The 57671-nt window shown below is 44.6% G+C and carries 41 protein-coding genes, 2 tRNA genes, 1 other RNA gene and 1 pseudogene (2 of these 45 running past the window's edge); 28 read left to right on the forward strand and 17 right to left on the reverse strand.

All coding sequences use genetic code 11. The annotated features are described in order from the left end of the window. The 4 genes from LU297_RS06225 to LU297_RS06240 form a co-directional block, all read left to right on the forward strand. Positions 1 to 30, forward strand: the end of a protein-coding gene (locus tag LU297_RS06225) for a CBS domain-containing protein (protein WP_263075691.1). The gene continues 834 nt to the left of window position 1, outside the view; only the last 30 of its 864 coding nucleotides appear in the window; the start codon falls outside the window, past its left edge; its stop codon occupies positions 28 to 30. 121 nt (positions 31 to 151) lie between these two features. Further along, positions 152 to 1741, forward strand: a complete 1590-nt coding sequence (gene lnt / locus LU297_RS06230) for an apolipoprotein N-acyltransferase (RefSeq protein WP_432806242.1) — start codon at positions 152 to 154, stop codon at positions 1739 to 1741. 103 nt (positions 1742 to 1844) lie between these two features. Beyond that, positions 1845 to 2264, forward strand: coding sequence for a hypothetical protein (locus tag LU297_RS06235; RefSeq protein ID WP_263075692.1), 420 nt, complete (start codon positions 1845 to 1847; stop codon positions 2262 to 2264). A gap of 122 nt (positions 2265 to 2386) precedes the next feature. Further along, complete coding sequence (locus tag LU297_RS06240) at positions 2387 to 4183, forward strand: aminopeptidase P family protein (RefSeq protein ID WP_349773726.1); 1797 nt, start codon at positions 2387 to 2389, stop codon at positions 4181 to 4183. 62 nt (positions 4184 to 4245) lie between these two features. Here the strand turns inward: LU297_RS06240 and LU297_RS06245 are convergent, their stop codons facing one another. The 3 genes from LU297_RS06245 to LU297_RS06255 form a co-directional block, all read right to left on the reverse strand. Next, a complete protein-coding gene (locus tag LU297_RS06245) occupies positions 4246 to 5682 on the reverse strand; it encodes an anthranilate synthase component I family protein (protein WP_263075695.1) in 1437 nt (478 codons plus the stop codon). 183 nt (positions 5683 to 5865) lie between these two features. Then, entirely contained in the window at positions 5866 to 6726 is an 861-nt protein-coding gene (locus LU297_RS06250) for an SEL1-like repeat protein (RefSeq protein WP_263075696.1), read from the reverse strand. Between the two features lie 268 nt (positions 6727 to 6994). Then, complete coding sequence (locus LU297_RS06255) at positions 6995 to 8227, reverse strand: beta-ketoacyl synthase N-terminal-like domain-containing protein (RefSeq protein ID WP_263075697.1); 1233 nt, start codon at positions 8225 to 8227, stop codon at positions 6995 to 6997. A 293-nt stretch (positions 8228 to 8520) separates the two neighbouring features. Between LU297_RS06255 and rpsL the strand changes: the two genes are divergently transcribed. The 18 genes from rpsL (at position 8521) to gorA (ending at position 32408) form a co-directional block, all read left to right on the forward strand. After that, complete coding sequence (gene rpsL, locus LU297_RS06260; RefSeq protein WP_263075698.1) at positions 8521 to 8895, forward strand: 30S ribosomal protein S12; 375 nt, start codon at positions 8521 to 8523, stop codon at positions 8893 to 8895. Positions 8896 to 9016: 121 nt separating this feature from the next. After that, positions 9017 to 9490 carry a 30S ribosomal protein S7 gene (gene rpsG / locus LU297_RS06265; RefSeq protein ID WP_263075699.1) on the forward strand — a complete coding sequence of 158 codons (474 nt, stop codon included), beginning with the start codon at positions 9017 to 9019 and terminating at the stop codon, positions 9488 to 9490. A 136-nt stretch (positions 9491 to 9626) separates the two neighbouring features. Then, a complete protein-coding gene (gene fusA, locus LU297_RS06270; RefSeq protein ID WP_263075700.1) occupies positions 9627 to 11753 on the forward strand; it encodes an elongation factor G in 2127 nt (708 codons plus the stop codon). Positions 11754 to 11864: 111 nt separating this feature from the next. Beyond that, positions 11865 to 13055, forward strand: a complete 1191-nt coding sequence (gene tuf, locus LU297_RS06275) for an elongation factor Tu (protein ID WP_263075701.1) — start codon at positions 11865 to 11867, stop codon at positions 13053 to 13055. A 515-nt stretch (positions 13056 to 13570) separates the two neighbouring features. Next, complete coding sequence (locus tag LU297_RS06280; protein ID WP_285894528.1) at positions 13571 to 14797, forward strand: MBOAT family O-acyltransferase; 1227 nt, start codon at positions 13571 to 13573, stop codon at positions 14795 to 14797. Then, complete coding sequence (locus LU297_RS06285; RefSeq protein ID WP_263075703.1) at positions 14784 to 15851, forward strand: SGNH/GDSL hydrolase family protein; 1068 nt, start codon at positions 14784 to 14786, stop codon at positions 15849 to 15851. The genes LU297_RS06280 and LU297_RS06285 overlap by 14 nt, the downstream gene beginning before the upstream one ends. Positions 15852 to 15883: 32 nt before the next feature. Then, the gene (locus tag LU297_RS06290; protein WP_263075704.1) at positions 15884 to 17008 is read left to right on the forward strand and encodes a GDSL-type esterase/lipase family protein; all 1125 of its coding nucleotides are present in this window, start codon (positions 15884 to 15886) and stop codon (positions 17006 to 17008) included. Positions 17009 to 17116: 108 nt separating this feature from the next. Continuing rightward, positions 17117 to 17192 (forward strand) — tRNA-Trp (locus tag LU297_RS06295). A gap of 62 nt (positions 17193 to 17254) precedes the next feature. Beyond that, on the forward strand, positions 17255 to 17698 hold the full coding sequence (gene secE, locus LU297_RS06300) for a preprotein translocase subunit SecE (RefSeq protein WP_263075705.1): 444 nt from the start codon (positions 17255 to 17257) through the stop codon (positions 17696 to 17698). 36 nt (positions 17699 to 17734) lie between these two features. Beyond that, positions 17735 to 18265, forward strand: a complete 531-nt coding sequence (nusG, locus tag LU297_RS06305; RefSeq protein ID WP_263075706.1) for a transcription termination/antitermination protein NusG — start codon at positions 17735 to 17737, stop codon at positions 18263 to 18265. Between the two features lie 102 nt (positions 18266 to 18367). After that, positions 18368 to 18799, forward strand: coding sequence for a 50S ribosomal protein L11 (rplK, locus tag LU297_RS06310; RefSeq protein WP_263075707.1), 432 nt, complete (start codon positions 18368 to 18370; stop codon positions 18797 to 18799). Continuing rightward, on the forward strand, positions 18799 to 19500 hold the full coding sequence (rplA, locus tag LU297_RS06315) for a 50S ribosomal protein L1 (protein WP_263075708.1): 702 nt from the start codon (positions 18799 to 18801) through the stop codon (positions 19498 to 19500). Before rplK ends, rplA begins: the two co-directional genes overlap by 1 nt. Positions 19501 to 19758: 258 nt before the next feature. After that, positions 19759 to 20262 (forward strand): 50S ribosomal protein L10, encoded by a 504-nt coding sequence (gene rplJ, locus LU297_RS06320; RefSeq protein ID WP_263075709.1) that lies wholly within the window; start codon positions 19759 to 19761, stop codon positions 20260 to 20262. A 45-nt stretch (positions 20263 to 20307) separates the two neighbouring features. Further along, positions 20308 to 20682 (forward strand): 50S ribosomal protein L7/L12, encoded by a 375-nt coding sequence (gene rplL / locus LU297_RS06325; RefSeq protein ID WP_263075710.1) that lies wholly within the window; start codon positions 20308 to 20310, stop codon positions 20680 to 20682. Between the two features lie 401 nt (positions 20683 to 21083). Further along, positions 21084 to 25175 (forward strand): DNA-directed RNA polymerase subunit beta, encoded by a 4092-nt coding sequence (gene rpoB, locus LU297_RS06330; protein WP_263075711.1) that lies wholly within the window; start codon positions 21084 to 21086, stop codon positions 25173 to 25175. 76 nt (positions 25176 to 25251) lie between these two features. After that, positions 25252 to 29481, forward strand: coding sequence for a DNA-directed RNA polymerase subunit beta' (gene rpoC, locus LU297_RS06335; protein ID WP_263075712.1), 4230 nt, complete (start codon positions 25252 to 25254; stop codon positions 29479 to 29481). A gap of 165 nt (positions 29482 to 29646) precedes the next feature. Further along, entirely contained in the window at positions 29647 to 30873 is a 1227-nt protein-coding gene (serA, locus tag LU297_RS06340) for a phosphoglycerate dehydrogenase (protein ID WP_263075713.1), read from the forward strand. 161 nt (positions 30874 to 31034) lie between these two features. Beyond that, positions 31035 to 32408, forward strand: coding sequence for a glutathione-disulfide reductase (gene gorA, locus LU297_RS06345; protein ID WP_263075714.1), 1374 nt, complete (start codon positions 31035 to 31037; stop codon positions 32406 to 32408). Between the two features lie 53 nt (positions 32409 to 32461). On the opposite strand, the pseudogene LU297_RS06350 reads toward gorA, so the two are convergent. From LU297_RS06350 to LU297_RS06375, 6 genes and pseudogenes are all read right to left on the reverse strand, one after another. Beyond that, positions 32462 to 33272: pseudogene (locus LU297_RS06350) on the reverse strand (HAD hydrolase family protein). Positions 33273 to 33401: 129 nt separating this feature from the next. Beyond that, positions 33402 to 33760, reverse strand: a transfer-messenger RNA (tmRNA) gene (gene ssrA, locus LU297_RS06355). Between the two features lie 46 nt (positions 33761 to 33806). Continuing rightward, positions 33807 to 34622, reverse strand: a complete 816-nt coding sequence (locus LU297_RS06360; RefSeq protein ID WP_263075715.1) for a WG repeat-containing protein — start codon at positions 34620 to 34622, stop codon at positions 33807 to 33809. 148 nt (positions 34623 to 34770) lie between these two features. Then, positions 34771 to 37455, reverse strand: coding sequence for a [protein-PII] uridylyltransferase (gene glnD / locus LU297_RS06365; protein WP_263075716.1), 2685 nt, complete (start codon positions 37453 to 37455; stop codon positions 34771 to 34773). Positions 37456 to 37472: 17 nt separating this feature from the next. Next, a complete protein-coding gene (gene map / locus LU297_RS06370; protein ID WP_263075717.1) occupies positions 37473 to 38264 on the reverse strand; it encodes a type I methionyl aminopeptidase in 792 nt (263 codons plus the stop codon). 86 nt (positions 38265 to 38350) lie between these two features. Next, complete coding sequence (locus LU297_RS06375) at positions 38351 to 38686, reverse strand: protein tyrosine phosphatase family protein (protein ID WP_263075718.1); 336 nt, start codon at positions 38684 to 38686, stop codon at positions 38351 to 38353. Positions 38687 to 39038: 352 nt separating this feature from the next. Here LU297_RS06375 and LU297_RS06380 point away from each other — a divergent pair, with 352 nt between their 5' ends. Continuing rightward, the gene (locus LU297_RS06380; RefSeq protein ID WP_263075719.1) at positions 39039 to 41180 is read left to right on the forward strand and encodes an FAD-dependent oxidoreductase; all 2142 of its coding nucleotides are present in this window, start codon (positions 39039 to 39041) and stop codon (positions 41178 to 41180) included. A gap of 47 nt (positions 41181 to 41227) precedes the next feature. Here LU297_RS06380 and glyA read toward each other — a convergent pair whose 3' ends face one another. Continuing rightward, positions 41228 to 42490 (reverse strand): serine hydroxymethyltransferase, encoded by a 1263-nt coding sequence (gene glyA / locus LU297_RS06385; RefSeq protein ID WP_263075720.1) that lies wholly within the window; start codon positions 42488 to 42490, stop codon positions 41228 to 41230. Between the two features lie 372 nt (positions 42491 to 42862). Beyond that, a complete protein-coding gene (locus tag LU297_RS06390; RefSeq protein ID WP_263075721.1) occupies positions 42863 to 43327 on the reverse strand; it encodes a chorismate--pyruvate lyase family protein in 465 nt (154 codons plus the stop codon). A gap of 285 nt (positions 43328 to 43612) precedes the next feature. On the opposite strand from LU297_RS06390, the gene LU297_RS06395 reads away from it, so the two are divergent. Both LU297_RS06395 and LU297_RS06400 read left to right on the forward strand, forming a co-directional pair. After that, on the forward strand, positions 43613 to 45214 hold the full coding sequence (locus tag LU297_RS06395; RefSeq protein ID WP_263077346.1) for an isocitrate lyase: 1602 nt from the start codon (positions 43613 to 43615) through the stop codon (positions 45212 to 45214). Positions 45215 to 45437: 223 nt separating this feature from the next. Next, positions 45438 to 47615, forward strand: a complete 2178-nt coding sequence (locus tag LU297_RS06400; protein ID WP_263075722.1) for a malate synthase G — start codon at positions 45438 to 45440, stop codon at positions 47613 to 47615. Between the two features lie 46 nt (positions 47616 to 47661). On the opposite strand, the gene LU297_RS06405 is transcribed toward LU297_RS06400, so the two are convergent. The 3 genes from LU297_RS06405 to LU297_RS06415 form a co-directional block, all read right to left on the reverse strand. Then, positions 47662 to 48015, reverse strand: coding sequence for a hypothetical protein (locus LU297_RS06405; protein WP_263075723.1), 354 nt, complete (start codon positions 48013 to 48015; stop codon positions 47662 to 47664). A gap of 108 nt (positions 48016 to 48123) precedes the next feature. After that, the gene (locus tag LU297_RS06410) at positions 48124 to 48888 is read right to left on the reverse strand and encodes a hypothetical protein (protein WP_263075724.1); all 765 of its coding nucleotides are present in this window, start codon (positions 48886 to 48888) and stop codon (positions 48124 to 48126) included. A gap of 231 nt (positions 48889 to 49119) precedes the next feature. Further along, entirely contained in the window at positions 49120 to 50580 is a 1461-nt protein-coding gene (locus LU297_RS06415) for an alpha/beta hydrolase (protein ID WP_263075725.1), read from the reverse strand. A gap of 182 nt (positions 50581 to 50762) precedes the next feature. On the opposite strand from LU297_RS06415, the gene LU297_RS06420 reads away from it, so the two are divergent. Beyond that, positions 50763 to 51599, forward strand: coding sequence for an N-acetylmuramoyl-L-alanine amidase (locus LU297_RS06420; protein ID WP_263075726.1), 837 nt, complete (start codon positions 50763 to 50765; stop codon positions 51597 to 51599). Between the two features lie 24 nt (positions 51600 to 51623). Here LU297_RS06420 and LU297_RS06425 read toward each other — a convergent pair whose 3' ends face one another. Further along, positions 51624 to 52580, reverse strand: coding sequence for an arginase family protein (locus tag LU297_RS06425; RefSeq protein ID WP_263075727.1), 957 nt, complete (start codon positions 52578 to 52580; stop codon positions 51624 to 51626). 531 nt (positions 52581 to 53111) lie between these two features. Then, the gene (gene nagZ / locus LU297_RS06430; RefSeq protein ID WP_263075728.1) at positions 53112 to 54185 is read right to left on the reverse strand and encodes a beta-N-acetylhexosaminidase; all 1074 of its coding nucleotides are present in this window, start codon (positions 54183 to 54185) and stop codon (positions 53112 to 53114) included. Positions 54186 to 54445: 260 nt separating this feature from the next. On the opposite strand from nagZ, the gene LU297_RS06435 reads away from it, so the two are divergent. Both LU297_RS06435 and LU297_RS06440 read left to right on the forward strand, forming a co-directional pair. Next, the gene (locus LU297_RS06435; protein WP_263075729.1) at positions 54446 to 56617 is read left to right on the forward strand and encodes a carboxy terminal-processing peptidase; all 2172 of its coding nucleotides are present in this window, start codon (positions 54446 to 54448) and stop codon (positions 56615 to 56617) included. Positions 56618 to 56733: 116 nt separating this feature from the next. Next, positions 56734 to 56809 (forward strand) — tRNA-Phe (locus tag LU297_RS06440). 45 nt (positions 56810 to 56854) lie between these two features. On the opposite strand, the gene LU297_RS06445 is transcribed toward LU297_RS06440, so the two are convergent. After that, positions 56855 to 57671 carry the 3' portion of a DMT family transporter gene (locus tag LU297_RS06445; RefSeq protein ID WP_263075730.1) on the reverse strand. Its footprint extends 83 nt past the window's final position, so the window shows 817 of its 900 coding nt (coding positions 84-900); its start codon lies off the right edge, out of view — the gene reads right to left on this strand; the stop codon is at positions 56855 to 56857.

Raw genomic sequence — 57671 nt, forward strand, 5'->3', positions numbered from 1 at the left:
CTGGTGATGGTGCCACAGCCTGCGGAATAATCTTAAAAAAATCCATCTGATGACAGGTGGATTTTTTCTTGGTAAATGGTCAGATATACTCGCTAAAATTGGCAAAATTTGCTAAAATCTATCCCAAATTCGTTATCAATATTCAACCCTTATGGCAACGCATATCCCAACTGGCAAATCCACCCCAAAAATTCTAAAAGCCACCAGTGCTCATCAGACCAAGACCAATTCAGGCTTACCAATAGGTATTTTGTTACTATTGGCATTGGCGGCAGGGGCGATGTTTAGTTTGGCGTTAGCACCCTATTATCTATACCCAATCGCCATCATTTCGCCAATGGTGCTGTATGCACTGCTGACCGCCAAGAATGATGGCAGACGAGCATTTTGGCTGGGTCAGTTTTATGGGTTTGGTACTTGGGCAGTTGGGGCGTTTTGGCTATACACCTCGATTCATGAATATGGCGGTATCCCAAATTATCTTGCTTTGATGATGATTGGGGCGATGGCTTTTATCATGGGACTGTTTCATGGTGTGATGTCGTGGGTGTTTGTGCGATTTTTGGGTCGTCAGCCATTGGCATTTGCAGGGCTTTGGGTGTTGCAAGAGTGGCTAAAAACTTGGCTTTTGACTGGATTTCCTTGGCTGTTTGTGGGTTATGCCTTCACCGAAGTAACTTGGCTGAATGGACTTGCCCCCATCACGGGCGTGTTTGGTTTAAGCTTCTTGGCGGTGCTGTTTGGGGCGGCGACCATCGAACTATTTCGCCATCGTGGGGGCTATATGGCGATTGCTGGATTATTGGCGATTGCCACAAGCATCATCTCTTATGTTGCTCCTGCTTGGACTAAGCCAACAGGCGATAAACTGCAAGTATCGTTGGTGCAAGGCAATATCCCCCAAGACCTAAAATGGCTGGCGGAATATCGCCTAGAAAGCCTAAATATCTACGCCAAACTGACCCAAAGTGAGTGGGGTAGAGATGTTGTGATTTGGCCAGAGGCAGCCGTTCCCATTTTTCAAGATGAAATCGCTCCTTTGCTGGCAGAGATTTACAACCATGCACACGCCTCGGGCAGTAGCTGGATTACGGGTATTCCTTATCGTGAAGAGGGGCGACTGTATAATGGCGTGATGAGTTTTGATGATAAGGTTGGCGTGTATCGTAAACAGAATCTAGTGCCATTTGGCGAGTACATTCCATTTTCAGGATTGTTGAATATTTTGCCAAATCTACCTGGATTGCCTGAACCATTTAGCAAGGGCGATGCAAATCAAGCCCCTTTGAGCATCAAAAATAAAGCAGCAGGCGTGGCGATTTGCTACGAAGTGGCTTATCCTGACACCACTCGCCAAAATGCCAAAAACAGCGATTTTCTTTTGACGGTTTCTAATGATGCGTGGTTTGGTACTTCGGCAGGGCCACTACAACATTTACAAATGGTGCAAATGCGTAGCCTTGAAAATGGTCGTTGGTTTGTGCGAGCAACCAATAATGGCGTGACAGCCATCATCAACGAAAAAGGTCAGGTTGTGTCTAGCTTACCGCAGTTTGTCCCAGCGGTATTGCGTGGTGAGGTGCTTGGCTTTGTGGGCAGTACGCCGTACGCCATCTTGGGGCATTATCCGATATTGGTGGTGTCGGTGTTGTTGATTTTGTTAAGTGGTGTTGTGCGTTTGACAGCAAATCACAGCTCATCTCGTGAAAAGCACTACACCGCCAATGGTGTGCGTGATTGATTTTGTAAAATAATTCCTTATTTGACAAAAGGAATTTTACAAAAAGCCATCGTTTGGTATATAATAGAGAAAAAATTTCCCAACCCATTTAGGCAGGTAACTTATGGCACATGATGCTTCTGAAAACAACCCACTAAAAGAATCACTAACAGCATTGGTTGGTATCGCATTATTATTGACCATCATTGGCGGTATTGCTATTTCGGCATTTTTGCGTCCAGCAGGCGAACATCAACCTGCCGAAGAAGCTGTGGCTGAACAAGCAGCACCAGCGGAGCAGCCAACAACTGAGCAGCCAGCCCAAGAAGAACAAAAACCAGCAGCCGAAGGCGAACAAGCAGCCCAAGCTGATGCCAAAGAGCAGGAACAACCAGCTTCAACTGACGCTAAGCCAGCTGAGCAAGCCAAGACAGATGACAAACAAGCTGAGCAAGCACAACCAGCTGAACAAGGCGAACAAGCAGCTCAAACAGAGCAGCCAGCCGAACAAGCACCAGCCAGCACCCAAGAAGAAGCCAAATAATCTAGTGATGGCTGATGAATCAAACCCTTGCATGACAAGGGTTTATTTTTTGCCAAATGCCATTGAATGTGGCATAATGGCAACTGTCTGACGATTTTGTTTTTTGTTTATTATAAGGAAATATTATGTCTTACTCTACCCAAATTCGTGAACGCTTGACCGCCGCTCGTGCCTTGATGGCAAAGCAGGGCGTTGATGCACTCATCGTACCGTCAGCTGACCCGCACATGTCTGAATACTTGCCAAATTTTTGGCAGGGTCGTGAATGGCTGTCTGGCTTTACTGGGTCGGTTGGCACTTTGGTTGTCACACAAGACTATGCAGGTCTATGGACGGATAGTCGTTATTGGGTACAGGCCCCAATTCAGTTGGCTGATACAGGCATCGAACTGCAAAAAATGCAAATCGGTCGTCCGACTTTTGCCAAGTTTTTGGCAGAGCATTTGACCGCTGGCAATAAAGTTGCCATTGATGGAGCGGTGCTTTCTTTGAACGAATATGACACCTTGACGGCTGCTTTTGCGGGCAAAGATATTGAGCTGGTGACTGATTTGGATTTATTGGCACAGATTTGGCAAGACCGTCCAACTTTGCCAGCTGAGCCGATTTATGCTCACCCAGCACAGTTTGTAGATACCAGCATTGCCCAAAAACTTGCCCAAGTGCGTGATATGATGGCAGAGCAGGGAGCGGATTACCATCTGATTTCTAGCCTTGATGATATTGCATGGCTGACTAATTTGCGTGGCAGTGATGTTGATTATAATCCTGTTTTTTTGGCACATTTATTGATTGGCAAGCAAACCGCTACTTTGTTCGTTGCCAAGCATAAATTAAACGATGAATTGACCACCGCTTTATCGCAAGCAGGCATTGAAGTGTCTGATTATGAGGCGGTTCATCAGGCGGTCGGTCAGGTTGGCGGTAGCTTGCTCATCGACCCAATGAGAGCAGCGGTTGGTACGATTGGTCAGTTGTCAGCACAGGTGCAACTCATCAAAGCCATCAACCCAAGCACACTGCTAAAAGCCATCAAATCCGATGCTGATATTGAGCATGTCAGAGAGGCAATGCGTCAAGATGGTGCGGCATTGTGTGAATTTTTTGTGGCTTTTGAGAATAAAGTCAATGCAGGCGAGGCGGTCAGTGAGCTTGATATTGCCGATATGTTGATTGAGGCACGCAGTCGTCAGCCACATTATGTATCGCCAAGTTTCGACACCATCGCAGGCTTTCGTGGCAATGGGGCGATTGTCCATTATAAAGCCACCGAAGACAGTTATAGCCAGATTGAGGGCGATGGTCTGATTTTGATTGACTCTGGTGCTCAATATCACAACGGCACTACCGACATCACTCGTATGGCAAGCGTTGGCAACATCAGTGATGATGAGAAAAAAGATGTGACTTATGTCCTAAAAGCTCATATTGCGTTGGCGACAGCTCATTTCCCTGTCAATTTCTCCTCAGGGGCATTAGATGTGTTGACTCGCAACCAAATGTGGCAACAGGGCTTGGATTATGGTCATGGCACAGGGCATGGCGTGGGCTATTTTATGAATGTCCACGAAGGCCCTCAGGTTATCTCCATCAATGCACCTGCATCACCAGAGCGAGTGATGAAAAAAGGCATGATTACCACCAATGAACCAGGGTTGTATCGTGAGGGCAAATGGGGTATCCGCCTAGAAAATTGCTTGGTCAATGTGCCAGCTGGCAGCAGTGAGTTTGGCGAATTTTTGAAATTTGACGAATTGACCCTATGTCCATTCGACACTCGTTTGATTTTGCCAGAACTTTTGACCGCCGAAGAGAAAGCGTGGCTTAATGCCTATCATCAGCGAGTGCATGATGAGCTGATTGGTCGAGTGGAGGGCGATGCCAAAGCATGGTTGATTGAACGCACTCAGCCAGTCTAAAAAGCATTGAATAAAAAAACACACCGCATTTTGGTGTGTTTTTTATTGCCGATGGTCATGAATTAGGCATGATGATTGATGAAATTTAGTATCACGCCCACTTTATCAAAGCATTCTTGATATTCGCTATCTAGGTCGGATTTGATGGTAATGCCACCACCTGCCCAAATCTGTGCTTGATTATTTGATTTTTGTAGGGTGCGAATCAAAACATTCCACACGCCTGACCCATCAAAATTCATGTATCCCATTGTGCCGCAGTATGCCCCTCGTGGGCTGACTTCTAATTCATGGATAATCTCGCAGGCTCGCTTTTTGGGCGTGCCCGTGATGGAGCCTGCTGGCAATGAACCTAGCAAAACCTCCAAAGCATGCACTTCTTTTAACTGAGCAACAACGGTGCTAACCATGTGATGTACATTTTTAAAGCTCTCAATGGCAAAGCGTTTGGGGGTTTTGACCGTGCCGATTTTGGCATATTTACCCAAATCATTACGCAATAAATCAACAATCATCAAATTTTCACTGATGTCTTTTTCGCTGGTTGCTAATTCTTGTTTTAGCATATCATCAATGGCGACATCGTCATGGCGTGGGCGTGTGCCTTTGATGGGCTTGGTCATCAGATGAATGTTATTATTTTCTTGATAAAATTCAAAAAACAGTTCTGGCGATACTGACAAAATCTCAAACAACCGTTCGTGGCGAGCTTGTCGAATCATGTCGGTTTCTTGCCCTTCACCTTTTGATAAACTTGGGGCGAACGGACAATCCTGATTTAGTTGTAAATACCCTGCAAAAGGGGCATTCATCGTATCTTGCAAAGAGGGTAAAATGCCAGATAGATTATCCAATGTTGCTTGCCATTGTTGAGTCAGATTGATTTGATAAGTATCGCCTGCCTTGATGTACTCTTGGGTGTGTTCAAAGGCATTGATGTACTCATGTTTTTGCCAAGCTGCGATGAATTGGGCGGATTGGGCATTGGGCGGATTTTTTTTGCACAAAACATCAAGCTGATGAATCATCTCATCAAAAAAACTCATCTTAGTATCCACACCGCATAACACAAATCCATCATTACTTGGTTTGAGATATAGGTCATAATGCCCCAAATAGGCACATGGTTGATTTGGTTTGATGGCGATATTGGCATTCAGCTGATGAGCGGCTAAATCATAGCCGACAAACCCCATCAGACCGTGTGCATAGTCGCCAGTTTCGGTGTTGGTGTTGGCAAAGGTATTGGCATAATCAATGAGTTCATGTTGCCAATCAGTATAAGTTGATGGATAAGTGTCTGTTTTTTGCTCACGAGTTTGCCTTTGAATATGAAGCGTGTCATCAAATAGGGCAGTCCATGACACCTTTGGACAAATGCCAATCACAGGGCGATGGTTATTATTCAAAAAACACACCTGCCAATCAGGGTGATGTGTGGCGATGAGTGCGGTGAGCGTACTTGGGGTGTGAGAGGTGGTGAAATGATGGGTAAGCATTGTTAAACGGTCAATAAAAGGCAAATTGTAAAACAAAACACCCAAAAACAAAAGTCCCTTTTAAAACAAACAGCCAAAAATCCATCACACACGCCAGTCACATCATCAACCCTCTTATTTATCAAAGCAAAGGCGGCATAGACCGCCTTTTGTAAAACTTATTTTATAAAGCAGATACTAACATCAGTAGCCCTGCTGATTTAGCTCCCTATACTTATCACAGCCTTGTTGCAATCCTAAATCACAGGCTTTGCCGTACCATTCTTTGGCTTCTTTTTTATTTTGACGCACGCCCCAGCCATTAGCATACAGCACAGCGATGTTATAGGTGGCTTTTGCATCGCCTTGTGCATAGGCTTTTTTATACCATGCCATTGCCTCGCTATGGCTTTGGTGGACGCCATATCCCTTACCATACATACTGCCCAAATTAGTTTGAGCTTCTGCAAGCCCCTGCTGTGCCGCTTGACGATACCAGCTCACCGCTTGGGCGTAGTCTTGTTTTACGCCATATCCTTTTTCATACATCACACCCAAATTATTTTGAGCCTCTGCACTCCCTTGTTCAGCCGACTTGCGATACCAGCTCACAGCTTGGGCATAGTCTTGTTTTACACCATATCCTTTTTCATACATGATGCCCAAATTATTTTGAGCCTCTGTATGCCCTTGTTCAGCCGACTTGCGATACCAACTTACCGCTTGGGGGTGGTCTTGTTTTACACCATCTCCATTGTGATACATATTGCCCAAATTAAATTGAGCATCTGCATGCCCTTGTTCAGCCGCTTTGCGGTACCAACTGATGGCTTGGGCGTAGTTTTGTTTTACGCCATATCCATTGTCATACATGATGCCCAAATTATATTGAGCATCTGTATCGCCCTGCTCTGCCAGTAGTTTAAAGATAGGGAAGGCTTGGGTATAATTTTGCTGTTCATAATATTGTATGGCTGTATCAATATCATCTGCCATTGCAGGGGCAAAGATGGCTAGACTGCACGCCAAAGTGATGGCGGATAGAGTGCGAGTAAGGTTCATCATTGTTTGTCCCTGGTATGTTTATTGGTGTGTCTAGTTGGTATGCTTAATTCATATCAAATCATACAACCCCTTGTTCGCCTCAGTCATGAGCTTATCGACTTATCGGAAGGGCGGAGTGGTTTTTTGTCATGGCTTGACAGACTGATTACGAACAAAAACCTGTGCTGAGTTTTGAATGAAATTGACTGTCGTTAGCACATTTTCCTATTTTTTTGTATATGAACAATGGGCAAAGCCCGTCATGACAACGGGCTTTTTCTTGGTTTGTTTATGCTACAAATTTTCTGACCACCAAGGCTGCGTTTGTTCCCCCAAAACCAAAGCTATTGCTCATCGCTGTATCGATGGCGGTATGGCGAGTTTGGGTGACAATGTCAAAAGGTTTTGCTCCTTCGTCCATCTGTGTGATGTTGATGGTTGGGGCGATGAAATTGTTATTTAGCATTAGCAAGCAATAAATAAATTCTTGTACGCCAACTGCTCCTAAGCTATGCCCTGTCATTGACTTGGTGGAGCTGATGGCTGGGGTTTTGTCCGCTCCACCAAAGACTGTGGCAATGGCATTAAGCTCGGTAATGTCGCCTAAGGGTGTTGATGTGCCGTGTGTGTTGATGTAGTCCACGGTGTCTAGCCCTGCCTGAGCTAGGGCGATTTGCATACAGCGAGTAGCACCCTCGCCACTTGGTGCAACCATCTCTGCACCATCTGATGTCGCTCCATAGCCGACAATCTCTGCTAAGATGGTTGCTCCACGAGCTTGGGCGGATTCTAGGCTTTCAACCACAACCATACCGCCACCACCTGCAATCACAAAACCATCACGAGTGGTGTCATAGGGGCGGCTGGCGGTTTCTGGCGTGTCGTTATATTGGGTACTCATCGCACCCATAGCGTCAAACATACAAGACTGAGTCCAATGCTCGCCCTCGCCACCGCCTGCCAATACCATGTCTGCTTTACCCAGCTGGATAAGCTCCATCGCATGACCAATGCAGTGGCTTGATGTGGCACAAGCTGATGACATGGAGTAGCTGATGCCTTTGATTTTTAGACCTGTGGCAAGCGTTGCTGATACTGAGCTTGCCATGACTTTGGGTACTGCCATTGCACCCACGCCACGCAAGCCCTTTTCACGCATGGCATCGACAGCGGTAACCACATCAGCAGTTGAAGCACCACCAGAGGCAGCCACCACCGCCACACGAGGATTGTTGGCGACATCTTCGACCGTCAAGCCAGCATTTTTGATGGCAGAGAGGGCGGAGACATAAGCATAAAGACTGGCATCGCTCATGAAGCGTTTAAGTTTGCGATCAATGCCTGTGGTGTCAAGCTGGCTTTGGTCAATAGAGCCTGATACTTGTGATTTAAAACCATAATCAGCATAACTTTGATTAAAAGTTAGACCAGATTTGCCAGACATGAGAGCTTCTTTAACGACATCAAGTTCGTTACCCAAGCAAGAAACGATGCCAGCACCTGTGATTACCACTCTTTTCATCATAAGATTTCCATTATTTTGTGTCAAAGTTTACACTTGTATTGTAACAAATATTTTATCAAAAGATAAACTTTTTATGCCAAAACGCATAAATTTTTTCATCAGCTTGTTTGTTTGGCTCATCGACTTTGGCGAATCTGCCATAGAAATATGTGTGCAATGCTTGAAGTTTTACCTATTTCATCTTATAATATACTGCCCGATAAAGGGTATATGCGTTATTATTTGGCTTATATTGTGTTAAGCCATTGATGAATAACGATTTTTTAACAACAACGGGAGAGAATTGCCCTATGGCAACTACAAACCAGCTAATCCGCAAGGGTCGCAAAACCATCAAGGAAAAATCAAAAGTTCCTGCGTTGCAAGCGTGCCCACAGCGTCGTGGCGTGTGTACTCGTGTTTACACCACCACACCAAAAAAACCTAACTCAGCAATGCGTAAAGTATGTCGTGTACGCCTAACTTCTGGTTATGAAGTTTCTAGCTACATCGGCGGTGAAGGTCACAACCTTCAAGAGCATAGCGTTGTACTAATCCGTGGCGGTCGTGTTAAAGACTTGCCAGGTGTTCGTTATCACACCGTTCGTGGTGCACTTGACTGTGCGGGCGTTAAAGACCGTAAGCAAGGCCGTTCTAAGTACGGTGCTAAGCGTCCTAAGGCATAAGCCTAAGACATTCATAAATTTGCATAGATAGGGTTTGGTGTGTCAAACCCAAATATGCAGTAAGGCTGGTTAGGAAACTAACCTCCTATACCAGACAATCCTGAAGAATAAGGAATATATTATGCCAAGACGTCGTGTCGTCGCTGCCCGTGAAATCCTACCAGATCCAAAATTCGGCAGCCAAACCATCGCTAAATTCATCAACCATGTGATGGTCGATGGTAAAAAATCAGTCGCAGAAAAAATTGTTTACGGTGCTTTGGAAGCAGTTGCTGCCAAAAAAGACATCGCAGACCCTGTGGCTTTCTTTGAAGAAGTGCTAGAAAATGTTCGCCCAACAGTCGAGGTTAAAGCTCGTCGTGTTGGTGGTGCTACCTACCAAGTACCAATGGAAGTACGCCCATCCCGTCGTACTGCGTTGGCAATGCGTTGGTTGGCAGACGCCGCTTCTAAGCGTTCTGAAAAATCAATGGCTCTACGCCTAGCTGGCGAGCTAAATGATGCAGCAGAAGGCAAAGGTGCAGCCATCAAGAAGCGTGATGATGTGCATCGCATGGCGGACGCAAACAAAGCGTTCTCTCACTATCGTTTCTAAGTTGATTTGGTGGGTTGCCACCAAGTTTTAGAAGTGATTTTTGGATTTATCCAAATTAACACACAAAATCTGCTGATTTGTTCTGATGGACAATCGGCAGATTTACCAAATTTAAAAAATTTTTCTAGGAAAAATTATGGCTCGTACAACTCCGATTAGCCGCTACCGTAACATCGGTATTTCGGCACATATTGACGCAGGTAAGACTACTACTTCCGAGCGTATTTTGTTCTATACAGGTGTTTCTCACAAGATTGGTGAGGTTCACGACGGTGCTGCCACCATGGACTGGATGGAACAAGAGCAAGAGCGTGGTATTACCATTACTTCTGCTGCGACCACTGCATTCTGGTCTGGTATGGGTAACCAATTCAAAGAACACCGTATCAATGTGATTGACACCCCAGGCCACGTTGACTTCACCATCGAAGTTGAGCGTTCTATGCGTGTTCTTGATGGTGCGTGTATGGTTTACTGTGCGGTAGGTGGTGTACAGCCACAATCAGAAACCGTATGGCGTCAAGCAAACAAATATAAAGTGCCACGCCTTGCATTTGTAAACAAAATGGACCGTACTGGTGCGAACTTCTTCCGTGTGGTTGAGCAAATGAAAACTCGCCTAGGCGGTAACCCAGTGCCAATCGTTATTCCAGTAGGTGCAGAAGATACCTTTACTGGCGTCATCGATTTGATTGAAATGAAATCAATCATTTGGGATGAGCCATCACAAGGCATGAAGTTTGAGTATGGCGATATTCCTGCTGAGCTTCAAGAGCTTGCTAATGAATGGCGTAACTACATGGTTGAAGCCGCTGCCGAAAGCTCAGAAGAGTTGATGGACAAATACCTAGAAGAAGGCGACTTGTCAAAAGAAGACATCGTGGCTGGTCTGCGTGTTCGTACTTTGGCTTGTGAAATTCAACCAATGCTTTGTGGTTCTGCATTCAAGAACAAAGGCGTTCAGCGTATGCTTGATGCTGTTATCGAGTTCTTGCCAGCACCAAACGATGTTGAGGCAATCAAAGGTATCCTTGACGACAAAGACGAAACCGAAGGTAGCCGTGAAGCTTCTGATGATGCTCCATTTGCTGCGTTGGCGTTCAAAATCATGAACGACAAATATGTTGGTAACTTGACATTCGTTCGTGTATATTCTGGTGTTGTTAAACAAGGCGACAGCGTTTATAACCCAGTTAAGATGAAGCGTGAGCGTATCGGTCGTATCGTACAGATGCACGCTAACGAACAAAAAGAAGTTGAAGAAATCCGTGCAGGCGACATCGCTGCCCTAGTTGGTATGAAAGATGTAACCACAGGTGATACATTGTGTGATAACGACAACATCATCACACTTGAGCGTATGGAGTTCCCAGAGCCAGTAATTTCTTTGGCAGTTGAACCAAAAACCAAAGCTGACCAAGAAAAAATGTCTGTGGCACTAGGTCGTCTTGCCAAAGAAGACCCTTCATTCCGTGTTCGCACTGACGAAGAATCAGGTCAAACCATCATCTCTGGTATGGGTGAATTGCACCTTGACATCATCGTTGACCGTATGAAGCGTGAGTTTGGTGTTGAAGCAAACATCGGTGCACCACAAGTTGCTTATCGTGAGACCATTCGTCAATCTGTTGAAGTGGAAGGCAAGTTTGTTCGTCAAACTGGTGGTCGTGGTAAATTCGGTCATGTATGGCTACGCCTAGAACCGCTTGACCCAACCGCAGAAGTTGAATACGAATTTGCTGAAGAAATCGTGGGCGGTGTTGTTCCAAAAGAATACCACGCAGCGGTTGATAAAGGTATTCAAGAGCGTATGAAGAACGGTGTTTTGGCTGGCTATCCAGTTGTTGGCGTTAAAGCAACTCTATACGATGGTTCTTACCACGATGTTGACTCTGACGAATTGTCATTTAAGATGGCAGGTTCGATGGCGTTCAAAAAAGGCTTCCTACAAGCAAGCCCAGCATTGCTAGAGCCTATCATGAAGGTAGAAGTTGAAACCCCAGAAGATTACATGGGCGACATCATGGGCGACCTAAACCGTCGTCGTGGTATGGTTCAGGGTATGGACGATTTGCCTGGCGGTACTAAGTCTATCCGTGCAGAAGTGCCATTGGCTGAAATGTTTGGCTATGCCACTCAAATGCGTTCTATGTCGCAAGGTCGTGCAACTTACTCAATGGAGTTTGTGAAATATCAAGAAACTCCGAAGAATGTTGCAGACGAAATCATTAAGAAATTTACTGCTAAGGATGATGACGAGTAATTCGTTAAGTCTTTAAATAAACGAGTGATTGCTCCAATGATTGGGGCAATCATCTATTATCAATCACCTTGTGCTGATATTTCATCAAGCACCTAAAACGAGGATCTCACTATGGCAAAGGCCAAGTTTGAACGTAACAAGCCACACGTAAACGTTGGCACCATCGGTCACGTTGACCACGGTAAAACCACTCTAACTGCTGCTATCGCAACCGTTGCTGCTAAGCACCACGGTGGTGAAGCAAAAGACTACGCAGCGATTGACTCAGCTCCTGAAGAAAAAGCTCGTGGTATTACCATTAACACTTCTCACATCGAATACGACACTGCTAACCGTCACTACGCACACGTAGACTGTCCAGGCCACGCTGACTATGTTAAAAACATGATTACTGGTGCTGCTCAAATGGACGGTGCTATCCTAGTTGTTGCTGCAACTGACGGCCCAATGCCACAAACTCGTGAGCACATCCTACTATCTCGTCAGGTTGGCGTACCATACATCATGGTATTCATGAACAAGTGTGACCTTGTTGATGACGAAGAGCTACTAGAATTGGTAGAAATGGAAGTTCGTGAACTTCTATCTGACTACGACTTCCCAGGCGATGACACCCCAATCATCAAAGGTTCTGCACTACTAGGTCTAAATGGCGACGAAGGTCAGTATGGCGAAAAAGCTATCCTAGAACTACTAGACACCCTAGACAGCTACATCCCAGAGCCAGAGCGTGACATCGATCGTTCATTCCTAATGCCAATCGAAGACGTATTCTCTATCTCTGGTCGTGGTACTGTTGTAACTGGCCGTGTAGAATCAGGCATCATCAAAGTTGGTGACGAAATCGAAATCATCGGTATCAAACCAACTGCAAAAACTACCTGTACTGGTGTTGAAATGTTCCGTAAACTGCTAGACGAAGGTCGTGCAGGTGAGAACTGTGGTATCCTACTTCGTGGTACTAAGCGTGAAGAAGTTCAGCGCGGTCAAGTACTTGCTAAGCCAGGCTCAATCACGCCACACACCAAGTTTGACGCAGAAGTATATGTACTATCAAAAGAAGAAGGTGGTCGTCACACGCCATTCCTAAACGGCTATCGCCCACAATTCTACTTCCGTACTACTGACGTAACTGGTGCCATCACTCTACAAGAAGGCACTGAAATGGTTATGCCAGGCGACAACGTTGAGATGAGCGTTGAGCTTATCCACCCAATCGCTATGGACAAAGGTCTACGCTTCGCTATCCGTGAAGGCGGCCGTACCGTAGGTGCTGGTGTTGTTGCAACTGTTAAAGACTAATCTTTAACAAAACAACCAACCTAAACCAAACCCCTGCTTGATGCGGGGGTTTGGTTTTTTGTTGGCGATAGCTTGCCAATGTTCTGTATCTAAATAAGGGTCAAACTTGCAATAGGATATTGTTATGTTGTTGGTTATCATAATCAGCAATTATAGAATTTTTTTTAATAATATTAAAAAATTGTTTTCTTTTCTTTGGTTTTTTTGTATAATAAGTGTACTTTTGTAATACTGTACGGACTATGTTTTCATTTTTATCTGTTGAATTTGCACTATTATTTATCATATTTTTGTTACTTTATTGGAGTATGCGTGGTCAGCCAAAATGGCAAAATATATGTTTAACAGTGTTTAGCTATGTCGTCATTTATCTCATGGCTGGCATGATGGCTGTTGGCGTTTTGCTTGCTTGCAGTGTATTTGTATATCTAATTAGCGTGGCAATGGATTTATTCAATCGCTATAAAAAAGCTCTTTTAATTGGTGGGATAGTTGTTATTTTATTGCAATTAAGTTTGTTTAAATATTATGATTTTTTCAGAGAATCCATCAAATCCGCCTTAGATTTACTGCATTTGGATTCATCGCAACTGATGGCAAATATTTTATTTCCATTGGGTGTTTCATATTATTCATTTCAAGCAATCAGCTATTTGGTCAGTCGTTATCACGATGAACTGCAAGTACCAAAATTTAGCTTTGCCCAATTAGTTACGCATTTTTCGTTTTTTGCAACAATTAGTGCAGGTCCTATCGCACGAGCCAAATCAGCCAATGGTCTGACGGATTTGCAGGGTAATCCTGTGGGTATGAGCGAGCAAATTCGCCAACAGACGCCACGAAAAATCTTATTTCCAACTTTGGCTTTGGCGTTGATTTTGCTGTCATTGATTAAAAAATGGTGGTTGGCAGGTTGGCTTGCGGACAACTGGGTTAATCCAATTTTTGCCAATCCGATGCAGTTTCACAGTTTGGAAATTGTCGTGGCGATTTATGCTTATACACTCCAACTATTTTTGGATTTTTCAGGTTATAGCGAGATGATGCTAGCGTTTGGTCTACTGCTCGGTTTTCGTTTGCCTGTGAATTTTAAAGCACCGCTATTGGCACATAATATCCGTACTTTTTGGGATAGATGGCATATCAGCCTATCAACATGGATTCGTGATTATATTTATATTCCGCTTGGCGGTAGTCGAGATGGTTTTGGGCGTACACAGTTTAATTTGCTTGTGGCAATGGGTTTATCTGGTATTTGGCATGGCTCTAGCGTGAATTTTTTATTGTGGGGCCTATTGCACGGCGTGGCGATTATTTGGCTAAATTGCACGGATAAAATTTGCCAGAATCATTATCAACTATCCGTCAAAGATGCACGCAATTTGCTGTACAAGCACAGTATTTTTGGTAAGGTGTTGGGGATTTTTATTACCATAACTTTTGTAAGTATTTGCTTTGTATTTTTTAGAGCGACCACATGGAATGATGCAATGCAGATTTTTACCGCTTTGTTTGGTAATTATCAAAATGTTGGCTGGCAAGGCAATCCTTTATATATGCTGACCGTGTTTTTGTTGGCGTGGCTGATTTATGGTCAGGTTTACTATCGCTTGCCATATTGGGTCGAAAAAGTCGCACGATTGCCAAGAATGTTGCACTTAGGACTTTTATTTGTTGGGTTTGTTGTTGTGCTTATTTTTGCACCGTCAGGAATTCCAGGATTTATTTATGCAAACTTCTAATAAGACGACAGCATCAGAACAAATGGTGCAGGCTGATGATTACCATCATGGCAAGACTTTTGCTTATTTGCTTGGTGTGCTTAGTGTGTTTTTTGTGCTGGGTTTATGGATTATGCAAAACTCGGTCAATGCCTATTATTTGCAAACCTATCACAAAGACAGCCCGTTACTGGCATTAAAAGGTTTGCCAGTGTGGGATTTAGGCGGTAATATCGGTAATGCCTTATATGATTATCATGGGCGGTTTACCGATGGGATTGTTGCCAGTAATCAGCAGGTGGCAGAATATTTTAACGAGTATTATGCCTACACGCCTGAATATAAGCAAAAAATGGCGGAGCAGGAAAGGCTGGCAAAAGAGCGGGCAAAAGCGATTGCTGAGCAAGCCAAAGCCGAAGCATTAAAAAACCAATATGCGTTATCTATTTCGGCAGGCGATGAAATCTTTTTTGCAGGCGACTCGATGATGCAGGGCGTTGCACCGCATGTACAGCAATTTTTGCAAAAAACGCACGGCATCAAGTCGGTCAATTTAAGCAAACAAAGCACAGGCTTGTCTTATCCAAGTTTTTTTAACTGGCCAAAAACCATTGAAGAGACTTTGAGTGCCAATCCTAAGATTAAAATTCTGGCGGTATTCTTAGGTCCAAATGACCCTTGGGATATGTCAGATTTGACGACCGGCAAGATATTAAAGTATGGCACGCCTGAATGGGATTTGAGCTATCAGCAAAGAATTGTGAGCATTTTGCAATTAGCCCAACAGCATCGGGTCAAAGTGATGTGGTTTACTCCGCCAAATATGAGAAAGCCAAGCCTAAATGAGCAAATGATTCATCTTAATGAAATCATGCAAAGAGAATTAAAAAAGCATAATATTTTAACGATTGATACAAGACCGCTGGTTGGTGGTAGCAACAATAGTTACAATGATTATCTTGTAAAAGATGGTCAAAATATTAAAATGAGAAGCTCTGACGGTATTCATTTTACAACAGCAGGACAAAAGCTACTGGCCGATGTTCTGATTCAAAATTTAACCATCTTACCTTAAGGGCTTAAGATTTTAATCAACCGAGACAATTCATGAAAAAAATGATGATTGGTGCAATGCTTGCGGTTATTAGCACGCAGGGCTTTGCAAATTATTTGACTAACTATGGCGAACCAAATACCCAAAAATTGATTGACGCAATGAACAAAAATAGCTTTCATGTCGTTCAGTTGGGGGATTCTCATACGGCGGGCGATTCTATGACAGAAGCGTTGCGTGGCAAACTACAAGCCAGATATGGCAATGGTGGTATGGGCTGGGCAATGCCGATGTATTTTAGTGGGCAAAGATTGGCACAATTTGGCTATGATAATCAAGGTTGGACAGCGATTTCTAGCCGCCGCCAACAGCAAGAAGATTACACTTTGGGCGGTCTGATTGCCAAACCAAACGGCTCTGGCAGTCGTTTAACCATCAAAGCCAAGCAGGAGCAGCCAGAGCAGTTGATTTTTGCCAGCATTAAACAAAGTGCCTATGATGGCGTGTTTTATGGCGGTGATGCCTATGGAGCAAATTTTACCTTGCAAGCTCCAAAAAAAGATGGCAGTTGGCAGTTGGCACAGTTTACCGCCAAATTACCATTTAGCATCACAGCACAGGGCGAGATGAATGGTTCATATATCGGTGGCTGGTGGGCGTTTAATCCCAGCCGTGTCGGTGCGGTTGTGTCGGCACTGGGCATCAATGGGGCGGAATTGGCTCACTGGAATCGATGGAATGAGTCAGCTTGGAAACACGAATTAAAGAGCATTGCACCAAATCTGATTATCTTAGCCTACGGCACGAACGAGGCGTATGGGGAGCGTAGTCCAAGTGTGGTTCGCCAAACGCTGAAAAAACAAATCGAACACATTCGTAGCACAACCCCAGAATCTGCCATTATGATTGTTTCTGCTCCAGAAGCATTGAAAAAAACCACAGGCAGTTGCGGTGTTCGTCCACAGAACTTGACCGAGATTCAGCAGGTTCAACAAGAAGTTGCCCAAAGTGAGCAAACATTATTTTGGGATTGGCAACAAGCTATGGGCGGAAGCTGTTCTATGAAAGGCTGGATTGCTAGCGGTAAAGCCGTCAAAGATGGTGTTCATTTTACACACAAAGGCTATAGCCAGCTTGGCGAGCAACTTGCTAACGACCTGATATCTTTGAGTAGATAATAGATTGCCCAAATTGTGCATAACAATTTGGGCGATTTTCTAATGAAAATTTTATAAAAACGCTTGCATTTGATAAAAACAATGCTATAATAGCACCCACAACAACCTAGGCGATTGGCTCAATTGGTAGAGCATCGGACTCCAAATCCGAGGGTTGGGGGTTCGAGTCCCTCATCGCCTGCCATCTTTTTTATACCATTCTTTTAATTTAATAAAATTTGGTCTTATCTCAAGGCATATTTCTGCATGAGCGATAATCAAGACAAAAAATCCGTAGATCAAAAACAACCCATTACCATTTCCAAAGAAACCGTTGTTGAAGTCGCTACTAGACGCTCAGGCAAAGATTTTTTTCTTTGGATATTGGCAATCGCTGCATTGATTGCTTCCACTTTGGTTTCTCAATATTTGCCACGCTACTGGGCTCAGGCGAATGATGTATGGACTCAAATTGGCATCACGGTTGCTTTGGTGGTATTTGCTTTTATTTGTTTGGCATTCACCAATCAAGGGTCGGCATTTAAGACATTGCTTAAAGATGCTGGCATTGAACTTCGTCGAGTGACTTGGCCAAGCAAAGATGAAACCATTCGCTATACATGGCAGGTCATTTTGATGATGATTATTATTGGTTTTATTATTTGGGTGTTGGATAATATTTTTAATTATCTTATTGGTCTTATTGTCTAAAAAATATTTTGGCTGGGAAAATAATAGAGAAACATTATGCGTTGGTATATCATTCAAGCATTTTCAGGTTACGAAAAACAAGTGCAGCGTTCTTTGATTGAACGCATTAGACGCAGTGAATTTGCCGAGCAATTTGGCGATGTACTCGTACCAACCGAAGAAGTGGTTGAAATGAAAGATGGTAAAAAACGCACCACAGAACACAAGTTGTTTCCAGGTTATGTACTCATCAATATGGAGATGAATGAGGATACTTGGCATATTGTTAAAAGCTGTCCGAACATCACAGGATTTATTGGTGGTACACCCGAAAATCCAGCACCAATCACCAAAGTAGAAGCTGATCGTATTTTAAACCGTATCCAAAAGGGCGGTGATGCACCTCGTCCAAAAACAACCTTTGAACCAGGCGAAGAAGTGCTGGTTATTGATGGTCCATTTACTGACTTTAAAGGTTTGGTTAAAAAAGTTGATTATGATAAATCAAAACTACATCTAACCGTCAGTGTCTTTAATCGACCTACTGAGGTAGAATTGGAATTTACAAAGGTTGAAAAAATCAACTGATTGTTGTATAATCCTACTTTTCTAGCTCTGAGCATCTGCTTGGAGCTTATTATCAACTGGGGAGCTGTTTAGCGTTATCACCCACCATTGGAGAGAATTCTCATGGCAAAGAAGATTGATGGTTACATCAAGCTACAAGTGCCTGCTGGTAAGGCAAACCCATCACCACCTATTGGTCCAGCTTTGGGTCAAAAAGGTGTAAACATCATGGCATTCTGTAAAGAGTTCAACGCAGCTTCTGCGAACTTTGAACCAGGTTTGCCAATTCCTGTTGTTATCACTGTATTTAACGACAAGTCATTTACCTTTATCATGAAATCACCACCTGCGGCAGTATTGCTACGCAAAGCAGCTGGTATTGCTAAAGGTTCAAGCACTCCGCACAGTGCAAAAGTTGGTTCAGTAACTCGTGCTCAACTTGAAGAAATCGTAAAAACCAAGCAAGCAGACCTAACTGCTGCTGACCTAGAAGCGGCTGTTCGCACCATCGCTGGTACTGCTCGCTCAATGGGTATCACTGTGGAGGGTGTATAATGGCTAAGCTAACTAAGCGTCAAAAGCTAATCAAAGACCGTGTAGACAGCAACAAGCTATACACCATTGAAGAAGCAGTTGCAATCTTGAATGATTTGCCAGCAGCAAAATTCAAAGAGTCTATTGATATCGCAGTAAACTTGGGCGTGGACCCTCGTAAATCTGACCAAGTGGTTCGTGGTGCAACCAATCTACCTGCTGGTACTGGTAAAACCAAGCGTGTTGCTGTCTTTGCACAAGGTGCAGCAGCTGATGCAGCCAAAGAAGCTGGTGCAGATGTGGTTGGTTTTGAAGACCTAGCAGAAAGCATCAAAGCTGGCAACATGGATTTTGATGTTGTTATCGCTTCTCCTGATGCAATGCGTATCGTTGGTCAGTTGGGTACTATCCTAGGCCCTCGTGGTTTGATGCCAAACCCAAAAGTTGGCACAGTAACTGCTGATGTTGCAACTGCTGTTAAAAATACCAAAGCAGGTCAGGCTCAATACCGTGTTGATAAAGCTGGTATCATCCATGCTTCTATCGGTCAAGTAGGCTTTACCGCTGAACAAATTGAGCAAAACGCTACTGCTCTACTAAATGACTTGAAGCGTGCAAAACCTGCCACTTCAAAAGGCATTTATATCAAGAAAATTACTCTATCTAGCACCATGGGTCCTGGTATCGTTATTGACCCAGTACCACACCGTGTGAATAAGTAATTTTGTAATTTGACTTGATTTAATCTTATTTTGGATTATAATAAGTCGGATTTGTGGCTGAAACATTTTTTTCAGCCACATAAAACACTATTAGTTCAGCACACGGGTTGTGCTGTCTAAGACCGTAGGTTTCTTATCATAAGATTTAAAAGGGCAACCTGCCTACGCAGACGGTGAGCGAAGTCGCCGTAAATGGTGCAGATACTTTTGTATTTGTGAAATTGACTTATCACTTTGTGATAAATATGGAGACAACCCATGGCACTAAATCTTCAAGACAAACAAGCAATTGTTGCTGAAGTAAATGAAGCTGCCAAAGGTGCGTTATCTGCTGTTGTTGCCGACTCTCGTGGCGTGACAGTAGGACAGATGACCGAACTGCGTAAAGCTGCTCGTGAAGCTGGTGTTGATTTGCGTATCGTGCGTAACACTTTGTTGCGTCGTGCATTGACAGACACTAACTTTGAGTGCATGCTTGATGTATTCGTTGGACCAACACTAATCGCATTCTCAAATGAGCATCCAGGTGCAGCAGCACGTTTGTTCAAAGAATTTGCAAAAACCAACGACAAGTTCGAAATCAAAGGCGCGGCTTTTGAAGGCGAATTTATTGATGCAAAATCTATCGATAAACTTGCAACCCTACCAACTTACGACGAAGCAGTTGCTCGTCTGATGGGTACAATGAAAGAAGCAGCAGCAGGCAAACTGGCTCGCACACTAGCAGCTCTACGCGACAAGCTAGAAGCAGAAGCAGCATAATTTGCTACATTTACCAATTTATATTTTTAATTAGGAATAATTGCTATGTCACTAACTAATGAACAAATCCTAGACGCAATTGCGGCAAAATCAGTAATGGAAATCGTTGAGCTTATCTCTGCGATGGAAGAAAAATTCGGCGTATCAGCAGCAGCTCTAGCAGCAGCTCCAGCAGCTGGTGGCGACGCTGGTGCAGCGGCTGAAGAGAAAGACGACTTCAATGTTGTTATCACCAACGGCGGCGACAAGAAAGTAGCTGTAATTAAAGTTGTTCGTGAAGTAACTGGTCTAGGTCTAAAAGAAGCTAAAGACCTAGTTGAAGGTGCTCCACAAACTGTTAAAGAAGGTGCATCAAAAGCAGAAGCAGAAGAGCTTAAGAAAAAGCTTGAAGAAGCTGGTGCAACCGTTGAGCTTAAATAATCTGATTGAACCTTTGGCAGCTTAATTGCCAATTCAAAAAGATGCTCAAAAGCCAATAATGTTCTTGCATTATTGGCTTTTTTTTATTATAATCTAGTATTTGACCTTTTGCATTGCTAAGCTGGCAAAGCATCTTAAAAGGACAAACGCACCCATGCAAGCTAAATTGACAAAATAATCTTAATAAATAAGCTAAACATTGGCAGCAGTGTTTGGCGTTTTGTCGTATTTGTAGGCTTGAATTTGGCGAGTTTTGTGCTTTTAAAGGTTAAATTGGGTGCATATTTTGTGATTCAGTCACAAATCAGTTTTATTTTTAAGAAGAATTGTAAAATTGCTTACAATTCTGGGCGGTGTTTGTTTTTTGACGACACGATGGTAAATCAACCTAAGGAATCTTAATGGCATATTCTTATACCGAAAAGAAACGCATTCGTAAAAGTTTTTCAAGGCTTCCAGATGTCATGGATGTGCCGTATCTGCTTGCCATCCAAGTGGATTCTTATAAGCAATTTTTGCAAGAGCATAAAAAACCAAAAGCTCGTGCAAATGTTGGCTTGCAAGCGGCTTTTTCATCCATCTTTCCGATTGAAAGTCATTCTGGCAATGCCGAGTTGCAGTTTGTCGAATACTATTTAGGCGAGCCTGAGTTCGATGAGCGTGAATGCATCATGCGTGGTTCGACTTTTGCTGCACCATTGCGTGTTAAAATTCGCCTAGTCATTCGTGATAAAGAAAACAAAACCGCCATCAAAGATGTGCGCGAGCAAAGCGTCTATATGGGCGAAATCCCTTTGATGACAGACAATGGTACTTTCATCATCAATGGTACAGAGCGTGTGATTGTATCGCAGTTGCATCGTTCTCCTGGTGTGTTCTTTGACCACGACAAAGGTAAATCTCATTCTAGTGGCAAGGTGCTATACAACGCACGCATCATTCCATATCGTGGTTCTTGGCTTGACTTTGAATTTGATGTCAAAGATTTGGTTTATGCCCGTATCGACCGTCGCCGTAAGTTGCTTGCTACCATCATTTTGCGTGCCATCGGCATGAATACCGAACAGATTTTGGACGCATTTTTTGAAAAAATTGAAGTATTTAAAGGCGAAGAATCGTTTGAAATCGAATTGGTTGCTGACCGCTTAAAAGGCGAGATGGCTCAATTTGACATCATCTCGCCAGACGGCAAAGTATTGGTTGAACAAGGACAGCGTATCAATGCTCGCCGCATCAAGCAAATCATCGAGTCTGGCATGACCAAACTTGCTGTGCCTGATGAGTATCTATATGAACGCATTATTGGCGAAGATGTTGTGGTGAATGACGAAGTGATTGTGCGTGCCAATACGCTGATTGATCATGAGACTTTGGTTAAATTGGCTGAGCATGATGTGAAGTCATTTAAGATTCTATTTACCAATGACATCGATCACGGCTCGTTCATTGCTGACACATTACGTGCAGACACTGTATTGACTCGTGAAGAGGCGTTGATTGAAATCTATAAAGTCATGCGTCCAGGCGAGCCACCAACGCTAGACACTGCTGAAAAATTGTTTGAATCCATGTTCTTTAGCCAAGAACGCTATGATTTGTCCAATGTTGGTCGTATGAAATTTAATCGCCGTTTGGGTCGTGAATTCATTGACAGCGATGACATTGAAGTGCAACGAGAGCAAGGTGTATTGTCAAATCAAGACATCGTTGATGTGCTAAAAGAACTAATCGAGATTCGTAACGGTCGTGGCGAAGTTGATGATATTGACCATCTGGGTAACCGCCGTATCCGTAGCGTGGGCGAGATGACCGAAAACCAATTCCGCATTGGATTGGCTCGTGTTGAGCGTGCGGTGAAAGAACGCTTGACGATGGCTGAATCAGACAGCTTGTCGCCACAAGATTTAATCAATTCTAAGCCTGTGGCAGCAGCAATTAAAGAGTTCTTTGGTTCGTCACAGTTGTCACAATTCATGGACCAAAACAACCCGCTATCAGAAATCACTCACAAACGCCGTGTATCAGCACTTGGCCCTGGTGGTTTGACTCGTGAGCGTGCTGGTTTTGAGGTGCGAGATGTTCATACCACGCATTATGGTCGTGTGTGCCCGATTGAGACACCAGAAGGTCCAAACATTGGTTTGATTAACTCATTGGCGGTATTTGCTAAGACCAATAATTTTGGCTTCTTGGAAACCCCTTATCGCCGTGTTGTTGATGGCAAGGTAACAGATGACATCGAGTATATGTCAGCCATTGAAGAAGTGGGTGCTATCATCGCACAAGCAGACTCGCCAATGAATGAGCGTGGCGAGCTGACCGAAGAGATGGTCATGGTGCGTTATCAAGGCGAATCGGTGCGTATGGCTGCCGATAAAGTAACGCACATGGATGTATCGCCACGCCAAGTTGTATCAGTGGCGGCGTCATTGATTCCATTCCTGGAACACGATGACGCAAACCGTGCATTGATGGGTTCAAACATGCAACGACAAGCCGTTCCGACTTTGCGTTCGGATAAGCCGCTTGTTGGTACGGGCATGGAACGCCATGTGGCAAGAGACTCTGGTGTCTGTGTGGTCGCTAAGCGTGGCGGTATCATTGAGGAAGTGGACGCAAGCCGCATCATCGTGCGTGTGAATGAAGATGAGATGACCGCAGGCGAAGCAGGTATTGATATTTACAATCTCATCAAATACACCCGCTCTAACCAGAACACTTGTATCAACCAACGAGTGATTGTCAATGAAGGCGATCAGATTGCTCGTGGCGATATTTTGGCAGATGGTCCATCAACTGACTTGGGCGAATTGGCACTTGGTCAGAACATGCGTGTTGCTTTCATGCCTTGGAATGGTTATAACTTTGAGGACTCTATCTTGCTTTCTGAGCGAGTGGTTCAAGAAGATCGCTTTACCACCATTCATATCCAAGAGCTGACTTGTGTGGCACGAGACACTAAGCTAGGCCCAGAGGAAATCACAGGCGATATTCCTAATGTTGGTGAGGCAGCTCTTGCCAATCTTGATGAAGCAGGTATCGTTTATATCGGTGCTGAGGTTGATGCAGGCGATATTTTGGTGGGTAAAGTTACACCAAAAGGCGAAAGCCAGCTTACCCCAGAAGAAAAGCTACTTCGTGCCATCTTTGGTGAAAAAGCTGCCGATGTTAAAGACACTTCTTTGCGTGTGCCATCATCTACCAAAGGCACAGTGATTGATGTACAGGTCTTTACTCGTGATGGTTTGGAGAAAGACAGCCGTGCTAAATCCATCGAAAAAGCCATGTTGGATAGCTATCGCAAAGACTTAAAAGAAGAATTGAACATCTTTGAAGCAGCGGCTCGTGGTCGTATCTTGACTTTGCTTGATGGCAAAAAAGTCAGTGGTGGTGCAGGCTTTAAGGCAGGTACGGTGTTATCTTTGGCAGACATTGAAAATCTGTCATTAGAAAATCTATTGGACATTCAACCAGCCGAAGAAGAAGTATCAGAACGCTTGGGTCAAATCGCTGAATTTTTGAGCGATAAACAAAAAGACATCGACAATAAGTTTGCTGAGAAAAAACGCAAACTAACCCAAGGCGATGACTTGGCACATGGTGTCCAAAAAATCGTGAAGGTCTATTTGGCGGTCAAACGCCGCATTCAGCCTGGCGATAAGATGGCAGGTCGCCATGGTAACAAGGGTGTTGTCTCTCGTATCATGCCAGTAGAAGACATGCCTTATGACGAAAACGGCAACCCTGTGGACATCGTATTAAACCCATTGGGCGTACCATCTCGTATGAACATTGGTCAGGTGCTAGAAACTCACTTGGGTATGGCTGCCAAAGGTTTGGGCGACAAAATTAACGGTATGTTAAGAGCCCAAGCAAGCATCGCTGAACTGCGTGAATTCTTGGATAAGATTTATAACAAAGTTGGCGGCGAGCAGGTGGATTTGGATAGCTTGTCTGATGAAGATTTGCTGGCACTTGCCAAAAATCTAAAAGATGGCGTGCCAATGGGTACAGCGGTATTTGATGGTGCCAAAGAAACCCAAATCAAAGAATTGCTCAGCTTGGCAGGTCTATCAACCACAGGTCAGCAAACCTTGTACGATGGTCGCACGGGTAAGAAATTTGACCGTCCTGTGACTGTTGGCTACATGTATATGCTCAAATTGAACCACTTGGTTGATGATAAGATGCACGCTCGTTCAACTGGTTCGTACAGTCTTGTAACACAGCAACCATTGGGTGGTAAAGCTCAATTTGGTGGTCAGCGTTTCGGTGAGATGGAAGTCTGGGCATTGGAAGCGTATGGTGCAACCTACACGCTACAAGAAATGCTGACTGTCAAGTCGGACGATGTCGAGGGTCGTACTCGCATGTATAAGAACATTGTCGATGGCGAGCAATACATGAATCCTGGTATGCCAGAATCATTCAATGTACTAACAAAAGAAATTCGTTCGTTGGGTATCAATATTGACTTAAAAGAGAAAAAATAAGCTGATATTGGATAATTTTGCCCAGATGAATAGGCATTTGGGCAAGCAACGATAACGAATTAAGTGGAGAATTCCTTTGAAAGATTTATTAGATATCATGAAAGGTCCTGCGGACAGTGGTACTCGTGAGTTTGACAGCATTCAAATCTCATTGGCATCACCAGAAGCGATTAAATCTTGGTCGCATGGCGAAGTTAAAAAGCCTGAAACCATTAACTACCGTACCTTTAAACCTGAGCGTGATGGTCTGTTTTGTGCCAAAATCTTTGGACCTGTTAAGGATTTTGAATGTCTATGTGGCAAATACAAACGCCGTAAGTTTCAAGGCATCATCTGTGAGAAGTGTGGTGTAGAGGTTACTGCTGCCAAAGTTCGTCGTGACCGCATGGGTCATATTGAGCTTGCATCGCCTGTGGCTCATATTTGGTTTTTAAAATCTTTGCCAAGCCGTATCGGTTTATTGCTTGACATCACTTTGCGTGACATTGAGCGAGTGCTTTATTTTGAAAGCTACATCGTGACCGACCCTGGCATGACCAGCCTTGAAAAATATCAGCTGCTTGATGATGAAGAATATTTCACCGCATTAGAGCAGTATGGCGATGAGTTTGTTGCCAAGATGGGTGCAGAAGCGGTTCAAGACTTGCTTAGAGACATCGATGTTGATGGTGAGATTGATGAACTTCGTTTGTCAATTCCACAAACCAGCTCAGAAACCAAGCTTAAAAAGATGTCAAAACGCTTGCAGCTACTAGAATCTTTCCGTGATTCTGGCAACAAGCCTGAATGGATGGTGATGACAGTATTGCCTGTATTGCCACCTGATTTGCGTCCGCTGGTGCCACTGGAAGGTGGTCGTTTTGCGACATCGGATTTGAACGACTTGTACCGCCGTGTCATCAACCGTAATAACCGTTTGAAGCGTCTTTTGGAGCTAAACGCCCCTGACATCATCGTGCGTAACGAAAAGCGTATGTTGCAAGAAGCGGTTGATGCCCTGCTTGACAATGGTCGTCGTGGTCGTGCCATCACAGGCTCCAATAAGCGTCCATTAAAATCTTTGGCGGACATGATTAAAGGTAAACAAGGTCGTTTCCGTCAAAACCTATTGGGTAAGCGTGTGGACTACTCTGGTCGTTCGGTCATCGTGGTGGGTCCAACATTGCGTCTTCATCAATGTGGTTTGCCAAAGAAAATGGCGTTGGAGCTATTTAAGCCATTCACTTATGCTAAATTGCTACAAAACAACATCGCTAGCACCATCAAGGCTGCTAAAAAGATGGTTGAGCGAGAAGAGCCTGCCGTTTGGGACATGCTCGCCAGCGTGATTCGTGAACATCCAGTGCTACTAAACCGTGCTCCAACACTGCACCGTTTGGGCTTGCAAGCATTTGAGCCTGTATTGATTGAAGGTAAAGCCATTCAGTTACACCCACTTGTCTGTGCGGCATTTAACGCCGACTTTGACGGTGACCAAATGGCGGTGCATGTGCCTTTGACCCTAGAAGCACAGCTAGAAGCTCGTGCCTTGATGATGTCCACCAACAACATTCTATCTCCTGCTAATGGTGAGCCAATCATCGTACCATCTCAGGACGTCGTGCTTGGTTTGTACTATATCAGCCGTAGCCATATCAATGCCAAAGGCGAGGGCATGGTATTTAGTACCGTCAATGAAGCACTTCGTGCCATCGGTTCTGATGACTTGTCAGTCAATGCCAAAATCAAAGTGCGTGTTACTGAGACCATTTTGGACGAAAAAACTGGCGAAAAAGTCACCAAAACCGAAATCAAAGACACGGTTGCAGGTCGTCTGCTGATTTGGAACATCATGCCAGAAGGCATGGCGTTTAGCGAGTGTAATACTGAGATGACCAAGAAAAACATCTCAAAACTATTAAACTCATGCTATCGTAAACTTGGTGTTAAAGAATCGGTATTATTTGCCGACCATCTGATGTACTTAGGTTTTGCCCAAGCGACTTTGTCAGGCATTTCTATTGGTATGGAAGACATGGTCATTCCACCAACCAAAAAAGAAATCGTAGATGCTGCCGATGCCGAAGTGCGTGATATCGAAAAACAATTCGAATCTGGCTATGTGACCGCTGGCGAACGCTACAACAAAGTGGTTGATATCTGGTCTCGTACCTCTGACAAAATCGCCAATGCGATGATGGAAAACCTATCTACCGATGAAGTGATGAATGCTGATGGCGAACTTGAAAGCCAAAAATCATTCAACTCCATCTATATGATGGCGGATTCTGGTGCTCGTGGTAGTGCTACACAGATTCGTCAGCTTGCTGGTATGCGTGGCTTGATGGCAAAACCAGACGGTTCGATTATTGAAACACCGATTAAAGCAAACTTCCGTGAAGGTTTGACGGTACTTCAATACTTCATCTCAACGCACGGTGCTCGTAAAGGTCTTGCCGATACCGCCCTAAAAACCGCAAACTCTGGTTATCTAACTCGTCGTTTGGTTGATGTGGCACAAGATTTGGTCATCACTCAAGATGACTGTGGCACAGAAGCAGGTCAGTTGATGACCCCTGTGATTGATGGTGGCGAAATCGTGGAACGCTTGGGCGACCGAGTGCTTGGTCGTGTGGCTGCCAAAGATGTCGTTAATCAAGCTGGCGAAGTGATTGTCGCTGCTGGCACTTTGATTGATGAGCGTTTGGTTGAGAAGCTAGATGCTAATGCCATCGATGAGGTCTTTGTTCGTTCGGTCATCACTTGTGAATCAACACAAGGGGTATGTGCTAAGTGCTACGGTCGTGACTTGGCTCGTGGTCACTTGGTGAATATTGGCGAATCAGTGGGTGTCATGGCAGCACAATCTATTGGTGAGCCAGGTACTCAGCTGACGATGCGTACTTTCCACGTGGGTGGTGCAGCATCGGCGACTTCTGTGGACAACAGCGTTTCTGTGGGCAATGCTGGTTCGGTGCGTTTCCACAACATGAAAACCGTAGAACATGCTGATGGTCATTTGGTCATCGTTTCTCGTTCTGCTGAGATTGGTGTGGCAGATGGTCAAGGTCGTGAGCGTGAACGCTATAAAGTGCCTTATGGTTCTAGTATATTGGTGCGTGATGGCGACAGCGTTGAAGCAGGTCAAGTGATTGCCAAGTGGGATCCGCATACCCACCCAATCATCACCGAATTTGCTGGTACGGCTCGTTTTAGCGACATCACAGATGGCATGACAGCAACCGTCAAGGTCGATGAGATGACTGGTGTTAGCTCATTTGAAATCTTGGCAAGTAAAGACCGTCCAAGCATTGCCAAAGATTTGCGTCCAGCGATTATCTTGGATACAGATGCAGGCAAAGAAGTGGTGTATTTCTTGCCAAGCGACACCGTCATTCGTGTCAGCGAGGGCGAGTATGTTACCGCAGGTTCGGTCTTGGGTCGTGTGCCTCAGGCTACTTCTGGTACCAAAGATATTACCGGTGGTCTGCCACGAGTTGCTGACTTGTTCGAAGCTCGTCGTCCAAAAGACCACGCCATCATGGCAGAGATGAGCGGTGTGGTGTCATTTGGTAAAGAAACCAAAGGCAAGAACCGTTTCATCATCACTAATGAAGATGGCGATGTTCATGAGGAGTTGATTCCAAAATGGCGTCAAATCAACGTGTTTGAAGGCGAAACCGTTGAGCGTGGCGAGGTTATTTCTGACGGCCCACAAAACCCGCATGACATCTTGCGTCTTAAAGGCGAAACAGCATTGGCAAATTATATCGTCAATGAAGTGCAAGAAGTTTATCGCTTACAAGGCGTAAAAATTAACGATAAGCACATCGAAGTTATTGTTCGTCAGATGCTTCGCAAAGTTGAAATCACTGACGGTGGCGATTCTAGCTACTTTAAAGGCGACCAAGCTGAGTACTCGAAGATTCGTCTATTGAATGAAGAGCTTGTCAAAAATAATAAGTTCCCAGTTCAATTCGAACGCCAGCTACTTGGTATTACCAAAGCATCGCTTGCCACCGAAAGCTTCATCTCGGCAGCGTCATTCCAAGAGACCACTCGTGTCTTGACAGCGGCAGCCGTGATGGGTAAAGTCGATGAGCTAAGCGGTCTAAAAGAGAATGTCGTGGTAGGTCGCCTAATCCCAGCAGGTACTGGTTTGGCTTATCATCAATCTCGCCAACGCAAAGCAGAAAAAGCCGCTGCCCAAGAATCGGCAGCAGTACAGGACTTATTGGCAACTGAGTCTGTACTGTCTGATGGCATGCCAAGCGTTGAAGAAAACTTTGCCAAAGCCTTTGCTGATGAATTGGGTAACCAAGAATAATCAGCCAAAAAGCCCATCGTCATGATGGGCTTTTTTGTCATTGGCATGATGATTTATCGTACTTTTTTGAAATTTATTGGTAAAAATATACCCAAATATTGCAAAATTGCTGCATTCGGTGTATAACTATAAACTCTTTTTTTAGACTTGCGGATAGGATGACTGATGACTTTATCTCTACAAAAAGACAAAATTCGTTTTTTGTTATTGGAAGGTGTGCATGACAATGCCTTAAAAGTACTCAACGAAGCAGGCTATACCAACATTGAGTATATCAAATCTGCTCTTGATGAGGCGGAGTTGATTGAAAAAATCAAAGATGCTCATTTTGTTGGTATTCGTTCTCGCACTCAACTGACCCGCCAAGTGCTTGAAAAGGCAGAAAAGCTCATTGCCATTGGCTGTTTTTGTATTGGCACCAACCAAGTGGATTTGGAAGCAGCATTGGAGCTGGGCATTCCTGTGTTTAATGCACCGTATTCTAACACTCGCTCAGTGGCGGAGCTGGTGCTTGCTGAGACCATCATGCTCATGCGTGGCATTCCACAAAAAAATGCGGTGGTGCATCGTGGTGGTTGGAATAAGTCTGCCAAAGACAGTTTTGAGGTGCGTGGCAAGGTGATGGGTATCGTTGGCTATGGCTCTATTGGCTCACAGCTTTCTGTGCTTGCCGAAGGTCTTGGCATGAAAGTCATCTATCACGATGCTGTGACTAAGCTGCCTTTGGGTAATGCTGTTCAGGTGGGTAGCCTAGAAGAATTACTTGCCAAAGCAGATATTGTTACTTTGCATGTGCCTGATTTGCCAAGCACTCGCAACATGATGACCGCCAAAGAATTTGCCCAGATGAAACAAGGCTCATTTTTCATTAACGCTGCTCGTGGTGGCTGCGTGGACATTGAGGCATTGGCAGAGGCATTGCGTGCAGGTAAACTGCTAGGTGCTGCCATTGATGTGTTCCCAAAAGAACCAAAATCTGCTGATGAAGAATTCGAATCAGTCTTGCGTGAGTTTGATAATGTGATTTTGACACCGCACATTGGTGGCTCAACCCAAGAAGCTCAGGCAAATATTGGTTTGGAAGTTGCTGAAAAATTCGTCCGCTATTCAGATCAGGGCGATACCACCAGTAGCGTCAATTTCCCTAATGTGTCTATTCCGTTTGCTGATAACACGCACCGCTTGCTACACATTCATCGCAATGTACCAGGTGTGCTATCGCAAATTAACGCCTCATTTGCTGATGCTGGCATCAATATCGCCGCTCAATCATTGATGACCAAAGGCGATGTGGGTTATTTGGTGATGGATGTTGATGACAATGATTCTGAAAAAGCATTGGCTCGTTTGCGTGCCGTGCCTGAAACAATTCGTGTGCGTGTGTTGTTCTGATTTTTTTCTATCCAAAAAAGCCGTCAGTGAGTGCTGACGGTTTTTTTATTATAAAAATATCCAAAATGCCGTCAAATCGTTCCAAGATGATGGGAAATTGCTTGGTTTGTCGGTAGGTTGTGCTACAATAGAACAAATTTTTGATAAGAACGGAGAATAAAATGACGACCAAGCATTATGATTATATCGCCATCGGTGGTGGTAGTGGTGGTATCGCCTCCATCAACCGTGCAGCAAGCTATGGCAAAAAATGTGCCATCATTGAGGCTAAGCATTTGGGCGGTACTTGCGTGAATGTTGGCTGCGTGCCAAAAAAAGTGATGTGGCATGGTGCTCAAATTGCCGAAGCCATCAAACTGTACGCTCCTGATTACGGGTTTGATGTGACGGTGAATGAGTTTGATTTTGGCAAATTGGTCGAAAGTCGTCAGGCTTACATTGACCGTATTCACACTTCTTATGAAACGGTTTTGGGCAAAAACAATGTCGATGTGATTCGTGGGTTTGCCAAATTCATCGATGCCAAGACTGTTGAAGTGACTTTTGATGATGGTCAAAGCCAGCGTGTCAGTGCCGACCATATCTTGATTGCCACAGGTGGTCGCCCAAGCCGTCCAGACATCAAAGGGGCGGAGTATGGCATTGATTCTGATGGCGTTTTTGAATTACAACAGTTGCCAAAACGAGTGGCGGTGGTTGGTGCAGGCTATATCGCCATTGAATTGGCTGGTGTGTTGAATAGTTTTGGTGTGGATACACATTTATTTGTCCGCCAGCACGCCCCGTTGCGTAACTTTGACCCACTGATTGTTGAAACCTTGTTGGAAGTGATTGAGCAAGATGGCATTCATCTGCATACACAAGCCAACCCACAAGAAATCATCAAAAATGATGATGGCAGTCTAACCGTGAAACTTGCTGATGGCAGAGAGCAGAAAGTGGATTGTTTGATTTGGGCGATTGGCCGACAACCTGCCACTGATGTCATCAATTTGTCAGCAGCGGGCGTTGAAACCAATGAGCGTGGTTTTATCAAAGTTGATAAATTCCAAAACACCAATGTGCCAAACATTTATGCCGTTGGCGACATCATTGAAGGCGGTATTGAGCTAACTCCTGTGGCGGTGGCGGCAGGTCGTCGTTTGTCTGAACGCCTATTTAATAATAAGCCGAACGAACATTTGGATTATCAGCTTGTGCCAACGGTGGTATTTAGTCACCCGCCTATTGGCACGATTGGACTTAGTGAACCAAAAGCCATTGAGCAATATGGTGCTGATAAGGTCAAAGTGTACAAATCTTCATTCACGCCCATGTATAGTGCAGTGACTAGCCATCGTCAGCCTTGTCGTATGAAACTGGTCTGTGTGGGTGATGATGAAAAAATTGTTGGCTTGCATGGCATTGGCTTTGGTGTTGATGAGATGATTCAAGGCTTTGCGGTGGCGATTAAGATGGGTGCAACTAAGGCTGATTTTGATAATACGGTTGCCATTCACCCCACAGGCAGTGAAGAGTTTGTGACAATGCGTTGATGCGGCGTATCGAATGACAAATAAGATGGCTGGATTGATTTCCAGCCATTTTTTTAAATCCAACCAAAATCAGATAAAGCATGAGCGATGCCATCTTCATCGTGTCTTAGGCAGACAAAATCAGCCATCGCTTTTAGGGTGGGGTGAGCATTGCCCATGGCTACGCCGGTACCAACCAGTTGAATCATTTCTTGGATCGCCAAATGCTGCTGCTTGGCTGGCATCTATGCCCAAGTGGGTAAGCACTGCCGCAATGGCACGAGCCTTAGAGGCTGATTGTGACAAAATATCCACCGCCACATCATGCCAGCGTACGGTTTTTAGATGAGTTGGTAAGGTAGGCGATGTGTCTTTGTCGCCAAAAAATCCCAATATCTGATAGATGGGTTGTTGCCAATCAAATGAATCATGTTTACTTGGCACATAGCCAATGTGCAAAGAGGATAGGGCGGTGCGTAGATTGTCATCATCGCCAAAGGTGTAGATGGTGTCTTTGGTCATGCAGGCGTGCGTGATGCCTTTGGTCGTTAGCTCAGTGATGGTATGATGAATGTCAGTGGGGGATAATGGAAAATCCAAAAATTTGTTGCCTTGATATTGGTTATACTGCCCATTGATGCTCAAAATTAACTCAATACCGACTTGCTCAATCAGGGTTTTGATGATGGGTGGAATCACACCAATGCTACGCTCTGTGGCGATGGCAATCATCGTGCCAGCAGCTTTGAGCGAAGACAGGGCTGGTATCAGGGTCTTGGGTATGCTGTTGCTGTCTTTGATGAACAAAGTATCATCGATGTCAAAAAAGACTATGGTAGGTCGTGGTATAGGCTTGGGTGCTTTTGGTGTGTTGTTGGTTGGCATAAGCAAAATTATCTGAGCGTGTGATATTGAGGGGTTATGGGGCAAATTGTACAACAAAAACCCCTTGAAATCTAATATTTCCAAGGGGTTTTGGTTTGATTAACTTTAAGTTTCTTTGATTGAGATATGTGGTGGAGATGGCGGGAGTTGAACCCGCGTCCGCCAGCACTACGCTCATGGCTCTACATGTTTAGAATCTGTCTATGGCTTTAATCCGCACCGAACCGACAGTCAGGATGGATTGGACGATTTGCTAAGAGTTTCGCCCAGCTTGTCGCAACGCCAAGCTAAGCTATCCTTTGTGCGTTCGCATCGGGGAGAGCAACCAGACCAAAGGCAATCTGTGCCGTCCCAAGCTGCCCTTAGGCTGCTAGTGCGTAAGTTTCGTCGTTTGCGACTATTTTAAATGTATGTTAATTTACAAGAGGCATACACTCTTGACATGCACCATTGAGTTTCATTACCAGCGTCGAAGCCAGAACATCCCCAAGGTTTTTCGATTATAGCAAAACTTTGCCAATCGCACAAGAACAATCAGTAATAATCAGGCATTTGGGTTGGTTTGCCGTCTTTATCAATGAAATAAATCTGCTGTCCATCGATGACAAATGCTGCTCCTTTGACGAAGTCTTCTGCCAAATCATAACGCATCTCAATCACGACTTTGCCTGACTTATCAATGAAGCCATAGCGGTAGAGAGGACGACCTTCGGCGTTGGTCTTACCTGTTTTGTTGGCGACAACAGCACGCCCTTCGGAGAAATCTTTGGCAAGGTCAAACTGTGGCTTGATGAGCATTTTGCCAGCCTTGTCGATGAAGCCGTATTTGCCGCCAGTTTTGACAACAACCAATCCATCTTCAAACCAGTCGCCAACTTCATCATAGATGGGGTTGATGACGACTTTGCCAGTCTTGTCGATAAAGCCATATTTACCATTTTGGGCGATTTTGGCACGACCTTCCCAAAAGCCCCACGCATCTGTATATTTTGGGGCGATGACACTTTTGCCAGTCTTGTCGATGAAGCCGTACTTGCCGTCTTTTTTGACGAGTGCTAAGCCATCGCTGAATGCGTGCGTCTCTTGATACTGGGCATCAATGATGAGCTTGCCCGATTGATTGACAAAGCCGTATTTGCCGTCTTTTTTGACAGGGGCAAAGCCTTCGGTATAGCCACAATCTGGGAAGATGCGAGTAAATTCTACACCATCAGGCAGGGTAATATCACTGACACAGGTAGGTGTTTCTTCATCAAAGCCAATGGTGTCGATGGTGTCATCAGCAATGGCAGTAAGACTAATGCTGGATAAAATACCAGCCAAACCAAGTGTATAAAATTTCTTATTCATAACAATTATCCCTATTTTGGGTCGTGTATGGCGACTGTTTGTCAATAATTGTGGCATATTGTGGCATAAAAAATGACAAAAAGCCAAAGTAATTTCGTATGATTTTGGTGCAACATTTCTATCTAAGTTTGCCAATGTTCACCGATGATTACGCCAAAGCTGCAATGATTTGATTTTTTAGTTGTGCCAAAGTATCCTCATCAAGCGTTCTGCCTTGCTTGCCACTTAAATAAAAAATATCCTCAGCTCGCTCGCCCAAAGTTGTGATTCTAGCTCCATGCACTTCGATGTGCATCGTCTGAAAAATCAGCCCAAGTTGTGCCAAAAGAGATGGTCTGTCTTTGGTGATGAGCTGCATTTGGTGCAAGCCTTGATAAGCAAGGGTTTTGACGATGCTAAAATGCACTTGGGTTGGTATGGCAAAATGCTTAAACGAAGCGGTGGTAAATACCGATGGCACTTGGCAGGTTTGATGGCGTAAAGCGTCCATCAGTTGTGTGATGAGCTGTTGCTGGCGATGTGGGTCGTCTAGCAGGGCAGGTTGGTGCGTGCTGGTCAGTCGGTCAATCAAGACATAAGAATCTAGGGCGGTGGAAATGCCATTGAGCGTGGCGGTAAAAATACTAGCATCAAGCACGCTAAGCCCCAGCTTGTCTAAGGCACAAACCGTACTGGCAAATAGGTTTTCTTGGTCTGGCGAACAGATAAGCAGCTGAATACCGCCCAAAGACAAATCGGTATGTCGTCTTAGGGCAATGATGGGCGTGCCAGCTTGCAAGGTGTCTTGATGAGCCAAAAGCTCGTCAGCCTGCCAAGCAATGTCGGCTGGTTTTTGTTTGAAAAAATATTCATCATCAAAAGATTGCCATAGTGTGTCTAGGGTGTCATCGGCGATGTTTGGCAACAGCTCTTTGGCTTTATCTTGTCTGTCTTTGATGACGGTGGCTTGGTTGAGTGTGGCAAGTCCTAGGCTTAATGCTCGATGAGTGTTGATGTACAGCTGCTTTAATAAAGACGCTCGCCAACTATTCCAAAGCTGAGAGTTGGTGGCGTTCATGTCTGCCACGGTCAGCACATATAGGTAGTTAAGGCGAGTGATACTGCCACAAAATTCAGCAAAATCAGCGATGATTTGTGGGTCTGAAATGTCTTTTTTCTGAGCGGTCAAGGACATGGTTAAATGCTCTTGTACCAGCCAAGTGATGAAGTTGGTGTCTTCGTCATTCATGCCGTGACTTTGGCAAAATAAAGCCGCATCAACCGCCCCAAGCTGACTGTGATCGCCATTTCGTCCTTTGGCAATGTCATGAAAAACAGCAGCGATTGCCAAAATATCTTTTCGTTGAATGCTTTGATAAACCTGACTGACCAAATCGTATTTATCAGCATAAGCATCATCTAAGAAACGATGTAGCACACGAATGAGTAATAAAGTATGAGCATCAACTGTATAGCGATGAAATAAATCGTACTGCATCAGCCCTGTAATCTTGACAAAGGCTGGCAGATAGCCACCCAATACGCCACAGCGTTTCATCAGGCGAAGTCGATGAAAAAGATAGTTATTTTCTTGTAGATTGGCAAGAAAAAGTTGCTGGTGTTGAGGGTTATTTCGGTAATTGTCATCAATCAGATGGCAGGCGTGACCGATGGCTCTGAGGGTTTTGGCGTGGATTTTTTTGATGCCAAGTTTGCCCATGATTAAGAATATTTGTAATAAATAGTGCGGTTTTTTAAAAAATATATCCGTCTGATAAGTGGCGATGTACTGACCATCTGTGTCAGTGATTTGACAAAAATCTTCATCAATCTTTGTGATGACAGGATTGCTTGGTAGATAATTTTGTTTGATATAATCACAAAGCAGCTCGCTAAGAGCGGCAACTTGCATGGCGTGGCGATAATATTCACGCATTAGCGTTTCTAAGGCGGCTGTCAAGGCATGGTGGTCGTGCATTTGTTGGCACAGTCCAAGTGTGGCAACCAAACTTTTTTGATGGTCAAATAATAGACGGTCTTCGCCACGAGCTGTGATGGTGTGTAGATGATGACGAAGTAACCACAAAAAGGCTTGGGCATTTTGGAGGGTGGCTGCTTCGTCAGCGTGAATAAAATCGGTCTGTTTGTCGCTGTCCAAAAATTTGGCAAGCCAGCCGATGATGTGAATATCTCTTAGACCACCAGGGGCATTTTTGATGTTGGGTTCTAGATTGTATTCGGTGGCGTTGTACAGGACATAGCGAGCTTTGCTTTCGTCAAGTTTGACACGACAAAAGTTTGCCAACTGCCAGTGGGTATTGATGGCTTGTTGGCAAAAGTCAAGCCAGCGTACATCGCCTGTCAAATGTCTGCTTTCAAGTAGGGCGGTGGCAATGGTATGGTCTTTGATGGCAAGAGTGGTGTCATCAGGATTGCGCACCGCAATGGCGGGCGTGATGCCAATATCCCAAAGAGCGGCAACAAATGCCTCGATGCTGGACTGATGCTGGTCAATGTCTTGACCAATCAATAAAATATCCACATCAGAGGCAGGCAACAGTTCACCTCGTCCATAGCCGCCAACCGCCAGCAATGCACATGTATTAGGCAGCTGATGTTGATGATATAGCTGCACCAAGATGGCATCGATGGCTTGTGTGCGTATGTCAATGGTTTGCTTGATGCAGTTGGTTGCTGTCAAGCCTAGTGCTGATAGGTGTGAGTGCAGGCTTTGATTAAGATGATGAAGCCATGAGCGGATTTGGGCAGTGTCCGCCTGAGTGGGCAATGGCGTGATGGCAAGCCCAATCTGGTTTGCAGTATCAATAAGGGTGGCAAAGCAAGTATTGGGCATGGTCATCTTCCTGTTTATTAGCTATTTAAAAAACTTAAATCTTCGTCAGGGCGAGCGGTGGTGACGATACAGCCGTCATCAGTGACGATGATGGTGTGTTCCCATTGAGCAGATAGCTTGCGATCTTTGGTGATGGCGGTCCAGCCGTCTTTCATAACTTTGGTTTGCCATACCCCCTGATTAATCATCGGTTCAATGGTTAATGCCATGCCTGTTTTTAGTTCAACACCTGTGCCAGCTTTACCATAGTGCAAGACTTGCGGTTCGGCGTGAAAAGTCTCGCCGATGCCATGACCACAGAATTCTCTGACGATGCTAAATCGTTCTGGCTCGACCACCGCTTGAATGGCTGCACCAATGTCGCCCAGTCTAGCACCGTTTTTGACGACTTTCATGCCAGCATACAAAGCCTCTTGGGCGACACGGCAGATACGCTGTGCCATCACAGAGCCCTCGCCAACAATCCACATTCTAGAAGTATCGCCATAGTAGCCATCTTTAATCACGGTAACATCAATGTTGATGATGTCGCCATCTTTTAGAATGCGTTCATGGTCGGGAATGCCATGACAAACCACATGGTTAATGCTGGTGCAGATGGATTTTGGAAAGCCATTATAATTGAGCGGTGCAGGAATCGCCTCTTGCACTTGGGTGATGTAGTGATGAGCCAAATCATCAAGTTCGCCCGTGCTGATGCCAGCTTTAACATGTTCATCAAGCATCACTAGCACATCTGCGGCCAGTTTACCAGCAATTTTCATCTTTTCGATGGCGACATCATCTAGGATTGGGATATTTTTACTCATGATAAACCTTAACTTTTGATATAAAAAATGGGCAAATAATCTTTGCCCATTTTACCTTATTTTGGCGGTTTTCGCCATGTGCTATTTTATTCTTCGTCCAGCAAGTCTTGCTCACGGGCTGCTTGCAAAATGATGCTAGAACGATTACCTGAACGGCAAAAAATGTGCAATGGACGCTCGGTTGAGTTATAAAAATCGGCAAATTCCTCAACATGACGCATCTCTAACATACCGCCACTAAATGGAATATGACGGTAGATGATGCCGTGTTCTTGGGCGGCTTTGGCGATGTCATCACTGGTTGGCTGACCTGCCTCTTCGCCATCAGGACGATTATTGACTAAGGTTTTAACTCCTTGTGCTGCCAGTGTTTTGACATCTTCTGGGGTGATTTGACCTGAAATGGTGATGGTGTTTTCCATAAAATCTCTCATCAAAATAAAAAAGGGTTTGTTACTAAAATCCATGCCATTAGAACATGATAAGGTGCTAATTTACCAAGAAACCATTGACCGCCTTTGTCAAGATAAGGGCAGACAACAGTGTTGGTGGGCGATTTTCTAATATCATCAAGATAAAGACTATCACTAGCTTACTCTTAATTTTGGGTTTTGGCAAATGATTTGTGTGTCAAAATTTGGGTGTGATTTGATGTTAAAAAATCATCGTCATATTTTATGCGAAGATTTTATCAAGGGTCATTAAAATTATGTTAAAATAATCATTAAATAAGCCAGCCATTTAGCCCGCCACATTATCAAAAAAAAGACCATCATGCCATTACCATTTTTTAAAAAACAACTTGCCAAAGTTTTGCCAAGCAAAATTAAGTCAGATGAACCCAAATCACCAGCTTATCCTAGATTATTTGAGCCTTTGGATTTGGGGTTTACCACCCTAAAAAATCGTATCGTGATGGGGTCGATGCACACGGGATTGGAAGATAGGTTTTATCATTATGGCAAACTTGCGACATATTTTGAAGCTCGTGCCAAAGGTGGTGTTGGTCTAATCATCACAGGCGGTATTTCTCCCAATAAAGAGGGCTGGCTGACACCGCTGGCAGGAACACTCAATCGTAGTGGCGATGTCATTCATCACAAGCGAGTGACTCGTGCGGTGCAAAAGCATGGGGCAAAGATTTTGCTCCAAATATTGCATTCAGGTCGCTATGGGTATCATCCTTTTGTGGTTGCTCCAAGCCCCATCAAGTCGCCCATATCCCCCTTTAAACCTCGCCAGATGAGTATTAAAAATATTCAAGCAACCATACAAGATTTCGCCCACACCGCTTGGCTTGCCAAAAAAGCTGGCTATGATGGCGTAGAAATCATGGGGTCAGAAGGGTATTTAATCAATCAGTTTTTATCCAGTCGCACCAATCATCGCCATGATGAGTATGGGGGAGCTTTGGATAATCGCTTAAAATTTGCCTTACAAATCGTGCAAGCAATCCGTGAGGCAGTGGGCGAGGGATTCATCATCAGTTTTCGTTTGCCGATGATTGAGCTGATTGAAGATGGTTTGACGATGCAGGAAGTGATTAAGATTGCTTGCTCGCTTGAAAATGCAGGCGTGACGCTACTGAATACAGGCATTGGTTGGCATGAGGCTAAGATTCCAACCATCGTGACGAGCGTGCCAAGAGCCAGTTTTGCTCGTTATACCCAAGCGGTCAAGCAGGCAGTTGGTATTCCTGTGATTGCCGCTAATCGCATCAATATGCCAAAAACTGCTGAGCATATTTTGGCAACAGGGCAGGCTGACCTTGTACAACTGGCAAGACCATTATTGGCAGATGAAAACTGGGCAAATAAAGCCTATCATCATCAAGATGAGCTGATTAATACTTGTATTGGCTGTAATCAGGCGTGCCTTGACCATACTTTTGCTGGTCAAAAGGTGTCTTGTTTGGTCAATCCGATGGCGTGTCATGAGAGCGAATACCGCCTAAAACCTGCCAAAAAACCCAAAAAAATCATCGTCATTGGTGCAGGCGTGGCTGGATTGAGTGCTGCTTTGACGGCTGCCAAGCGAGGTCATCAAGTCAGTATCTATGAAGCCAGACAACACATTGGCGGTCAGTTTAATTATGCCAAAGTCATTGCAGGTAAAGAAGAGTTTTTTGAAACCATTCGTTATTTTCGCCATCAGCTTGATTTGTATCAGGTGCAGATTCATCTGGGCGTTAAGGTTGATGAGGTGATGCTAAATCAGTTATCAGCTGACCATGTCATTGTCGCCACAGGTGTTACACCAAGAATGTTGCCGACTGATTTTATTGGTAGGGATTTGCCACAAGTCATTGGTTATGATGAACTGCTTAGTGGTAAAAAAATCGCAGGCGATAAAGTGGCGGTATTGGGTGCTGGTGGCATCGGCTTTGATGTGGCAGAATTTTTGGTGAATGGCAGTCAGGTGACTGATGCGGTCAATGAGCCAGATTATGAGCCAGTCATGCCAAGTGTGGACGATTTTTTTGAGCAATGGGGCGTGGCAAAATCATCACATTATGAACAGTCTGGCGGATTGGTTAGTCCCAATCCGCCCAAGCCTGCACGCCAAGTGTATTTGTTGCAACGCAGTAAAGGCAAGTTGGGTAAGACGCTCAATAAAACCACAGGTTGGGTGCATAAAGCACACATCAAGCAAGCAGGCGTGATACAGATGTCTGGTGTGCAGTATGAAAAAATCACTGATGAAGGACTTTGGGTGATGGTTGATGGCGTTTTGCAGCTGCTGCGAGTGGATACGGTGGTGCTATGTATCGGTCAAGAATCTGTCAATGACCTGATGCCAAAATTGGGCAGTACACCAAAAGCGGATTTTCATGCCATCGGTGGTGCAAAATCTGCCGAACGCCTTGATGCCAAACGAGCTATTAAAGAAGGGTTTGAGCTGGCGTTATGGCTATGATGCATTGATAAAAAAACCGCCCAAATAATTGGGCGGTTTTTTGTGTATCACGATTTGATGTTGCGTTCATACACAGGTAGGCGTTTGCAGATGTCAGCCACTTTGGTGCGAACTGCTGACAAGACAGCTTCATCGCCTTTTGCGTCTAGCACATCACAAATCCAACCAGCCAATTCACGAACATCGTCTTCTTTAAAGCCACGAGTGGTAACGGCAGGTGTACCGATGCGAATGCCAGAGGTAACAAATGGCGATTTTGGGTCGTTTGGCACGGCGTTTTTGTTTACGGTGATGTGAGCATCGCCCAGCCATTTGTCCGCTTCTTTGCCTGTGATACCTTGTTTGATGAGGCTGACAAGCATGAGATGATTTTGCGTGCCACCAGAAACCACATCATAGCCACGAGAGATGATGACCTCTGCCATTGCTTGGGCGTTTTTGATGACCTGAGCTTGATAGGCTTTGTATTCTTCGCTCAATGCTTCTTTAAAGCAAACAGCTTTTGCAGCCACAGCATGCACCAAAGGACCGCCTTGTGAGCCAGGGAAAACGGCTGAATTCAGCTTTTTCTCAATTTCTTCGTTGGCACGAGCCAAGATAAGACCTGAACGAGGGCCACGCAAGGTTTTGTGCGTTGTGGTAGTGGTCACATCGGCGATTTGCACAGGGCTAGGATATAGACCTGCTGCCACCAGACCTGCCACATGAGCCATATCAACCATCAAATACGCACCAACTTCATCAGCGATTTCACGGAATTTTTGCCAATCAACGACTTGGCTATATGCACTAAAACCAGCAATAATCATCTTTGGCTTGTGTTCACGAGCAAGGCGAGCCACTTCTTCATAGTCAATCAGACCATTTTCGTCAATGCCGTATTGTACTGCATTGTAAGTCTTGCCAGAAAATGAAACAGTCGCTCCGTGTGTCAAATGTCCACCATGAGCCAAGCTCATGCCAAGCACGGTATCGCCAGCTTCCAGTAGAGCAAGAAAGACTGCTGCGTTAGCGTTTGAGCCTGAGTGTGGCTGAACATTGGCGTAATCAGCACCGAACAATTCTTTGGCACGGTCGATGGCAAGTTGCTCAATGCCGTCCACATATTCACAGCCGCCATAGTAGCGTTTGGCAGGATAGCCTTCGGCGTATTTGTTGGTCAAAGATGAGCCTTGTGCTTCCATGACCGCAGGCGAGCAATAGTTTTCGGAGGCAATCAGCTCGATGTGGTCTTCTTGACGCTGAGTTTCAGCATCAATCAAAGCTGCTAAGTCTGGGTCATATTGGTGCAAAGAAAGTTCTTTAAACATGGCAGTTTCCTTAGTATGATTTAAATTGCATAAAAAAGTTGTTTGGCTAGTTTAGCATATTTTTGACCAAGAAAACCATCAAAACAAAAAATAGTGCGGATAATTTTGTCAGGGCTGGTGTAGGTTCTGCCATAACCTTATGCTACCGTCTTAAAAGTAGGTGGCTTTGGCGATGATGCTTTGATGGCTGAATTTAGATTGGTATTTTAAACAAAAAAGATGACCGTTTTCTTGTTGGTGTGGTGATTTTTAAGTAACTACTTGACTTGGATTTATCGCTTGGTTTGCAATAAGCTGGTGTGATATTGTAGTGTGGTGCAAATGATAATCTGTACTGGGTTTTTGGTCGGATAGACAGCCTTGTGTAACCAGTTATGATGAGCAAATGTTGGCAAAATTATCCAAAAATAATTCATCAATCAACAGGGGTCTGCCTTGATGGTTGTATAGTGTGCGTCTGCCATGACAGCCGTTGGTTTGGTAATACTGCCTGCGATGCGGTAATTTGCGGTATTTTTTGAATAAAACATAGCCGATGGGTGTATTGCCAAGATGGCTAAGTCGTTTGAGTTCTCCTGTCAGGCTTGATAGGGGGAAAATGCTGGTGGCTTGCACCCAAGCGATGTCGTTGCCATAGAGCAGGACGGTGCGTATTTTTGCTAATTGGGGACGATTGGGCGGCAGACCAAGCTGATGTTTTTGCTTGATGGTTAAGGGTTTGATGCATTCACAAAGAACTTGCACGGTCAATGGTTTACCTGCTTTTTTTTCGAGCAAGGCGGTCAGTGAGCCTGTGGAGGTCAAGTAAGACGACAGAGCAGGTGGTGGTATTGGCATTGGCAACATGATTTTTTAATGACAATGCGGATTATTGTATCACGATTTGTGTCATGTTGGTGATGATTTTGCTTGATAAATCATGAATTTAAATGATGTTCTTCATGGTATTTTTTTAAAAAATAGCCAACATTGGGCTGAGATATTGGATAAATGATTGGGTTTTGGGTATGCTTATGGCATGAATTAGATGAAAGATGAACAGATGGTTTTGGTTCATTGTCTGATTTTGTCAATACAGGTCATCGCCTGTCGCCAGTTGTATGTCAGAAATTAAAGGAGTTTATCATGACTTACCAATCAGCCCTAGAACACGTTCGCTCCGTCAAAGCCAAACTTGGCGGCACTTGGCACGCTATCCGCCCAGAAGATGCCGCCCGTATGATTGTCCAAAACCGCTTTAAAACTGGTCTTGACATCGCCAAATACACTGCAAGTATCATGCGAAAAGATATGGCAGAGTACGATGCCGACAACTCCAAATACACCCAATCACTCGGCTGTTGGCACGGCTTTATCGCCCAGCAAAAAATGATTGCCAACAAAAAATACTTTGGCACAACAAACAAACGCTACATCTACCTATCAGGCTGGATGGTCGCCGCCCTTCGCTCTGAGTTTGGTCCGCTACCTGACCAGTCTATGCACGAAAAAACCGCCGTGCCAAAGCTTATTGAAGAGATTTACACTTTTCTTCGCCAAGCCGATGCCAAAGAGCTAAATGACCTATTTCGTGCCTTACAAAAAGCAGAGCAAGCGGGCGATACGGCAAAGGTAAAAGAAATTGAAAGCCAAATTGACAACTTTGAAACCCACGTTGTGCCAATCATCGCCGACATTGACGCAGGTTTTGGTAACGAAGAGGCGACCTACCTTTTGACCAAACAAATGATTGAGGCAGGTGCGTGTGCCATTCAAATTGAAAACCAAGTCTCGGACGCCAAGCAGTGCGGACACCAAGCAGGTAAAGTAACCGTACCACACGAAGACTTCCTAGCTAAGATTAACGCTGTACGCTATGCCTTCTTGGAGCTTGGTGTGGACGAGGGCGTAATTGTCGCTCGTACTGACTCTGAGGGTGCTGACCTTACCCAAAAAATCCCTGTCAGCCGTGAACCGGGTGATTTGGCAAGCAAATACATCAGCTACCTAGAAACCACTGAAATTGACATCTCAGAAGCCAAAGAAGATGAAATCCTTATCAAGCGTAACGGCAAACTGCACCGCCCAACTCGCTTGCCATCAGGTCTGTATCAGTTCCGTGAGGGTACTCAGCACGAGCGTGTCGTTCTTGACTGCGTAACCAGCTTGCAAAACGGTGCCGATATGATTTGGATTGAGACCCCAACCCCAGATGTGGCAGGCATTGCAAGTTTTGTCAATGACATCAAAAAACAAGTGCCAAATGCCAAACTGGTGTACAACAACTCACCATCATTTAACTGGACGATTAACTTTCGTCAGCAAGCCTATGACCGTTGGGTTGCCGAAGGTAAAGATGTCTCAGGCTATGAGCGTGATAAGCTAATGGATGCTAAGTATGACGACAGCGAGCTGTCAAAAGATGCGGACGAAAAAATCCGTACTTTCCAAGCGGACGCTGCTCGTGAGGCAGGCGTGTTCCATCACTTGATTACCTTGCCAACTTACCACACCGCAGCCCTATCTACGCACGAGCTTGCCAAAGGCTACTTTGGCGATGAAGGTATGCTCGCTTATGTCGCTGGCGTACAGCGTAAAGAGATTCGTGGCGGTATCGCTTGCGTCAAGCACCAAGCAATGGCAGGCTCAGACATCGGCGATGACCACAAAGAGATTTTCTCTGGTGAAAATGCCCTAAAAGCTGGTGATGCGACCAAGAACACGATGAACCAGTTTGGTGGTTAATGCCAATTCGTTAAGTTGATTGATAAATTCAATCAATAGCACAAAAGGCGTTTTGGCGGTTGTCAGAATGCCTTTTGTTTTAAATATCATAAAGTCAGAAAACCGTTCGTGGTGAGCTTGTCGAACCACAACGGTTTTCGTTCCACCCTTCGACAAGCTCAGGGCGAACGAAAAATCTTGATTTTACAGTAATTTTTATTATTATTTTTTTAAGGAAAAAATTATGCCAACCACTCGTATCCAAAAAGGCTCTCTTGCCATTGACAAAATTCTCTATGACTTTATTGAAAATGAAGCCCTACCTGTGGCAAAAACGGTGCTGGACATTGACAGCGACCGTTATTGGGCGAATTTTGAAAAGGTTGTTTTGGAGTTAACGCCCAAAAACAAAGCCCTACTTGCCAAGCGAGACGAGCTACAAGCCAAGATTGATGACTGGCACAAAAACAACGCTTATGAGCTATCGGCTTACAAAAATTTCTTGACCGACATCGGCTATCTTGAACCTGTGGTTGCCGATTTTAAGATTGAGACTGCCAATGTGGACGATGAGATTGCCACCATCTCTGGGGCTCAGCTCGTTGTACCTGTGCGTAACGCTCGCTACGCCCTAAATGCCACCAACGCTCGCTGGGGCAGTCTGTATGACGCTTTGTATGGCTTTGATGTGATACCAGAAGATAATGGTGCAGAAAAAGGCAAGGGTTACAACCCTGTGCGTGGGGCGAAAGTCATTGAATTTGCCAAAAATTTCCTTGATGAAACTTATCCTTTAACAGACGGCTCACACGCTGATGTTACCGCTTATACGATTGACAATGGCAAATTGTCCGCCAAGATTGGCGATAAAGTGGCAAGCTTAAAGGACAGTGGACAGCTTATCGGCTTTAACGGTACGGCGGACAACCCCACAGAAATTATCCTAAAAAACAATGGCTTACACACCATCATCGCCATTGACCGCACGCACTTGATTGGCAAAGACGATAAGGCGGGCGTTAAAGATGTCATCTTGGAAGCGGCGGTTACCACCATTCAAGACCTAGAAGACTCTGTGGCTGCCGTGGATGCCGAAGAAAAGGTAGAAGGCTATCGCAACTGGCTTGGGCTAATGAAAGGCGATTTGTCTGAAAACTTAGAAAAAAATGGCAAAACCATCACTCGTACGCTAAATGCCGACCGCACCTACACCGACCTAAACGGCAACACTCAGACCCTGCACGGTCGCTCGGTAATGCTCCTAAGAAATGTGGGGCATTTGATGACTAATCCTGCTATCTTGGTGGGTGGCGAAGAGATTTTTGAAGGCATTATGGACGCACTCATCACGCCGATGCTGACTGCCATTGACATTATGGGCAAAAATACACTCAAAAACTCTCGCACAGGCTCAATGTACATCGTCAAGCCCAAAATGCACGGCTCTGATGAAGTTGCCTTTGCCGTAGAGCTATTTGAGAGAGCCGAACAAGCCATCGGACTGCCTGCCAAATCGGTCAAAATGGGCATTATGGACGAAGAAAAACGCACTTCGGCAAATTTAAAAAACTGTATCCAAAAGGCAAAAGACCGCACCATCTTCATCAATACAGGCTTTATGGACAGAACGGGGGACGAGATTCACACCGCAATGCAGGCAGGGGCGTTTGTACGAAAAGGCGAGATTAAGGGGCAGACTTGGTTTAACGCCTATGAAAAACGCAATGTCGGCATTGGTCTGGCAACTGGTCTTTTGGGTAAAGCCCAAATCGGCAAAGGTATGTGGCCCAAGCCTGATGAGCTAGCGGAAATGTACCGCACCAAGATTGAGCACCCCACCGCAGGGGCAAGCTGTGCGTGGGTACCTAGCCCAAATGGGGCGACCATTCACGCCATTCATTACCATCAGGTGAGCGTCAAAGACCGCCAAAGTAAGCTTTTGACCGAAGGTTATCCAAGCCTTGATGAGCTTTTGACATTGCCTTTGGCGACCGACACTAACTGGACGGACGAGGAAAAACAAAAAGAGCTAGACAATAATTGTCAAGGCATCTTGGGCTATGTCGTGCGGTGGGTAGATTTGGGTGTGGGCTGTTCAAAAGTGCCTGATATTAACAATGTGGGGCTAATGGAAGACCGTGCAACTTTGCGGATTTCAAGTCAGCACATCGCCAACTGGCTGGCTCACGGCGTTGTGTCAGAGAGCCAAGTTTGGGACACCCTAAAACGCATGGCAAAAGTCGTGGACGAACAAAATGCGTCCGACCCTGCCTATCGTCCAATGTCGGCGGATTTTGAGAGCAATATCGCCTTTAATGCCGCCGCCGACCTTATCTTTAAGGGAGCGACCGAGCCAAGCGGTTATACCGAGCCACTACTGCATAAGGCAAGATTAAAACTTAAAGGCTATCAGGGCGATTGATTAACTTAATAAAAACAAAACCCCAAATTTAGGTTTGGGGTTTTTATTATAAATACCTTACAAAATAACTAAAAAATGCCAGCGTACATAACATCGCCACCTTTACCACCATAAAAACAACCGTCATAATAATCACAGACGATGACTTTGCTTTTTGGTGGTCAATCTGATAAGACAGCAAACTAAAATAAAGCAAATACAGCACAATAAAACCGATAAGCATGGCGATAAAAGTCTCTGTGATAACAGCAATACCCTTTTGTACTACCCAATCAGGCAGATGAGAATCGCCAAAATACCATTCAATCGTATCATAAGACAATCCCCAAAATAACAAAACATCAAGAGTGATAAATAAACACACACCCCAAAATGAGCATAAAAATTTTGCCAGTTTCATCAGTTGCCCTTATAATTTGGCAAGCCACGAACTTACCCCAAAGCCATTTAATGGATTGTAATAATCCCAAATGTTGGCTTTGGGGTTTGCCCAAATGAAGTGGTGATGTTAATTGATGCGCATGTTACTCACACCGCCATTTAAAGTAATAGGCAATGAGATGGGCAAAAACAAAATATCGCCCACAAGGGCAAATGGCAGTGCCAAAGGCAGTAACAAAGAACCTCCAAGCATTTTTGTTTTATCGGCTACTTGACGGTCAATGCCAAATTGATAGGGCTTGCTAAGTGGTTTGGCGGTTTGTAATAAGGCTTTGGTAGAAGCGTTATGCTGATAAACCTTGCCTGAGAAGTTGGCAAAAAATTCATAATGCTGTCTGCCTGCACCATTATCTGTATGGCTGTAATTGTGATGTAGGGCAAACCCTGCTTTTTGAAATTCAGCAAACTCTTGGGCATTATCATATTGATACCAAAACATTGCCGAAAAATTAAAAGTGCCATCACGATAATAAGAGATTTTATGGCGTGTTTCATCGCCTATACCATTGCCACCTGCAATCTCCCAATGATATTTGAGTTTTAAAAAGTTGGGATTGGTGAGCATTTTTTTAAGTCGCTGTGTACTGTCGTTATCATCAAAGACATAGGCATATCTTTGACCAAGCATCACAAGCTGACCGTCTTGATGAATCACAAAACCTGCCAAGCTGTCTTGTTCTTTGACAGTTTTTGTGGGCAGATTTTTGATGTCTTTTGTGGGCGGATTTTTGATGTCCTGTGCTATATCTGTAATCAGAGCGTGCGTGCAACCTGTCAGGGCTAAGATACTTGACAAAATGGCGGTCAGAACCAAAGATTTTAAAGGTTTCATTAGGCATCCTTTTTAATGATGATGTCGTATGATAAATTAAATTTTGCGTTTAGTAAAGATATTGGGCGGTCATCGGTACTTGATGTCAAAAATATGCCAAACTCAAATAAAAATTTTGCCAGTTTCATTAGCTTCCCTATAACTTAGCCAACCACAAATTCATGCCTAAGACAATCAGCAAGGCAAGCAATTGATTGTAAAAAACCCCAAATTCAGGTTTGGGGTTTTGGTCTAGGGCTTGGCACAAAACAAGAGTTTATCGCCAAAATCGCTCTTGGGGTCAAGCAAATAGCGACTGACATAGTCGTCCACACAGGCGTTTGTGCCAAACAAACTTGCCGTATGCCCCTGCTGACCTGATAGCACAATCAGGGGATCATCAAACTTAGTCGCCATCGTCTGGGCATTGGCATAGGGGGTGGCAAGGTCAAATTCATAAGAGACAAACAATAGATTGGGTGTGTTTTCATTAACCAAGTTTTCAGTCAAATCATCGGTTGCCTGATGTCCCCAATAATAACAACTGTCCAAATAATCCTCATCGGCTCGCTCCTTAATGTCATCATAGCGTGCCTGTGCATCAATGTACTTGGCGTGCTTGATGTAGTCATCCCGACTCATCATTGGGGCGGAGTCGGCACAGTTTACCAATGCCAAAGCATCATTACTAAATTCTATCTCATTGAACTTGACAAAGAATTTTTGTTCACTATAAACTTCTGTCTCCCCCGCAAGCAAATCCTCAAACATCACCGCCATAAGCCCCCAATGTTCCTCGTTATTCAGATTGTCATTAAAAACAGACAGTAAGGCTTTTTTGTCAATGATTTCATCATCACGGTCTTTTAGCCCTTTATTTTCAATCTCTGTCAGCACCGCCAAAAAAGCGGTATTGGGGTCTTTTTGGCGGTCAAAAGCACAATTCTTACACCAGTCCATAAAGCGTTCAAAGGCGATTTGGGCGTGTTTGTATTGGTTGGTTAAAATGGTCGGTAAATCCTCTGCTGTATCCACCACTCCGTCCGCCACGCCTGCTCGTAGGTGGGCAGGATAATGCTCGGCATATTTGGCAACCAGTTTTGTGCCATAAGAGTAGCCCACCATTGACCAAGTGTCGTTTTGTAATGCTTGACGGATACTGTCCAAATCCATCACCACTTCTTTTGAGCTGACAAAGGGCAAAATATCCGCCCCTGTATGCTGTATGCAAGCGTCCATATAGGCTTTGGCATTGCCCTCTTCTTCTACCCCACCGCAGTCAATGGCAGGAGTGGAGGGCTTAACCCCTCGTGGGGCATAGCCTAGGATATGAAAACGCTCTTTGATGGCTTGGCTGTATTCATCAGACCCCATCATCGTACTCATATCAAGACTATGACCGCCCGGCCCACCACTAAGGAGTAACAAATCGCCAACAATGTCATCGCCTGTGGCTGGCAGGCGTGTCAAGGGAATGGTAAAGTGCTTGCCGTCAGGCTTGGCATAATCCACAGGCACAGACAAAGTGGCACATTGTAAACTGGTGGGTGGTGGTAGGATAAACCACGACCAGTAAGCGGGGCGATAGCACGACTGCCAAGTGATGTCGCCTTGTTTGGTGGATTGGGAGATGAGGTAGAGATAAAAGACAAACAGAACAAGAAAAACGACAGCAAAAAACAAAGCGGTGTATTTAAAAAAGGTTTTTAGCATACAAGTCCTACAAAAAAGGAAATATTATAACACAAAACATAATTCCTTATAAAGTAGATGGAATTTGTGGCATTAGAGAGGCTTATCAAGAGCCAAAAGTATGACAAATAGGGTGTTGGGCGTGATGCAAATACGAGGATTTTTTGTATAATAGCTTCATCAATGATTTTGGGTGTGATGACATGAGACAGATTTTTGTGATGGCATGTATGGCGATGATGAGCTTGCTGATGGCGTGCAGCTCCAATCAACTACTGATTAATCAAAGCCATCGTTCGCTTGGGCAGTCTTTGCGAATTGAATACATCATCGTGCATTATACTGCCGAAAATGATGCCAATTCTTTGGCGGTACTGACCAAAGGTCAAGTCAGCAGCCATTATCTGATTCCGTCAGACCATAATCCTGTCATTTATCAGTTGGTTGATGATGACAAAAAAGCATGGCACGCAGGCAATAGTCAATTTCACGGCAAAACTGCCTTAAACGGCATTTCTTTGGGGATTGAAATTGTTAATGCAGGCATATTGCCAGAGTATCTGTCTTATCGTGGCTATCGACCGCAGTTGCATTTTGTGGCGTATCAAGCTGGACAAATTGACAAAGTGGGCAGACTGTTACAACAGCTTAGTAAAAAATACGCCATCGCACCGCAAAATATTTTGGCACATTCAGACATTTCGCCTTCTCGCAAAATTGACCCAGGGGCAAAATTTCCTTGGCAATTTTTATATCAAACCTATGGCGTGGGGGCGTGGTATGATGAACAAGATAAGCAGGATTTCATGCGACAACTGGACGAATATCCGCAGGATTTGGACGACATTGCCAAGATTAAACAGGAGTTTCGCCACTATGGCTATGCGATGAATCATACAGAGGAATGGGATAGAGCCAGCCAAGATGTGATTTATGCGTTTCAGCTGCATTTTCGCCCCCAAAATCCCACTGGTGTGCTGGATATAGAGACTTTGGCGATTTTGCGGGCGTTGAATAAAAAATATCAAAAACTCCCCTAATTTGGCAATCAGGGGAGCTGGGTGTTAGCGTTGCTCAATCAGTTTGACCGCTTCGCCAAGCAGGGCAAAGATGGTTTGATGCTTATCGGTGTCATCATCAAGCGTTGGGTTAAACTCAGTAATTTCAAAGAGTTTGACATTTGGCAAAGATAATAATGCACCAAAAATTTGTTGCATTTCATCGGCACTATAACCATTTGGCTCAGGTGTGCCTGTGGCTGGGATTAGGCTGCTGTCCAGTGAATCCACATCAAAACTGACATACACAGCGTCCAAACAAGCCAGTTCTTTGGTCAGATTTTCCAAAATCTGTGTCAATGATAATTTTTCATGTGCATCTTGGAACTTTTCGCCTTTGGCATTGTATGCAAAAATATCATGCGTGTGTAGCAGATGTTCTTCGGGTGGCTCATGGCTACGCAATCCCAAAAAATACAGATTTTGTGTGGTAAAGTTGTCTGTTTTGGCAAGCTGTTTTAGGCTATTCCAGCCAGCAACCGCCTCATCATTAGGTGTCGCAACTTGGCAGTCTAGATTGTCCAAACCCAAACTTGCTGCCAAAGGCATGCCGTGCATATTGCCCGATGGCGTGGTAAAAATCGAGTGCAAATCAGCGTGTGCATCAATCCACACCACACCCACTTTGGCGTCTTGATGATGATTGCGAAATGCTGCCAAATTACCCATGGCGTTAGAATGGTCGCCGCTGATGATGATTGGAAAATCACCTTGTTGCTGGCAATCATCAAGGGCGGTTGTCACATTTGGCAGTAGGTTGTTTTGAAAAAAAGGCACCAGATATTCTAAATATTTGGCACTGGGGTGCTGCGGGGTGATTGGCTGATATTGTGCCTGAATTTTATGCACTTTACTGTCTGGGCGAATTTTTTCACAATACTCAGATAGCATTGCCACGCCGTGCGTTGTGCCGTGCTTGCCTGCACCGATGTCCGAATATACTTCGATGAATTGAACTGTCATTGTTGCTTCTTCCTTTGATAATGAAATACGCACGGATTGTAGGTAAATTATGTCTGTTAGTCAAGCAAATTATCATTTTTCTTGCCCAGCTTTTGACCAAATTTTTTTATGACTCATTCACTGGTGGTGCAATGACATCAGCAGATAAATCAACATCATTGCTTGCTTGGTTGGTGGTATTTTGTAAAAAAGTATCTTTTGGGTATTGCAGGTTGGTTTGAGTGTCTGTGTCCTGCCTATTTTTCTTGATTGGTGGATTATTGCAAGGCAGGATAATTAGGAAACAAGTCTTGTTCCAGCCTTGCTTTTGTCAGTTAAAACCGATTTCTTTTTGCGTTTCAAAAGCAATAATCGCACCCAAAGATATTGCTAAAAAGAGGTGGCTAAATAGAATAGATGGTCATCATTTTGGTATCATCAAATGGTTGTTTTGATTGATGGGCGTGATGAATGCTGGGTTTGATATAATGTTAGGGCATGATTGAAAAACCTGCCCTTTGCCAACTTGTTGGTCGGCAAAGGGTGTGCGGTTTAGCCAAGTTGATAATTGGTGGGGTCTTTTTCATCTTGACTGACTGTTTGGGCAAAAAAAGCGTTTTGAACATTGGTTTTGGCGGTTTGCCAATAAGCAAATTGTTGGCAGGTGCTTTCTAGGGAACCTTGCCAAGCAGGGATTTTACCTTTCATTCGCCCAAAGCGTTGATGGCTTGGCGTATCGATTTGTTTGGCGGCTTCGATGGCGATTAACGCACCTGCTCTATCATTGCAGACCAAAGCCATGTCGCAGCCTGCCTCAATCGCTGCCTTGACTCGTGCGTCCACACCACCTGCGATATGAGCAGCTTTCATGTTCAAATCATCAGAAAACAGCACGCCATCATAGCCCAATCGACCACGCACGATGTCTTGTAGCCAAATCGATGAGAAGCCAGCGGGTTTGTCATCAATTTGTTTAAAAATAACATGGGCAGGCATTAAGGCATCAAGTTTATCTAGCGTTTGGATAAAAGTTTTGGTGTCAAATTCCCAAATCTCATCAAAAGAACGCTCGTCCACCGCATCTGCCACATGAGAGTCAGGAGCGATAGAGCCGTGTCCTGGAAAGTGCTTGCCTGTGGTCGCCATGCCAGCGTCTTTCATGCCGTCCATGAAGTGTGACGATAGTGTGATGATGACTTGGGGGTCGTGATGAAAGGCTCTATCGCCAATCACCAGACTGACACCGTTGATGTCTAGCACAGGAGCAAAACTGATGTCCACGCCCACCGCCAAGACTTCGCTTGCCATCAGATAGCCACAATCATAGGCAAGCTGGCAAGCCTGTTTGGGGTCGTTGTCATAAAGTTCGCCAAGTTTGCCCATGGCAGGTAGTGGCGAAAAACCCTCACGAAAGCGAGCCACACGACCACCTTCTTGGTCGGCAGCAATCAGTAAATTAGGATTGACTGCTCGCATACTGTCGGTCAGGGCTCGCACCTGTGCTGGGCTTTCGACATTGCGAGCAAATAAAATCATGCCACCCACTTCACGACAAGCAAGCAAAGCCTTATCATCGTCATCAAGTGTTTTGCCAGCCACATCAGCCATAATAATGCCATCAGCCATAATATTTTCCTAAGTATTTGAAAAGTTTGGCATATTATAAGGGAAATTTTGGGCAAATGTGGGGGAATTTTTACCCAAAATTGGTCAATTCTTGCTCGATTTTGGATAAATCCACTTTGTTTGTAACAAAAAAGTCAGACTTTCTACAAAAACAATTCACACAAGCAAAAAACTTTTGGTAAATTTGTGATAAGATAGCAAAACACTTATGATTAGGTGAATTGATTTTCATTTGCCAATAACACATTACAGGAATGATTATGTCAAAACAATATTTATTATCAGGATTGTCGGTGGCGGTTGCTGGGGCGGTGTTTGCCAGCAGTTTTTCTAGTATTGCCAGTGCCGCAGATAGAGCGGCATTTGAGCCAACGCCAGAGCAGCGAGTTACCGCTCGTCAAGTTGCCATTTTACTTGACCGTTCACATTATACCAAACAGGCGTTGAACGAAGAAATGGGGGCGAAGATTTTGGCGATGTATTTTGATAAGCTCGACCCAAATCGCACGCTATTTTTACAGTCGGACATTGATGAATTTACCCAAAAATACGCCCAAAGCTATGCCGAACGCCTAAAACGAGGCGACTTGACCGCAGGCATTGAGATTTTTGAACGCTATCGCACTCGTTCCAATGAATATTATGATGCTGCCAAAGCATTTTTGGCGACAGATGTCAATTTGAACACCAATCAAAGCATTGTGCTAGACCGTGAAGATGCTCAGCGTTTCACCAGCAAGCAAGAGCAATTGGCATATTGGCAAAATCAAACCGCCTATGCCCTGATTGGCATCACGCTAAGCCAAGAAGATGACAAAGAAAAAGATAAAGCATATCTGGATAATCCAGAATTGTCTCGTGGACAGGATTTGGTCAAGGCAGAAAGTCGTACGCCTGTGCAGATTTTGACCAATCGTCTCAACCGCCAACAAGAACAGCTTGCTCGCCTAAAAAATGACGAAATCATGGAGCATATTTTAGATGCGGCGACTTCTACCTATGACCCACACAGTAATTATTATGCTCCTGTGCAAGCTCAGGACATGCAAATCCAAAGTAGCTTACAGCTTGAAGGTATTGGCGTGTCGATTCGCCCTGACCGCAAAAATCCTGATTACATTCGCATCATCAGCATTGTTGATGGCGGGCCTGCGGCAACTTCTGGGCAGATTCGTGCCAATGACTTGATTTTGGGTGTTGCCCAAGAGGGCGAAGAGATGGTGGACACCATTGGCTTCACCACTCGTGAAATCGTGGCATTGATTCGTGGTAAGCGTGGCACCAGCGTGACCATCAAGGTAAAACAGCCAAATGCCCCAGATTCTCAGGCTCGCACCGTCACTTTGGTGCGTGATGTCATTAAACAAGATGAATCAGGTGTGCAGCACCGTGTGGTTGAACTGCCTTATGAAGGTGGTATCAAAAAAGTGGGTGTGATTGAGATTCCAAGTTTTTATTTGGATTTTAAGGCTCGCCGTGAAGGGCTTGATGTCAGCGAGTATCGCAGCGTGAGTGCCGATACCGAAAAAGCGATTAAGGCGTTAAATGCACAGGGCATTGATGGCTTGGTGGTCGATTTGCGTAACAATCCTGGTGGCTCGCTTGATGAAGTTGCCAAAATGCTTGGATTGTTCATCAAAGAAGGGCCGTTGGTGCAGATTCGAGACAATCGTGGCAATGTGCAGATTTATACCGATAAAGATGGTGGTAAACAACTTTATCAAGGCGATTTGTCGGTGCTGATTAATTTAGGTTCAGCTTCTGCCAGTGAGATTTTTGCCGCCGCCATTCAAGATTATGGTTTGGGCTTGATTGTTGGTAGTACCACCACAGGTAAAGGCTCAGCACAATCACAGCGAGACGATGTGGCACTAGGTTCAATGACCATCACACAACGCAAGTTTTATCGTGTCAATGGTGGTAGCACCCAAAACAAGGGTGTTGTACCTGATATTGAGCTGGTTAATATCTATGAGGGCATGGAATTTGGCGAACGAGAATATAAGAATCCATTGCCTTGGGATACCATCAAATCGACCAATTTTGTCGCTGAGGGCAAGTATTCTCAGGCTTTGCTAAACACGCTGTCAGAGCAATCTTTGGCTCGTCAAGCACAAGACCCGCAGTTCATCTATCTAAGTAAGCTCAACGAGATTCGTGCGATTGATGATGACAAAAAACCTGTGGACATCAATTTGGATAAACGCCGTGCCAAGATAAAACTCATCGAAGAAAAAACCTTGGCGGCTGAAAATGCTCGCCGTCAAGCCACAGGCGAAGCCCCTTATTTGACTTGGTCGATTTATCAAGCCAGCCAAGATGCCATCGCTGAGGAGCGTGGTGCGATGAAAGAAAATGAACGACCAAAATTGCCAGAGAGCGAAGCCTATATTTTAGAGGCTGCACGCTTGATGTTCGATGCCAAAAAATAATCGTTCATACCATTCTTGCCAAGTTGGATGAATGCTTGGCAAGAATTTGTGATTTTTTGCTTGACTTTTGGCGGTGAATTTGATTTAATAGTCGCCATTGTTGATAGACAATGCTTGGCGTGATAGCTCAGTCGGTAGAGCAACGGATTGAAAATCCGTGTGTCGGCAGTTCGATCCTGCCTCTCGCCACCATATTAAAAAACCCCTGTTTTTGAACAGGGGTTTTTCTTTTTTCGATTAACCGATGGGCGATTTGCTCAGCCATCGCCACGGCTGCAATGCACCAATACCCATGCCAATCAATCCGCACAACATCATTGGGCTTAATGTCTCGTTCAGTAGCGGTACAGCCACCACTGCCGCCACAAATGGTGCAAGTGTGGCAATGCTACCTGCCTTGAACAGTCCGATTTTTTCAACCGCTTTGGCGTAGGTAAGTGTGGCAATGATGACCACAAAGATACCATGAAAAATTGCCTGTGTGAATAATTGGGCAGGCTTAGCAAGGTGTAACTGTGGCGTGAAAAACAGCCCATAAATCGGCAAATAAATGATGGCAGAATATGTCGCAATGCCACTGACAATTTGCCAAGGGGTGAATTTCCACAGTCGTAGCATCACCGAAAACAGCCCCCAAAAAACAGCACTACACAAAAACATCACATCGCCAAACCCAAATCCAGCAGGGTCATTGACCATCATCAACCCCATCAAGGTCAACGTGCAAATAATGATGGCAAAGCTAAGCATGGTCGAGCGGTCAAGGCGTTGCCCAAGCAGGACATAGGCGATGATGGCGGTAAATAGAGGAAAAGTGCCATTTAAAAATACCACACCATGTGCCACAGGTGCATAAAAAAATCCACTATACACAAAAAAGCAGTAACCAACACTACCGACCATCGCCAATAAGGGTATGCGATAATCAAATAAAAATCGATAATCTTTTTTGATGTACAGCAGAGGTATGATGACCAAAAAAGCGGTCATAAATCGCAGTGCCAAAATATCCCAAACGGCAATATTCCAGTAGGCGGTCAATCTGGCAAACAGA

It is taken from the genome of Moraxella nasicaprae, assembly GCF_025643275.1.
GTDB classification, from domain to species: Bacteria; Pseudomonadota; Gammaproteobacteria; order Pseudomonadales; family Moraxellaceae; genus Moraxella; species Moraxella nasicaprae.

Coding starts and splice junctions, on each gene's coding strand:
- rpsL (WP_263075698.1), top strand. CDS start 8,521: ATGGCAACTACAAACCAGCTAATCCGCAAGGGTCGCAAAACCATCAAG.
- LU297_RS06360 (WP_263075715.1), bottom strand. CDS start 34,622: ATGAATAAGAAATTTTATACACTTGGTTTGGCTGGTATTTTATCCAGC.
- LU297_RS06245 (WP_263075695.1), bottom strand. CDS start 5,682: ATGCTTACCCATCATTTCACCACCTCTCACACCCCAAGTACGCTCACC.
- LU297_RS06290 (WP_263075704.1), top strand. CDS start 15,884: ATGAAAAAAATGATGATTGGTGCAATGCTTGCGGTTATTAGCACGCAG.
- rplK (WP_263075707.1), top strand. CDS start 18,368: ATGGCAAAGAAGATTGATGGTTACATCAAGCTACAAGTGCCTGCTGGT.
- rpoB (WP_263075711.1), top strand. CDS start 21,084: ATGGCATATTCTTATACCGAAAAGAAACGCATTCGTAAAAGTTTTTCA.
- LU297_RS06415 (WP_263075725.1), bottom strand. CDS start 50,580: ATGCTAAAAACCTTTTTTAAATACACCGCTTTGTTTTTTGCTGTCGTT.
- LU297_RS06375 (WP_263075718.1), bottom strand. CDS start 38,686: ATGGAAAACACCATCACCATTTCAGGTCAAATCACCCCAGAAGATGTC.
- LU297_RS06285 (WP_263075703.1), top strand. CDS start 14,784: ATGCAAACTTCTAATAAGACGACAGCATCAGAACAAATGGTGCAGGCT.
- lnt (WP_432806242.1), top strand. CDS start 152: ATGGCAACGCATATCCCAACTGGCAAATCCACCCCAAAAATTCTAAAA.
- rplL (WP_263075710.1), top strand. CDS start 20,308: ATGTCACTAACTAATGAACAAATCCTAGACGCAATTGCGGCAAAATCA.
- LU297_RS06250 (WP_263075696.1), bottom strand. CDS start 6,726: ATGATGAACCTTACTCGCACTCTATCCGCCATCACTTTGGCGTGCAGT.
- LU297_RS06435 (WP_263075729.1), top strand. CDS start 54,446: ATGTCAAAACAATATTTATTATCAGGATTGTCGGTGGCGGTTGCTGGG.
- LU297_RS06420 (WP_263075726.1), top strand. CDS start 50,763: ATGAGACAGATTTTTGTGATGGCATGTATGGCGATGATGAGCTTGCTG.
- glyA (WP_263075720.1), bottom strand. CDS start 42,490: ATGTTTAAAGAACTTTCTTTGCACCAATATGACCCAGACTTAGCAGCT.
- gorA (WP_263075714.1), top strand. CDS start 31,035: ATGACGACCAAGCATTATGATTATATCGCCATCGGTGGTGGTAGTGGT.
- LU297_RS06235 (WP_263075692.1), top strand. CDS start 1,845: ATGGCACATGATGCTTCTGAAAACAACCCACTAAAAGAATCACTAACA.
- serA (WP_263075713.1), top strand. CDS start 29,647: ATGACTTTATCTCTACAAAAAGACAAAATTCGTTTTTTGTTATTGGAA.
- fusA (WP_263075700.1), top strand. CDS start 9,627: ATGGCTCGTACAACTCCGATTAGCCGCTACCGTAACATCGGTATTTCG.
- LU297_RS06425 (WP_263075727.1), bottom strand. CDS start 52,580: ATGACAGTTCAATTCATCGAAGTATATTCGGACATCGGTGCAGGCAAG.
- map (WP_263075717.1), bottom strand. CDS start 38,264: ATGAGTAAAAATATCCCAATCCTAGATGATGTCGCCATCGAAAAGATG.
- tuf (WP_263075701.1), top strand. CDS start 11,865: ATGGCAAAGGCCAAGTTTGAACGTAACAAGCCACACGTAAACGTTGGC.
- LU297_RS06405 (WP_263075723.1), bottom strand. CDS start 48,015: ATGAAACTGGCAAAATTTTTATGCTCATTTTGGGGTGTGTGTTTATTT.
- nagZ (WP_263075728.1), bottom strand. CDS start 54,185: ATGGCTGATGGCATTATTATGGCTGATGTGGCTGGCAAAACACTTGAT.
- secE (WP_263075705.1), top strand. CDS start 17,255: ATGAGCGATAATCAAGACAAAAAATCCGTAGATCAAAAACAACCCATT.
- rpsG (WP_263075699.1), top strand. CDS start 9,017: ATGCCAAGACGTCGTGTCGTCGCTGCCCGTGAAATCCTACCAGATCCA.
- LU297_RS06400 (WP_263075722.1), top strand. CDS start 45,438: ATGCCAACCACTCGTATCCAAAAAGGCTCTCTTGCCATTGACAAAATT.
- nusG (WP_263075706.1), top strand. CDS start 17,735: ATGCGTTGGTATATCATTCAAGCATTTTCAGGTTACGAAAAACAAGTG.
- LU297_RS06380 (WP_263075719.1), top strand. CDS start 39,039: ATGCCATTACCATTTTTTAAAAAACAACTTGCCAAAGTTTTGCCAAGC.
- rplJ (WP_263075709.1), top strand. CDS start 19,759: ATGGCACTAAATCTTCAAGACAAACAAGCAATTGTTGCTGAAGTAAAT.
- LU297_RS06410 (WP_263075724.1), bottom strand. CDS start 48,888: ATGAAACCTTTAAAATCTTTGGTTCTGACCGCCATTTTGTCAAGTATC.
- rplA (WP_263075708.1), top strand. CDS start 18,799: ATGGCTAAGCTAACTAAGCGTCAAAAGCTAATCAAAGACCGTGTAGAC.
- glnD (WP_263075716.1), bottom strand. CDS start 37,455: ATGCCCAATACTTGCTTTGCCACCCTTATTGATACTGCAAACCAGATT.
- LU297_RS06390 (WP_263075721.1), bottom strand. CDS start 43,327: ATGCCAATACCACCACCTGCTCTGTCGTCTTACTTGACCTCCACAGGC.
- LU297_RS06255 (WP_263075697.1), bottom strand. CDS start 8,227: ATGAAAAGAGTGGTAATCACAGGTGCTGGCATCGTTTCTTGCTTGGGT.